The sequence below is a fragment of the Cutibacterium modestum genome (genome assembly GCF_008326345.1).
GTDB lineage: Bacteria > Actinomycetota > Actinomycetes > Propionibacteriales > Propionibacteriaceae > Cutibacterium > Cutibacterium modestum.
This window is the reverse complement of the sequence record NZ_BJEN01000003.1, coordinates 461372-519042: the sequence shown is the minus strand read 5'-3', so window position 1 is coordinate 519042 and position 57671 is coordinate 461372. Positions and strand designations below refer to the sequence as shown.

Here is a 57671-nt window from a genome sequence, read left to right as displayed (position 1 = left end):
ATTGCCACGGATATCTCGTCAACCATGTGCCTAAATGACGCACAACGGCATCAACCCAACCATCCCCGTTGGCCGGAGGGTCACGGCTCGATATGGTTTTTACCGGCATTATTCACCGGCAGAACCAAGGTGGACATATGAGCACTGAGACAGCGGCCCTGCTCCAGACCTTCAAGCGATGTAAGGAACGCGTGATGGAGGACCTCGACGCCGCCATGCGCGAGGATCCCGCCGCAACCTCGAAAATCATGGTCGCCATCGCTTACCAAGGTGTTCACGCCATTTGGGCGCATCGCCTAGCCCACACTATGTGGGTCAAGAGCCCAGCGCTGCGACCATTAGCGCGGTTGTTGTCGCAATTGTCTCGTCATATCACCGGTATTGAGATCCATCCGGGAGCGACGATTGGACGCCGGTTCTTCATCGACCACGGCATGGGCGTCGTTATTGGTGAGACGGCTGTCATCGGTGATGACGTCCTCATGTACCATCAGGTGACTCTCGGTGGTCGCGCCCGCGGGCAGTTCAAGCGTCACCCCACGATTGGCAACCGTGTTCTCATCGGCGCCGGAGCCAAGGTCATTGGTGACATCACGGTGGGCGACGACTGCAAGATCGGCGCCAACGCCTTAGTCGTTAAGAACGTCGCCCCCGGCACGGTCGTCGTTGGGATCCCGTCGAAGGTGCACCAGGGCGACGTCATCGCTTGATCTGAGGTTCAGTTGTCCGAGCTGGGGCCCGCCTGCATCCGCCGCTAATCGTCGCCGTCAGCAATAGCCTCGTGGTGACGCACCACCTCGGCCACAATGAACTTAATGACCTTCTGCGCGAATTCGGGATCGAGGTTCGACTCGACGGCTAATTGCCGCAACCGCGCGATCTGCTCGGCCTCACGGTCGGGATCGGCCGGCGGTAAACCGCGCTCAGCTTTGAGGCGGCCTACCTCGCGAGTAATCCGGAACCTTTCGGCGAGCAGATGGATGAGGGCGGCGTCCATGTTGTCAATCGCGCCGCGCAACACGATCAATTCTTCGGGCACTTCGCTCATGGCCGAAGGCTAGCGATCCACCCGCTCACCGGAGCAACGTTCTGCCTCGTGGAACGGTTAACGAATCGTCAGCTCGATGCGCTGGAACTCCTTAACCTCCGAGTATCCAGTGGTGGCCATGGCCTGACGCAGCCCACCAACCAGGTTCATGGTGCCGTCCGGGACGCGGGAAGGACCATTGAGCACCTCGGCAAGGGTCCCCACCGGCTCAAAGTGGACCCGAGCACCACGCGGCAGGTTGGGGTGCCACGCCTCAGCGCCCCAGTGCCAACCTTTGCCAGGGGCCTCGGTAGCCCGAGCCAGTGGCGAACCGACCATGACGGCGTCAGCACCGCAGGCGATGGCCTTGGCGATGTCGCCAGAACGACCCACTGAGCCATCGGCGATGACGTGGACGTAGCGTCCCCCCGACTCATCCATATAGTCACGACGCGCTTCGGCAACGTCGGCGATCGCGGATGCCATTGACACCTGGATACCCAGCACCTGGCGAGTGGTGTGGGCCGCTCCTCCACCGAAACCTACAAGGACACCGGCAGCACCGGTGCGCATAAGATGCAAGGCGGCCTGGTAGGTAGCGCAACCACCGACGATAACGGGTACGTCGAGCTCGTAAATGAACTTACGCAGGTCCAGGACGTCGTCACCGTTGGCCACGTGCTCCGCCGACACCGTCGTGCCACGGATAACGAAAAAGTCCGCCCCGGTATTGACCACCGTTTCGGAGAAACGCGAGGCATTCTTCGGTGACAGCGACCCCGCCACTGGCACCCCAGCGGCCCGGATTTCAGCCATCCGTTCGGTGATGAGCTCAGCCTTGATTGGCTCGGCGTAAATCTCTTGCATCCGACGGGTGGTGGCGACATCGTCGCTCATACCAGCCAGCTCCTCGAGGTACGGAGTGGGATCCTCGTAACGGGTCCACAAGCCTTCAAGGTTGAGCACGCCCAGGCCCCCCAAACGCCCAAATTCAATAGCCGTCGCCGGGCTCATGACCGAGTCCATGGGGGCGGCCATGATCGGGAAGTCGAAGGTGAGCGCGTCGATGCGCCACTCCAGGTTCACCCTCTCGGTGCCACGGGTGCGCCGCGAGGGAATGAGGGCGATGTCGTCCAGACTGTAAGCCCGGGTGGCACGCTTGCTGCGTCCGATGTCGTACATGATTCCTTTCCTGCCGGATGTCCGGCTCGCCCGTCAGTGGACAGAGTAATTGGGGGCCTCAACCGTCATCTGAATGTCATGCGGATGAGACTCGCGCAAACCCGCCGAGGTGATACGCACGAAGCGTCCTCGCTCGTGCAACTCGTCGATAGTTCGGGCCCCGGTGTAGAACATCGACTGACGCAGCCCACCGACCAGCTGGTAGGCCACCGCGCCAAGCGGGCCGCGGTAAGCGACCTGGCCTTCGATGCCCTCCGGAATGATCTTGTCGTTAGTCGTGACATCGCCCTGGAAGTAACGATCTTTGGAGTAGGACAACTTCTCGCCACGCGCCGACATGGCTCCCATCGATCCCATGCCACGGTAAGTCTTGAACTGCTTGCCGTTGATGAAGGCGAGCTCGCCGGGGGACTCCTCACAACCAGCCAGTAAAGAGCCGAGCATGACGGCATCGGCACCGGCGACAAGAGCCTTGGCAATGTCACCGGAGTACTGTAGGCCACCGTCACCGATAACCGGCACGCCATATTGACGAGCAGCCTTGGAAGCTTCAAAGATGGCAGTCACCTGCGGGACGCCGACCCCGGCAACGACGCGGGTAGTGCAGATCGAACCCGGCCCAATACCAACCTTGATGCCGTCAGTACCCGCCTCGCACAGCGCTTTGGCGGCCTCATAGGTGGCGATATTGCCGCCGACAACGTCAACACCCTGGGCGGCTGGCTCGGCTTTCAGCCGGGCGATCATGTCAAGGACACCCTGGGTGTGGCCGTGGGCGGTGTCGACGATGATGAGGTCAACTCCTTCTTCGACCAGAGCCATAGCGCGGTCCCACGAGTTGCCGAAGAATCCGATTGCGGCACCTACACGTAGGCGTCCTTGCGGATCCTTGGTGGCATTGGGGTATTTATCGGCCTTGACGAAGTCCTTGAGGGTGAACAGGCCACGCAACTTACCGTCAGCGTCGACGAGCGGCAGCTTCTCAATCTTATGGGCAGCCAGCAGCGAAAGAGCGTCAGAGGGACTGGTTCCCACTGGAGCGGTAACGAGCGGGGCCGGGGTCATAACCTCGCGGATAGGACGCTGTGGGTTGTCCTCAAAGCGCATGTCCCGGTTCGTGACGATGCCAACCAGGTTTTCCCTGTCATCAACAACAGGCACACCTGAAATTCGGTAGGTGTGGCAAAGCTCTTCGGCGTCAGCCAAGGTGGCATTGGGGGAGATTGTGATGGGCTCGTCAACCATGCCTGCCTCAGAGCGTTTCACCTGATCGACCATGGCTGCCTGATCCTCAATGGACAGGTTACGGTGCAGGATGCCAAGGCCACCTTCACGCGCCATAGCGACCGCCATCCGGGTCTCAGTGACGGTATCCATCGCCGCGCTGACAAGCGGAATCGCGATGGAAATGTTGCGGGAAACCCTCGTCGTCGTCTTGACTTGGGAGGGAATGACGTTGCTCTCAACTGGCTGAAGCAGGACGTCATCGAAGGTGAGGGCTAGCGGTGCCAGCTCCTCAATCGTGGTCGGGCGGGAGTCCGAGGTCATGAGCCACCTTTCACCGGGATACTCGTCATCCTATCGCCGCTCGCATCGACGGTCCTCACCCGTGGCCTGGCCTGCCGTCTTGAGCGAGGCGGTCCCGTCAGCTCGCCGCTGTCACGAATGCCCTTGCTTTCGGAATCCGCCAGACGATGAAATATCCCACGATGACCAGCGGCAGGCACACATACGGCGACCAATACCACTGCATCATGGTGAGTATGACAGTAGCGACAACGCCACCAATGACGGCGTCGCGGTGGGTCCGCCGCAACTGAACTGAGGCGAGCAATGCCAGCGGACCAATGAGATACCAAGGCTGTAAGGACGCCCCTAGGGCGGCAAAGACGATCATCACGCCTGCTTGCAGCCGAAGGGGGCTGCCAATTTGGCCTGTAACGACGTTGTTCACGTTACAGCTACGCGATGCGACTCGGCCCAGTCGAATGTTGCAAGGCGGAATGGGGCCCCATCGCATCCAACACCAGATCATGGCAGCGACGGTGAGGGCCAGACTGACGCCGGTCGCCGGCCCAACTAGCCTGTCCAACGGAATGCCTCTGCTGCCTCGCAAAATCTGGACGACGAGCGCAATCGGAGAGTCGCTGGTCACTGATACCGGGCTACCTGCCGTACTGTTGAGCCACCCCAGACCTAACCCATGGATAGCCGAAATCCCGCCAAATACGGCCACGGCAGGAATTGCGCCTGCTGCGATGCGAGCGAGTAGCGCCGACCAGCAATTGCGAGTCGACCATTGATGGCCACCGTGGCGCACCGCATTGACGTGGACTAGGGCGACGACGCCAACCCCAGCTAGCACGCCGGGCTGCTTGACGCTGCCAGCCAGCCCGACGAGCGCCCCGCCAAGAACGAGCCCGAGCCAACCCCGGCCCGTCAAGGCCAGATGTGCGGCCGCAACGAGTGCGATAAGAGACAAACCCACCTGAAGTCCGTCATTGTGCATGCCCCCAATCACGCTCAACGTCATCAATGGGCAACACACCACCAGCCAAAGGGCGTGGTCCGGGTCGGTTCCGGCGTAACGTGCTAAGCGAGGGACAGCCCAAACCATGAGCGCAACGCCGATGACGGCGGGTACTCGCATAAGCATCATGGACCACAAGGGATCCGCGTGGCCAAGCTTCACCATGGCTGCCTGAATCCACAGTGACCCGGGGGGATACACCGCCGTCGTTTCTTGCCACGGCGTGTCAACAGCCTTGCCGAGAACTTCGGCCAGACCTTGCGGGACGAGGTATGGGTCCATCCCCTGGGTGAGAATCCAACCTTGAGCCGCGTAGGCCCATCCATCTTGGCTCAGCAGCGGCGGGCCAAAAAGCAGCGGCAACGACCACACGACCAGAGTCAGCACGCGGCGTCCCACGAGTTTGCGGGAACGCAACCACGCGATGATTATGGCAGCCAGACCTGTGATGCCGCTGACAGCCACTGCCACACCCATCGGACGCACATGCGCGGGGACCCCGCCATTCGGAGATCCCCAACCCGACAACGTCATCATGAGCGAGCCGACGAACCCCACCGTCAACACCTCAACCAGACGTTGCCAATCCGGTTGGCTATGCGCCAGGACAGACTGAAATTCGTCAAGGGGGGCGGTCGCGGTCATCACCACTTAGCGTAGGGGAATAACACAATCAGACGCCGCGAAGAAGCGCCAGTGTCGGAGGTTTGGGCCATGTGACACACCCAACCGCTAAAGTATTCAGGGCGGTTTTGCTCCGCCACAGGCGCGGCCCTGCCCGCGGTCATGGCGATGTGGGTGGCCGTACCCGCCGAGCCACTGGCGCCGGTGCGCGTTGAGATCGGCTGTCACGGATGGCTGGTGCCGGGCTTGGTGTCCCATGTCGTCAACGGATAGGACCCTTCGTGCCACTTGGCATCGTATTATCAAGCCTCGAGATCCTTACCCCAGCTCCACTGAGCTTGGATCAAACCATCGACAACTTCGTCTCCCCCATTGCTACCGCCATTTCTGGCGCGGTGTTCTGGGCTATCCCCATGCCGGGGGGAAATGAATTCCCGCTCATCCTGGCTTGGTTGCTCGGGGCCGGCATTTTCTTCACCATCTACCTGGGCTTTCAGCAGCTGCGTCCAGCATCGATCCGTCACTCCAGCCACGTGATGCGGGGCCACTTCTCCCGTCACACCGACCCTGGTGACGTCACCAGCTTCCAGGCCCTCGCAACCGAGTTGTCAGGCACCGTCGGCCTGGGAAATATCGCCGGTGTCGCCACCGCGATCGCAACCGGAGGGCCGGGAGCCTCGTTCTGGATTGCGGTAGCCGGGTTGGTCGGCATGAGCGTCAAAATGTCTGAGGCCACACTCGGGGTGAAATTCCGCATCATCAACGATGACGGAACCACCTCTGGTGGTCCGATGTACTACCTGCGTGACGGTCTTGCGTCGATCGGAAAACCCAAACTGGGCCGCGTCCTTGCTGCCCTCTTCGCCATCTGCACCACCTTTGGTGTCATTGGCGCCGGCAATATGTTCCAGTCCAATCAGGCTGCCTACCAGCTCGCGATGTTCGCCGGCGGTCAGAGCTCCTGGATTGGCACCCACATGTGGGTCGTTGGCCTAGTCTTCACGGTCCTCGTCGGGATCGTCATCGTCGGAGGTGCCTCCAAGATCGGCGCTGCGACCTCCAAGATTGTGCCGTTCATGGGCATCCTCTACGTCATCATGTGTCTGGCCGTTATTGGCGCCAACATCTCCCAGGTCAGCAGTGCCTTCGAGGCCATCTGGTCCGGTGCCTTCACCGGGCACGGCGTCGCTGGTGGGATCCTCGGAGTACTGATCGTCGGCGTCCAACGTGCCGCCTTCTCGAATGCGGCCGGGGTCGGTACCGCTGGTATCGCTCACTCTGCGGTAAAGACGCGTCGCCCGGCTCAAGAAGGCTTCGTTGCCATGTGGGAGCCGTTCATCGACTCAGTCGTCATTTGCACTATGACGGCCATCACCATCATCATCACTGGGGTTTACCGGAACGGTGGTGCCAATGGCGTGCAGATGACCACCCAGGCGCTGAAAACCGTTGCCCCGTGGTTCAGCTCCCTGCTGACGCTGGCTGTGGTGCTGTTCGCATTCTCGACAATGCTGTCCTACTCGTTCTACGGTAAAAAGGCTGTGGGTTACCTATTCGGCAACTCAGCCACTGCCGAGCGCATCTACAACGTGCTCTTCCTCATCTTGTTGGTAGTCGGGGCCGCAACAAATATGACCTCAATTCTTGATCTGGCCGACGCCATGCTCTTTCTCATGGCAGTGCCGAATGTGCTGGGAATGTACTTCCTAGCGCGCGTTATCGCTCGTGAGATCAAGGGGCACCGTGAGCGCGTCGATGCCGGAGTCATCCCGCAGGTCCCTGAGGATGCGCAGGTCGGCATGATGGTGGCCAACGACGCCACTCCAGATCAGCTCAAGAATGCAGATGCCGAATACGCCTTGCGTGCCGCAGCCCAAGATGCTCTTAGTGCGGAGCTTGGACTGGAGCACACTGCCCCCGATAGCGAACGCGACTACCTGCAGCACCTGCCGGAAGGCCATGAGATTTTCAACACCATGGACCGTGAAGGTAAACCGCTCAAAGACACGAGCTGTGGAGAGTAACGCTCCTCGGTCTTAAGGTCATGCATGATCAGACACCTCCGACGGCACACCTGCAACGGCCACAGCACCCCATAGCGACGGGCCCCAGAACCACGTGGTTCTGGGGCCCGTCGCCGATTATGAGAATCAGTGAGTCAGCCTCACTTGTTGTCGTCCTCGTCCTCCGGCTTGTCCACCACGAGAGTCTCGGTGGTGAGCAGCAGAGCGGCAATAGAGGCGGCGTTGGCCAGGGCCGAACGAGTCACCTTGACGGGGTCAATGACGCCGTCAGCGATGAGATCCACGTACTGCCCGGTCTTGCCGTTGTAGCCATGTCCAGGCTCCATCTCGGCGACCTTGGAGACGATCACGTAACCGGGCTCGCCACCATTCTCAGCGATCCAGCGCAGCGGCTCGCGAACGGCCTTGGCGACAATCTGCACACCGGCCTTCTCGTCATCCTCGAGACCGAGATCCCCGTCGAGCACGTGGGCAGCGTGAATGAGGGCGGAGCCGCCACCGGCAACGATGCCCTCCTCAATGGCTGCACGGGTCGCGGAAACAGCATCCTCGATGCGGTGCTTCTTCTCGTTGAGCTCGACCTCAGTGGCCGCACCCACGCGAATGACACACACACCACCGGCGAGCTTGGCGATGCGCTCCTGGAGCTTCTCGCGATCCCACTCGGAATCGGAATTGTCGTACTCAGCACGCAGCTGGGCGACGCGACCTTCGACGTCGGCCTTGTCACCGGCACCGTCGACGATCGTGGCGTTGTCCTTGGTGACGACAACCTTCTTGGCGCGGCCCAAGACCTCGAGGCCCACCTGGTCGAGCTTGAGCCCAACCTCAGGTGCGACGACCTGGCCACCGGTGAGGGTGGCGATGTCCTGCAGCATTGCCTTGCGGCGGTCACCAAAGGCCGGAGCCTTGACGGCCACCGAGTTGAAGGTACCGCGGATCTTGTTGACGACGAGGGTGCTCAGAGCCTCCCCGTCGACGTCCTCGGCCACGATAAACAAGCTGCCGTGGGCAGCAATGACCTTCTCCAACAAGGGGAGCAAATCGTTCATCGACGAGATCTTGCCGGAGTGAATGAGGATGTAAGGATCCTCGATCACAGCCTCCATGCGATCCTGATCGGTGACCATGTAAGGAGACAGGTAACCTTTGTCGAACTGCATGCCCTCGGTGAAGCCAAGCTCCGTGCCAAAGGTCTGCGACTCATCAACGGTAATAACCCCGTCTTTACCAACCTTGTCGAAGGCCTCAGCGATAAGGGAGCCGATGGTCTCGTCACGACTGGAGATGGTGGCGACACTGGCCATATCCGAGGTGGTGTCGATGGCGCGCGAGATAGAGCGGAGCTCCTCCACGACGGCGTCGACGGCCTTCTCGATACCGCGCTTGAGCCCGACCGGGTTCGCCCCGGAAGCCACGGCGCGCAGACCCTCGTGAACGAGAGACTGGGCGAGCACGGTGGCGGTGGTGGTTCCATCACCGGCCACGTCGTTGGTCTTGGTGGCGACCTCTTTGGCGAGCTGGGCGCCGAGGTTCTCGTACGGGTCAGTGAGGTCGACCTCCTTGGCGACGGTCACGCCGTCGTTCGTAATGGTCGGGGCTCCCCACTTCTTGTCGAGAACGACGTAGCGGCCCTTGGGGCCGAGAGTCACCTTGACGGTGTCGGCGAGGGTGTCGACGCCGCGCTCGAGGGAGCGACGGGCCTCCTCGTCAAACTGAAGTTGCTTGGCTGCCATGTATCAGCGCCTCACTTCTCGACGACGGCGAGGATGTCACGGGCATTGAGGAGCAGGTACTCCTGGCCGTCGTACTTGACCTCGGTGCCGCCGTACTTGGAGAAGATGACGACGTCACCCTCCTTAACGTCCATGGGAACGCGGGTGCCCTTGTCATCAACGCGACCGGGGCCGGCGGAAATGACCTTGCCCTCCTGCGGCTTCTCCTTGGCGGTGTCCGGGATGACGAGTCCGGAAGCGGTGGTCTGCTCGGCCTCGAGAGGCTGGACGAGGACGCGGTCCTCGAGCGGCTTGATCGTGATTGCCACGTCAAGACCCCTTTCTACTGAAGACGGATTATGTCGTTGTCTCTCGCCAGGGGTTGCGAGCCCCGAGCGCGACGGACCGTCGGCGTCGCGGGTGCTTCAGGTCCGTTGGCACACTCACCATGAGAGTGCCAACCACGAAAGTACACCCGTCGTTGGCACTCAGGCAACGGGAGTGCCAGAAATGACCCTCCGAAGGTCAGCAACCATCAATGAGACCCGGGACTCTTCCAGAAATCGTCAGGGTCTGACGGAGACTGCCAACCCGGCTGCGAGCCCTGGCGACGGACCGGGTCCTGGCCGGGCTGGGGCGCGCTCGTCGCATCACCTGAGGCATATCCCCAGGGCTGATTACCCCAAGGCTGACCCGAATCCTGTTGACTCGACGCCTGTGGAGGCTGCGACTGTCCCTGTAGTCGCCCATCACCTAGGTACTGCATAGCCCACGGAGCATCATCATCCTCCGGCTGGGTCGCCTTCGGGCCCTTCTTCTTGCTCACGATGACCACAACAGCACCGGCAATGGCCAGGCCGACGACGGCAGCACCAATCCAGATCCAGGCCGGTATACCGTTCGAGCGCTTACTCGCCGCGGTCAGCCCCGAACTGGAGAACAAGTCTTTCGGATCGGTCCAGGTAACGGTGTTCCCGTCGACCGTGCTCGATCCAGAATGACTGACGACCTTTCCCGGGAAGGTCACGGAGACTTTAAAGTCACTAAACATGGTCGCGCCAATGGCTTCGCCGGAGCGGCCACTATCCCGGAATAAGTCCGAACTCACCTGGGCGGACACCTCATCTTCGTCAAAGGTGACCTTCATGCCAGGCTCTTTGTTGAGCTCGGCAGCGGTGGTGTCCTTGGTAAAGGTGCACCCGATGTACTCCTCGTCCTCAAGCTTCTCGGCCTTGTCACTCGAGCCGACACCGGCGGATTCCTTCGAATTGCTGCAGTCGGAGAACTCAGGCGGGAGGTTTCCACCCGACATGCCGACCATTGATTTGGAGATACCAACCGTGGCCTTGAGGTGGATGTGGTTCTCGTCCTTGAGCTCCATGGAAGTGTCAAATTTTACACACCCGGCAAGCAGTAATAGGGGCGCGAGAAGCAAAACGAGACAGCGTCTCATACGACGCGAAGCACTCAGCATGACCACATAAAATCACGAACGGAGCCGGTAGCGGTAGATCTGTAATAGAAGCGATCGTCTTTACCAGATAGATCTCTAAACGATCTGTGCAGCCCGTTTCCCCTACTCATACTCACGGCACACAAGAGGGCTCGAAACATCACGTGGCGGACACCCTCGCAACAGCCAATCCCTAGCTGACGTCTGGGCGCTGGTCCTCGCCGTCCGGACAGGTCTGCCACTTCTTATTAACGGCCACTGCGGTCACGGCGCCACCAATAGCCAGCACCAGCAATGCGCCAATACCCCACACCCAGTTGGGGAGGCCACCCTGGCTCTTACCTGACGCAGTCAAGCCATCTGGCGAGAGGAGATCATTGACGTCGGTCCATGTCGCGGTGTTTCCGTCGACCGTACTCGATCCAGAGTGGCTAAGTACTGTGCCGGGGAAAGTCACCGACACCTTGAAACCGCTGATATCAGACATATCACTGACATCAGAGAGGCCCATACCCGGCACGGAATCAGACAGATCTGACCCGTCAAAGTGGAACCGAATCGTCTCGTCATCAAAAGCAATGTCGATCGGACCCTCTCCCCCATGTCTTCTCCATGAACCTGTAGACGACGTCGCGCCGCTACTAGGCCGGATAGACTTAGAAGTGATGTCGGCTACCGCCACAGTGCCAGCGACCGTGCAGCCGACGTACCTACCGTCATCGAATGGCTTGACCTTCACCTTGCTAGTCAGGCTGACACTCGATCGAGTCAATTCGGAACAGTCACGAAAGCGCGACGCGAGCTTTTTGGACTGATCGCTTCCATCCTGATCAACGTCCGATTTGAGAACCCCGAAGGTGAAGGTGACCTCGATATGGTTCTCGTCCTTGATGACGAAACCAGCATTGAACTTCCCGCAGCCAGACAGCAAGACGAGCGGAGCCAACAGCAGAGCAAGGAAGTATCTCGCCGGGCACCGAAGAGTCAACATGGACTCATGACATCACATCCGGAATCCTCCGGAGATGCCATATGGCAGTCTCACGCGATCACACACCAGCGCCTTGGCGCTTCCGGTGGTCGGGGTACAGATGAACGTGACGCAATTTGGCCCCGCCGGCTTAAGCTTGCGTCGCCACGCGACGGGGTCGACGTTGACACCGCGTTTCTTGATCTCGACCGTTCCGACGTGATGGTTACGAACCCAGGACCGCAGCGATCTGACGTCTAGAGGCAGAACCTCCTTGACGGCAAACCATGTCAGCCACGGAGAGGCAACAGGTTCAACTGCGGTGAGATAGGCGATGCCCCCCGACACCGCGTGCAACGATCCATCGATTGCCGAGAGGCAACCAGCACGGATTGCCGCCGGATGAGGTTCAGCCACAAAGGGGCCGAGTTCACCAACTGCAGGGGCAGGACACCTACCGGGCAGTTGGTGCACTCCCGCAGGATCAATCAGCACTGCCCGATCCCCCGGCCACAGGTCGCCAAACCCGGACCACACCGTCGCCTCAACCAGGTCTCCACGATGTCCGACATAGGTGACGGGGAGGTCTGGCAACTGGGAACGATCGACACCAGGCCCCAGTTTGACAACTGCGGACACCGATTCGAGCACTTTCTCAACAAATGACCACGGCGGCTGCACATCTTCTAACCGCCAGGTTCGGCCCCGGCGCGTACGTCGAGCCGGATCGAGCATGACGACTGTGGTGCTGTCAACCTGCTCACAGAGGTCACCGTAGACCGCCGTAGCGTCAGCACACATCACCTGTGCTTCGGGCAAATTGTGGCGCGCTAACTCGGCCGTCACCGGATCGACCTCGACGGCTGTCACCTCGAAGCCAGCATCGAGGTACGCTCGCGCGTCCGCCCCGCAGGCGCATCCGAGATCAATAACGTGGGTGAATCCAGCCTCGTTGAGGCGAAGGGCACGCCATCGCGACACATCTCCACGGGTGGCTTGCTCCAGACCGTCACGAGTCCACAACATTGACGCAGCTACCGGTCCAAGTTTCGCAACAGCCTGACGCCTCAAGCTGATTTGATCGAGAACTGCTGCGGCGAGATCGGCATCTATCTGACGACGCAACCTGGTGGCAGCTGACAACGAGTCAGGATCGGCTTCGGTGCTGGCTAGCTCGAGGGCCTTGCGCCCCTCGCTACTAACCAAACGACGCGCCACGGTGTGATCCACCTGCTACCCTAGAGGTACTTTCTGACAGTGTGGGTAGAATTTTTGGTCGAGGCATCGTAATACACCGTTTTCCACACGAGGAGCAACCAGTACTGTCGTGGCTATCACCACTTACGAGAATCGATTGAGATTCACCCAACGCCTGCAGTCCCGGGGGTCGCAGAACACGACTTCCGGGGGCGATCTATCGCACCGTTCAGCAGGGTGGTACATCCATCATTTCACCGGTTCGGCATTCCAGCTTGGCGCTATGGCGACGACCTATTACGCGTCACGCACCAAGCCCCTCAACTGGGGCGCCCACACCAACGTCAGCTGGGCGCTGCTCTTCGTCGCGATCATCGTGATCCCCGGCCTGCTGACCTTCGTGGAATCCTTCGTTGAACCGGACGGTTCCGGACAGGACGTGGTCACAGCAGTCTCCATCATGCTGGCTCTGGGCGGCATTATGGCAATGGGAGTCCTCGCGGGTACCCCCATCGTGACAACATCGGTACCGTTCTCGATCCTGCTGCCGGTGAGTCTTGCGCTCCCAGCCATCGCCCCATACAGCCTGCCAGGGGGAAATCCGCGAGCAGACAGTATGTTCGTGGAGAATCACTATGGGGCATGGAGTTCTCGTTGGGTGGCGCCGGTGGTCTGCCTGGTTTTGTGGATCGTGGGGCTAGCCGGCTGATCAAGATCAACGCCCAAAGATCACGCGGTTACCACTGGACGAACGACGGGGATGCCGTGGTCGTCAAGCACCCGGGCACGGAACCCATAGACGCGCTCTAACACGTCGGGGGTGAGGACCTCTGACGGCTGTCCTTCGGCATGCACCCCACCTGCGTGCAACAGCACCAAGCGGTCACAGTAACAGGCGGCCAGGTTGAGGTCGTGGAGGGCTACGATGGCCATCTTGGACCCATCATCAACAGCCTTGCGTACCAGGCGCAACACCTCGATCTGGTTGTGCAGATCCAATGCGGAGGTGGGCTCGTCGAGCAACAAGACCTGGGGATCGCGAACGACCATCTGCGCCAATGCCACCAATTGCCGTTGGCCACCGGAGAGTTGAGAGATAAACCGGTGGGCGATGTGTGCGATACCGATGCGCTCCAAGAGATTAGCAGCACGTTCCACTGTCGTCTTGCTCCTGCTGCGAGCCGAAGTCAAGACCGACTCGAGGACGGTCAAGGACGCGGTAGCGAGCACGTCCTGGGGAAGATAGCCCACAACGTTTCGCAGTTGCGTTCCGCTGATGTGTCGACCGTCATCACTGATGATCACCTCCCCTAAGGTGGGGGTCTTCAGCCCGGCAATGGTTTTGATGAGTGTGGATTTTCCCGCTCCGTTGGGTCCAAGTAGCCCGGTGACCGTCCCCCGCTCCAGTGGGCCAAGACTCACTCCGTCGAGCACGTGACGCCGCCCATAGGACAAGTGCAGGTTAGTCAGGCGGACGTTCACGATGCCCCTCCGAAGACACGATGCCGCGTAAGGATGAGGGAAACAAACACTGGCACCCCCACCAGTGCGGTGATGATCCCGATGGGTATCGCCACCCCAGGGATGATGGTGATCGACAAGGCATGGGCGGTGGCCAAGAGGAAAGCCCCAGTAGCCGCAGAGGCAGGGGCGAAGTAGCGCTGTTCCTCGCCGACCAGGATGCGGGCGACGTGGGGACCGACTAGACCGACGAATCCGATGACCCCGGCGAAGGCGACGGTAACCGCTGCCAGCAGTGACGCCAAGATAAGGATCCGCGACCGCAGCCGGGGCACGTTCACCCCCATAGCGGCAGCACGCTCATCGCCGAGTCTCAGCGCAGTCAGCTGCCCTGAATGGGCCATCGTGATAGGAATAGCGATAGCCAGGACGGCGGCGATGATGGCATTCGAGGTCCACGTGGCCCGCTGTAAAGAACCCATCGTCCAGAAGACGATCTGCTGGAGGGCCTCCGGGGTGGCGCGGTACTGCAAGAGGGCCAGAAGCGCATGAAATCCGAAGACCAGGGCAATGCCAAGCAGGATCATGGATTCCCGGCCATCGTCCCGACGGCGCGAAACACCGGCAACGATGGCAACCGCGACCAGGGATGCCACCGCCGCACAGACCGCCACGTTGAACTGGGCGTTGGGAATGATCGTCCAGCCCAAGACGATAGAGGCAGCCGCTCCAAAAGCCGCAGCCGCAGAGATCCCCAATGTGAAGGGCTCAGCCAGCGGGTTGTCCAGGATGGTCTGCATGTGCGCACCTGCAAGCGAAAGGCAAACCCCAATGAGTACCGCCATCACCGAGGACGGAATGCGTAGTTGCCACAACACCATTCTGGTCTGATCGTCCACCGTGGCGGGAGTGGCCACTGCTTTCACCAGCTGGGTAAGGGTGATATCCACAGGGCCAACTACGATGGTAACCAGGAACGCAGTGACCGCAATGACCGACAGCAAGACAATGGCCCAGCACTTCCAACGGGCTCGCCGGTAATATCCCCGCACCACAGTCGCCATCCCGACGGCAGGATCCTCCCGAACAAGGGAAACATCAATGTTGCTCATGTCAGTTTCGCTTTTTTAGCGTAACGAAGAACACGCCGTGATAGTCGAAGGGAAGATAGTCCTTGTGGAATTTGGCGAAGTCCTTCGTTGGATCGACTCCCTCGAATTGTTTGGGATGTTGCCACGCCGCAAACTGCTCGAGTGCAAAGACGTTGAAGGGAGAGTCGTAGAACTGATGATAGACCGCGTGCATCCTTCCCTCCTTCGGCGCCTTAAGCAAGGAGAATCCCGGAGTCTTAAGCAGGCCAGCCAAGGTCTTTTGCGCAACGTCCTCGGTAACGTTATAGCCAAGTTGGACGTGGGGAACAGACTCCGCCTTTTTTGGATCTTTGGCCCACGAACCGCCGGTAGCAATGATGTGTTCTGGTTGGGTTGCTACGACCTTCTCTGGGGTGACATCACCCGCGGGGGTCCGGAGCAGGTCCTCCCCAAGATTGTGCCCACCAGCAGCGGTGACGACGTCACCTAGATTGAGATCCGCAAAGGTGGAGCAGCAATCCTTAAGCCCCGCGGCACGCCACAGAAATGTGCGAGGTTTATCGCCTGCCCGAGAGACCCGTCGTAACACGTCGTCAACCTTCGATTGATAGAAGGTATTAAATTCTTTAGCACGATCAACAGCTTTCCCGCCAAAGATACGTCCGAGTGTCGTCATCGACTTCGTAGTGTTTTCTAGAGGTTTCTTCCGAAAATCAATGAAAACGTAGGGGAGCTTGACCTGATCCATTTTCTGAAGGAATCCAGTCTTTTCAGCGGACTCCTTCTGATCCAGGGTCATGACCACCGCATCAGGTTTAAACGACAGCATATTCTCCACAGTGACGTCTCCCTTGGCAATACTGCCAATCACTGGAAGCGTGCTCACCTGTGGGCGGGCCCGATACAGTGCGGACTCGAAGCTGGGGGCAGCCTGGTGCAAGTCCCCACCGACGGCTACCACGTTCTTAGCTGGATCCTTCTTGTTCAGAACGCTGGTGGCCATCAGCGCACGCCCCTCAGCTAAAAGAATGCGTTGAGGTTGAGCATCGAAGGAAACCGTACGCCCTGCGACGTCGGTAACCTTCAGAGCTGAAGCATGACCACTCGGCTCTTTCTCTGGGGAGCCACCAGCGCAGGCACCAAGACCTAACGCAAGGGCAACCGTGGCGATGGCGCCGAGAGCTCTTGTGACATTCATAATGGTGGCGGGCCTTCCTTTAAGACGCACAGCAACGATACAAAGTGGGCATAAGGCTAGCTTTACCTAAGATTCAGTGCAAGCGCGGCGTCACGCCCCACGATGCCCACCACCATCAGGGGTTTACACGGAGTACGACCACCCGGTCGGTCGACCATCGTGATAAGGCAGACAGCCGTGGAACTGCGGGGTATCGGGATCGAAGACCAGCGGCAGGAAGTAACGGTCCCCTTCCCACATCGGTAACTCGTCGAGCGAGTCGACACGCTCCCAGGCCAGTGGCCCTTCTTCGTTGGCGTCAGGGATGGCGTCGCCAAGGGGATGCCAGGAATCGACGACGAAGACAAATCCGAAATGGTCCTCTCCGTGACGGCCAAACCCTGGCCATGAGACAGTGCCACGCAGCCTCATGGCATCAACTTCGATGCTGGCTTCTTCGCGTAGCTCGCGCCTCATGCCGGCGACGACGTCCTCTCCCGGCTCGACTTTGCCACCCAGCCCGTTGTATTTACCGAGCTGATCGTCACCAGGACGGGCGATGCGGTGCACCATGAGGACGTGTTCACCATCGGGGTGCATGACGAAACCAAGAGTGGTGAGGATCGGGGTCATCATGGGGCCAATCCTCCCACCCGGCAACAACGCAGGACCAGATCATGTCCCACTCGGGCACCACGATGGTGTGAACGTACTTGTCAAACCACGAGCCGTTCATCGTGAAGAGCCCCTTCCGACCTCCTCACCCCACGAATTTTCGACCCTCCAACGCGCCGGGGTATTGTCAACGAAGTCTACACCAACGAAGGTCATCGCGTGGGTGCCACCGGACTCACGCAACCGCAACCTCTCGGCCTTCGACATCTCGAGGTTAACCCCGTACAGGGCCCCGTAGTCGTGCAAGTTAACGTCCCAGACGCCGAGACCCTTGTCGAACTGCTTGACGTTGCAGGTGAACCAGACCGTTTCCCCGGCGACGATGGAGTCGATAACGGTTTTCTCGCTGGCGTCGAGCTCCACCGAAAGGTACCAGTAGGGAGTGCCACCTCCATAAATGGAGTGTGTTCTTGGACGTAGGTGCGGCCGACCGGATGCTCCTCGCATGGGTCATGGCCCAGGCTGGCCCACGGTTCGAAGACCTGCGGCACGATCTCGTGGGCGAACTCCAGCGGGGTGTAGGTGCCCTTGCGGTGGAAGTTCTCGTCCTTGTCGCGGTGCTGCCACGTGAAGCTGATAGGTGGCGTCCCCAGGTAGATCACCAGAATCCGCCACACCGCGTCGAGGACAGCACTGCGGGCCGCCTCCATCTGCAAAGCCCCTTCTGACATATCGGAGTTCGTGGCGGCCTCCCGGATGTGCTCAATGGCCCGGCGCAGCACGGTGGCCAGAGCCCGGTTCATCTGACCAGTGTTGCCAGCCGATTCAGTGTCGGGCATCGCCCAAGTAAGGCGTCAGACCGTACTTGGCAACAATGTCGGTAAACTCCATCCGCCGTCCTCGGCGGGTGGTCCATGATGGAGCACACTTTTTCATCAGCGTCACGAGATGCGGTGACGATAACACGGGCGAGGGTGCGGTCCAGGCTAATAGTGTCAGCGCCGGTACCGGTCACAGCGTTCTGCACCAGCCGTCCAGTGGCTTCATTGGCGAAGGACTCGGCGCGAAATGTGCTGAAACTGGTGTCGAAGACGAAAAGTTCACTCATTCCTCATCCATTCCTGCCAATTAATGATGTTCCACACAATGACGCAGTAGAGCGCGCTGCGAGCGCAGGTTAGCGCGCTCGCGTCCCGGAACATCCCTGCCTTAGACGAGCACCGTCTCGATAGGCAGTCCAGAATTAGCCGAAATGTCCATGGCTGACGCAGGCAGTCCCGCTTTGACGACCTGCATGCCCAAAGCCGCGATCATGGCCCCATTGTCGGTGCATAATCCCGGACGCGGACGTCGCAACTTCACCTCTGCGGTCTCCATCCGCTCAGCGAGCAGAGTGCGCAGGCGCGAGTTCGCCGCCACTCCCCCGCCGATGAGGAAGTGCTCGAGGCCGTACTCCTGACACATGTCGACGGCCTTAGCGGTCAGAACGTCGGCGACGGCCTCCTGGAAACTGGCAGCGACATCGGCAATGTGGAACTCGACTCCGTCACGCTGCTGGGTCTCAACCCACCTGCTCACCGCCGTCTTGAGGCCAGAAAAAGAATAGTCGAAGCGATGCTTAACCATGTCGTGACGGGCGGTCAGGCCGCGCGGGAAACGAATCGCTGTCGGATCACCGTCAGCGGCCGCCTTGTCGATGACCGGTCCACCCGGGTACGGCAGACCGAGCACACGGGCCACTTTGTCGTAGGCCTCACCAGCGGCGTCGTCGATCGTCGAGCCGACCTCAACAATGTCAGTGGCGATGCCATTCACCCGCAGCAAGCTGGTATGACCGCCTGAAACGAGCAGAGCTCCACATGGCATCGGTAGGTCGCCGTGCTCCAGCAGGTCGACGGCGACATGCCCGGCCAAGTGGTTGACGCCATAGAGAGGCTTGTTAAGCCAGCTTGCCAAGGCCTTGGCAGCCGACAGACCGACGACGAGCGCCCCAGCCAGACCTGGCCCGGCCGTCACAGCGATGCCATCGAGCTCGGATAGGTCTATCCCCGCGGTTGTGACGGCCGTCCCTAGTACCGGGACAATAGCTTCCAGGTGAGCGCGCGAGGCAACCTCGGGGACGACCCCACCGAAGCGCACGTGCTGTTCCATCGACGAGGCGACCTCGTTAGCGAGCAGGTCGTTGCCTCGGACGATGCCAACTCCGGTCTCGTCGCAGGACGACTCGATGCCCAAAATGAGCGGTTCAGACATGGTTCTCCTCGGGAGGGGTTGTGGTCTCGGTGCGGGGCAAGTCAACAGACATGATGAGGGCGTCAACCCCACCGCCGTAGTAGTTGGGACGCTGCGAAATCGTCTCGAAGCCGAAGCGTCGGTAGAGGCAAATAGCCGGATCATTATCGCGGCGGACCTCGAGCATCATGGTGCGACACCCCCGCGATGTCGCCCAATCCAGGCCGCGGGAGAGCAGCTCACCGGCCAAGCCACGTCCTCGTGCCGTGGGGGTCACCATGATTCGATCGAGGTCGGCAACGTCGAAACCGTGGAAGGTCGCGACGGCAGCGACCTCATCATCCCCGGCGACCAGAGTGAGACGGTGGTCAGCTGGAACGATCTCCTCGGCCCATGAGGAACGCGACCACACCGAGTCGAAGCTGGCCTGTTCAATGGCCATGACGGCGTCGAGGTCGGTCATGCGGGCGGGTCTCGTCATCACCTGAGACCGGGCAGGGTGAGTCGGGTCGGGGTCAAGGTGGCCTTGCGGGTCGTCGGAACGGTGGCGTCGGGGTCGCGCAAGTAGAGCGGCTCTAACCCGACGTCCGGCATGGTCTGCCACGACGCGGCAAGTACCCCGGCGTCTAGAAGTTCCGGAGATCCCGAGGTCGGCGTTAGACCACGGACGAGGCACCCTGGACCACCGACTGGCAGGCCCTTCGGCAGTTCCTCGGGACAGGTGACATTGGGGCCATCAAGTCGGTTTCCCGATGTGTCGTAGCGAGCCCAATACAGTTCATGACGGCGGGCATCGGTGCACACCACGAACTCCCCGTCGACTCCAGCCCACTGACGGGCCAGGACGTCGAGGGAACACACCGGATGCGGGGTGAGACCGGCCAGGTGGGCCAGTACCCTTCCGGTAGCCACGCCGACGCGCAGGCCGGTATAGGGGCCTGGACCGACTCCGATCGCCACTTCACCGATGTCAGTCAGGGCGATCCCGACCTCTTCGCAGCCGCGATGGATGAGGGGCATGAGCTGCTCGGCATGGGCGCGAGGATCATCGTGGTGCAGACTAACAAGCACCTTAGATCCGCGCGCCAGCCCGACGCTGACAGCCGTCGACGTGTCGATTCCCAGAACGATAGTGTCCATCAGTTGTTGTCTCCGGTCTGGTCGGGAGAAATGGTGTTGAGGGGAAGTTCGGACAGCGGCGACAGGTCGACGTCCTGCCAACGCGGGCCAAAACCTTCCAGATAGACCACGCGGGTCTTGCCGTCGGGGTCTCCACTACGCCGGATGTCGACGTCGAGATGAGAACCACCGAGGTCCTCGGCGATGCCGGCTCCCCACTCGATGAGAGTGACTGCCTGGTCCATTGTCTCGTCAAGATCGAGATCAATAAGCTCGGCGGCCGAGCCGAGGCGGTAAGCATCGACGTGGACGAGCCCGGGCCGTCCCTTGGCTCCGGCGTGGCGTCGAGCTAGTACGAAGGTCGGGGAGATCACCGGCCCTTCGATGCCAAGCCCCATACCAATCCCTTGGGCCAAGGTGGTTTTGCCAGCGCCGAGATCCCCGGAGGCCAGCACAATGTCTCCGGCATCCAGTTCAGCGGCTAGAACGGCTCCGAAGGCGCGCATATCGTCAGCAGTGGGGACGACAATTCGGGTGGGCAGTACGCGGACCCAGTCGCCATCACGGTGGTAAGCCGGGCCGGGGGAAGTCGGCAAACAGGAGATGCCGAGGGTGCGCGACTCCAACTCCGTGGCGATCTGCTCAGACCCACTGATGAGGGCTGTGATGACGTCGACATCGTCCGGGGTGAGGAAGACCAAATCGGCAACCTCGGCGTGACCACCGTCATCAACGAGGTGGGCGAGGCCGACGATCCGCGAGCCGTAGCGGGCAACGATGCCAAGGCCCTGGGTCAGCCAGGCTGAGACAGTCGCTACCTCAAGGTCAAGGGCACGCGCAAGGTTCGAGGCATCCTGCGGAACTGCGAGGGCGAGTTCCGGGATCGGCTCTTGCGGGCTGGTCTGATCATCCACAAGGGATCAGGATAGTCGCCGAACCTTTCATCGGGCCTGCCGTCCCAACCCCTTGGCATCCAGTGGAACAGGTGTTCCGTTTCAAGCCTTCTATCTGGTCAAACCTGTGGTGTAGCGTCCATGACCATCTCGCCAGAAATATCACGCTGACCAACAAGGTTGTAGGAGGTGACGATATGGCGTTGAAGCCGCGACGCAGATGGGCATGGTTGTGGATCTTCGTCGTCGCACCACTGGTGCTCGTCGGAGTGTACCGCAGCGCTGTTCCACGGGAAGGATCGACGGCCTACGGCCAGGCCGCAGAGGCCCTCGGCGACCTCCCTGTGAAAGGACGGGCACCGATGACCGGCTATTCGCGAGACCAGTTCGGGCCGGCTTGGAGCGACAACTCTGATCCTGCCCTCACTCGCCCCTGGGGCCATAATGGCTGCGGCACCCGCGACGACGCCTTAGCCCGCGACCTCGTCGAGGCCAAGCTGAAATCCGGCAGCCGGTGCCGAATAATCTCCGGCGAACTGCACGACCCCTATACGGGACGGACGATTACGTGGAGACGCGGCCGCGATACATCGGCAGTGGTACAGATAGACCACGTCGTCGCGCTCGGGAATGCCTGGGTCACTGGGGCTCAGCAGATGCCGATAGACCGGCGTCAAGCATTAGCGAACGACCCCCTCAATCTGCTAGCCGTCGAGGGACGGGCCAACCAGAACAAGGGAGCCGGAGACGCGGCAACATGGCTACCACCGAATAAGCCATACCGCTGTGACTACGTGTCTCGCCAGATTGCTGTCAAGCGGAAATACCATCTCTGGGTCACCTCGGCGGAGCGCAACGCGATGGTTCGGGTGCTCTCGACATGCCCGAACTATGCGCTGCCCGCCCGGTAACTCAGCGGTCACTCACCAGGTGTCGTTTCCGGAACGGCCGTACTTGGCCTCAATGTCGCGACGATCCCGACCACGCGAGTCGTGGCCACGGTGACGCCCCTCACCGAAGCCACGTCCACCGCGGTTGCGCCCGCCTTTACCGCGACGAGGCTTGCCGTCACGAGACTTCTTACCCCGCTGCTGTTTGGGGGCGACGAGCGCCTCGTAATCCTTCTCGTCAATGGGAGCGCCCAGGGCCGGGCTGCAACCCGCCACCTCGGCGACATGGTCGTCGCCAAGCATGACCTGGGCCTCCACCGGTTTCACCCCGGCCTGACGGTATAGACGAGCCATAGTGCGACGCTGATGCGGCAGGATAAGAGAGACGACGGCCCCGTCGTGTCCAGCGCGCGCCGTACGACCGGACCGGTGCAGGTAATCCTTGGAGTTCATCGGCGGATCGACTTGCAGCACCAGGGTGACGTCATCGACGTCAATTCCTCGAGCCGCGACGTCAGTGGCGACCAGAACTGGAAGGGAACCGTCCTTGAACGCCGCCAACACGCGAGCACGGGCGCCCTGGGTGAGGCCGCCGTGCAGAGCGCCAGCCATGACACCGGCACCACGCAGCTGTTCGGCCATCCGGGAAGCACCTCGCTGGGTCCGGGCGAAGACGATGGTGTGACCGCTACGGTTGGCGATCTCGCACATCAGCCCCACCTTCTCGTGCGGCTTGATCTGGAAAGCGTGATGGGTCATCGTCGAGACCGAGCCCTTATCAGAGTCGACCTCGTGGGTAACCGGATCGTGCATGTACCGTTTGACAAGCTTGTTGACGGCGCCGTCGAGGGTGGCCGAGAACAGCAGGCGCTGCCCGTCTTCCGGAACGGCATCGAGGATCGAACCGACGGCCTCCATGAACCCGAGTTCGGCCATGTGATCGGCCTCGTCGAGGACGGTCACGGCGATACCGGAAAGGTCGGCATCACCGGTCTCCAGCAGGTCGACCAGACGTCCAGGAGTGGCGACGACAAGATCGACCCCCTTCTTAAAAGCCTTGGTCTGCGGGCCATAGCTCATACCACCAGCGATGAGAATGGTCGACAGGCCCATCGAGGAAGCCAGCGGGGACAGCACGTCGGCAATCTGCATGGCCAGCTCACGAGTGGGCGAGAGGATGAGGGCTCGAGGCCGCTTGTCCTCGCGTGGGGCGGCGGACAGGCGCGAGAGCAGTGGGACGCCGAAGGCCAGGGTTTTACCCGAACCCGTCGCAGCGCGGCCCAGTACGTCACGCCCAGCGATAGCGTCGGGAATGGCGGCAATCTGGATACGGAACGGAGCTGCTATGCCCATCTTTGCCAGAGCTGCGACGATTTCGTCGGGCACGCCAAGGGCCGAAAAACCGCCTTCGTGGTCAATAGCTGTGACGTCGAGATCGGTTAGCTCAGTAGCCTTCCAATCCATGTTGTCGGCGTCGTCGCGATCGTCACGGGACCAGTCGTCGCGGCGGTGATCCGAGCGGTCTGACCAGCGCTCATCCCGACGATCATCACGCCAATTGTTACGATCCTCGCGCCAATCCCGAGAACCCCGACGGTCGAAGCCACGGCCGCCGTCACGACGATCCCAGCGGTCGTCACGGTCGCGGTGCTGTCCACGACGGTCTCCGCGCCACTCGTCACGATCCCACGAGGATCCGCGACGTTCGTCACGCTTCCAATCACGATTGGCGCGATTTCCCGGTCGACGCGACTTGTGTGGACGGAACTCGCCGTCGTCGGACCACTGGCGGTCATCGCGACGGCCCCAGTCACGGCGGTCGTAACGACGGTCATGACGGCCATCAGACCACTCATGGTTGCGTCGGTCCTGAGAAAAACGGCGGTCTCTGCTACCACCGGCGTCGTCGCGACGCACGTCTTCCCAGGGGGCCCATGCCTCGAAGTTGCGGCCAAGGGAATCGGTGCGCCCGTTGCGGACTCCGCCCCTAGTGCGTGGCTTGTGTCCGCGGGCAGCTCGCTCGGCTGCGGTCCAGCGCCGCTTTGGGGTGCCGTCGGCCTTGAAAGATTTGGGATTGCGTTTTTTGTTGCTCAATGGGGTGTTCCCTCGTGGTCAGCGGACTCCTTGGCCAGGGGCGACCGACGTCACCGCGCACAAAAACGCGGCACCACTACGCGGGGTCGCGGAACCTGACCGCGGCACATCGGACCCAAGACGGGCCTCGGTGATGGAATCCTGGATGGCTATCTGTCTCGATGGCTGGGCGAATAGCTGCTGTGCAGGTGAATGCAATAGTCCGGAAGCAGTAGCTCCGTCATGCTCTGAGGGCACATCGAGCAACTGAAACGCATCATGGGCTCGAACGAGTCGGGCCGTTGCCAACGGCAGTACTGTACCCAAACAAATCCAATTGGCGAAATCGACCACATTCCTCAAGAAACGTCAATCACTGATGGTCGTGTTCCATGAGTAGGGACGGTGGATGGTCGCACCGATGACCGAACCAACTATGACTGCCCCTGTCAGGGCCCCCAAAACCCACCATCCGCTGTGGGCCAGATCCATGGTGCCAGACATGACTCGACTGGTGGCCAGCAGGGCCAGCAGCGACCCCATGATGCCGGCGACCACCGCGACGACGCACGACATGGCAACCTGAAAGAAGATCACGCCGTCAACCCAGCGCGGCGCCAGTCCGAGGCGTCGAAGGTGCGCAGTAAGCCGTCTTTGAGCCAGGCGTTCGTCCCGGGCCAGTGCCCCAGCCATAATGATCGTGATGATGGTGAACAGCCCGGTCGCCACGAGGGTCGCGGCGGGTAGGGGAACCTTGGGCGCCATTCTTGGGGCCATAACATAGGAATAGTCGATGTGGTGTGTGGGGGCCCAGTGGTAGGCGACGTCCTCCTGGCTCGGATTCAGGCCGGCATACAGGAATCCCTTGCTCACGGAAGAATCACCCGACTTGGCTGGTTTAGCACCTTCGTGCCCGACGACCTTGATCTGATCAAGCCAGCCAAGATCCCTCGGTACGGTGATATCGGTGTCGGAAGTCTGTTCATCGGTGGTGACCCGCAGGCTTCCGGTCGCTTGCAGTTGACGCCGCTGCCCATCACCCAAGGGAAAAACAGTAGCGACGTCATCCACGTTATGAAAGGCCCACCACGCCACAGATCTGCCAGTAGGATTACTGTCAGAACCGTATGTCATCGGCACCGTATGTCATCGGCACTTTGTGTGCGCCGCGCATATCACCATCGAATGGAACTCGTAGCGTTCATCTGCGCAAACAATGAGGCCACAATAAGCAGACCTGTGGCAGCAGCAGCAATGAGACCTGCCATGAGTCCCGAGAACAGCCCATGCCATGAACCACGAGAGCGAAGGGCACGAGACGCAGCCGGCCAGCGACCCGGTGGGACCTCATGTCGCGACACCAAGGTTAGCAACCACGGTGCCACCAGGCCTGCCGACAATGACGACGCCACGGAAATGACAGCTACCGAAATCAGCGAAGCCTTCGCCGCTACCGAAGCCCATACCAGGACGGCGCAGGCCACGATGGCGCCACTCCATGCCAGTAGGCGGACCATCTTCACATTGATGCGCTTGCCATGGATCTTGCGTTCCCGATGACGGCTTGGGGTACCCATAACGGCGGTGGTCAAAATGGCCGTAACCAGGCAGGTAATGGTGCTAATCGTAGGCAATGAGAGAGGTGACAGTGGGCTAACAGTGGGCTATCAGACTTATCGGCCAGCAACGGTCGAATGGCCATAACCAGCAGCTCTCCCACAACCAGGCTTGCTGTCGCAGTGGACACGCTAATGAGCAACGTAATAACTCGCAGAGACAGGGCCAGTTTGCGACGTGGCACACCCATGGCAGTAAGGGGCGTGACAATTCGGCGTGCTGACGTCGTGGCGGCCGCAGCAGCCAAACCTGCCCCCAAACCGGCGACGAGGAACCACGCCAGATACTGCTCGACGATCTTCTTTCCAGACAGAGGTCCCGATTCCTTTTCCTTGGAAAGTAGTTGCTCTCTCGTAGCACATGCACCAGTGTCGACAGCATCAGGGCCCAGATCGTCATTGACTTTGCTGCACGTAGCGGCTGGATCGGATGAGGTAAAGAAGATGAGGAAATTTCCGCTTAACCCAGACGTTCTAGCCTGTTTCCGGGTCAGGGGCCACGCCTGTCATGTTCCAAGGTGAGCTAGGATTTCGCACGATGATTTATCGAATGTTGCACTAACCGTTCCAACGACGGAGAGATTGTAATTCTCGGGCTCTAGGACGAGTTTCTTCCCCCCACCAATCTCCCGCCTCAAGGATGAGGTAATAACCACTTCTGAAGGTTTCGTAGGCCATTTTCCCGAGACTAAAGTATATTTTCCCTCGAAATTAGAGCTGGGCATACGGGATTCTCGATAGGGAACCTCCTCAGGTAATCCCTTCGCGGAAACTTGAGCCTCGAGATATGAATTAGCCTGGCGTACTTTCCATCGACCCGTAGGCATGACTGGAGATGATGATCCAGCAAGAACCGAAAATCCCGGATCCACCGATCCATCGGCGGCTCCGAGCGTCGATGTTACCGATTGTTCCGAGTTCAAAGTGATCGAGCGATTTACTCCGAGGCTGATGGTCATGATAAGCAAAGCAGCCGCCAAAGGAATCATGCGCAGCCAACTTTTCCGAGAGCGCAATACCAAGACAGCTAGATTCCACATCCGCATCAGCGGGAGCCCTCCAGGTGACCATCGACCAATTCACAGGATCTGTGCGCATAATCTTTGGCGGTGGGGTCATGAGAGGAGAGCACAACGGTACGACCTCCCCCATCCTCAGCAAGGTTGCGCAGCAGCTCGAAGACCATCTGGGAATTGCGTCGATCGAGCTGGCCGGTGGGCTCGTCGGCCAGCAAGATCGGACGATCACCTGCAATAGCCCGGGCTATCCCGACCCGTTGAGCTTCACCACCGGATAGCTGTCGAGGGTAGCGACCTTGCAGGTGGCCTATCGCGACTTTTTCGAGAGCCTCGACTGCCATGGCGTGAGAACGAGAGCCGAATCCACGAACCCGAAGGATCAGTTCGACGTTCTCCCGCGCCGTGAAATCGGCGATAAGGGAATGTTCTTGGAAGATCATTCCGATACGATTGAGGCGAATATCGTCACGCTCCGGCGTCGACAGAGAATAAATATCGATCCCCTCGACGAGCACTGTTCCCGAGGTCGGCTTCAACAGGCCCGACATGACATTGAGTAGTGTCGTTTTCCCTGATCCACTCACACCATGCAGCAGGGTCATCTCCCCCGGCTTCATGAAGACAGTGACATCATCCAAGACAAGATTGTGATTGTGTCGGGTCGCGAAATCATGGCATACTTCCGAAACTGTGATCGCTTCGCCGCCAACAGCTGCCATCTTTCCGTTGGCGGCGAGGTGACTCGAGAGAGCCTGTCGACTCAGCATCCGCGCCCCAAGGCGAAAGATGATGCCTGATTGTCGTCATACCACCAGAAGTAGAGATCTTCTGTTTTAGGGCTATAATCCCAGCAATGACCTTTTAGATTTGCATCATACCAGAATGCTGACGACCATTTTGTATGATTCTTGACTGAGCTCAATGTGTCGTTGTTGCGTGCGGTAATATTCCAACTTCCAGTCGTTGTTCGATATCCGATGCGTGCTTTGTAATGAGGCTCAGCGAACAACTCAAGGCTATCAGAATGAGCCGCGGGGGCGGCAACGACAAGGCTCCCTCTTAACCTGGCAGCGAGAACTCCTACGCTCACTAATTTGGGCAATCTAATCATAGTGACTCCGTTGAGTAGATTTTAGTCTATCTGCCATCTGACGGATACCCCGTAGAAGACTAGCCTCCCCATAGCTGACGCGTCCAGGGAGCGACGACACTCACACAAAGTCCCAAACGATCCTGTTGCTCCATGTTCACCACCACGACACCGCGACCCCACCAAGGCGTCGCTTGTCCCGGTTATCATGGAATCGTGCGTGTTGCGATCATCACTGAGTCATTCCTCCCCCAAGTCAATGGGGTGACGAACTCGGTGCTGCGGGTGCTGGAACATCTTCGCGATAACAGCCATGAGGCTCTCGTGCTCGCCCCTGGTGACGCCCAGACCCCGCGCGAGTACGCCGGATTCCCCGTCATTCCGCTAGCCTCCCTGCACTGGCCGGGCTATCAAGACGTCCGTGTCTCCACCAGCCCGCAGTGGACGATGGAGCGCTACCTGTCGGAGTTCGAGCCCGACGTCGTACATCTAGCAGGGCCATTCATGATTGGGTACAAGGGCGCCATGGCGGCAGCCTCCCTCGGTATACCCATAGTGGCGATCTACCAAACCGACATCCCCTCCTATGCCGGTCGCTACGGGCTCGGCAAGCTCGAGTTCTACGGCTGGTACCGGGTGCGTCAGATCCACTCCCTCGCCGTGGCAACCTACGCGCCCTCCACCTTCTCCCGAGACCAACTTGTCAACCATGGCGTGCCCCGGGTAGGCATCTGGGGACGTGGCGTCGACAAGGTGCGATTCCACCCGTCGAAGCGTTCCCAGCAGCTGCACGACAAATGGGCTCCCCGTGGCGAGGTAGTCGTCGGATACATGGGGCGTCTAGCTGCCGAGAAGCGGGTCGCCGATATGGCCAACCTGGCCGGCCTCCCCAACACCAAGCTCGTCATCGTCGGAAACGGCCCGGCTCGCGCCGAGTTGGAAAAACAGCTTCCTCACGCCATCTTCACCGGCGGTCTCGGCGGGGAGGACCTCCCCCGCGCCGTCGCCAGCATGGATGTGTTCTGCTCGACGGGCGAACTCGAGACCTTCTGCCAGGCCATCCAGGAGGCCAAGGCCTGCGGCGTCCCAGTCATCAGCCCGCGCAAGGGCGGCCCGATCGACCTCATTGATCCGTCTCGCACCGGATGGCTATACGAGCCCGGCGATATGGCCGACTTTCGCTCTCGCGTCGTCGATCTCGTCGGGGACGACTACAAGCGGCGTGCCATGGGTGTAGCGGCGCGAGCCTCGATCGAGAATCGCACCTGGCAGAACCTGTGCAGCGAGCTCGTTGAACACTACAAAGAGGCAATCCGGCTAGCCGGTCGCTCGACGAAGATTCGTGCAGCCCTCTGACACCCCCTCTTGAGCAGCCAGCCTGGTATTCAGGGCTGATCAGCGCGATAGAACCGTTGTGACGGTTCCAGGTAGTAATTCGGCAATTTGATCGGGAGCATAGGGCCCAGGCATTGAAATAGCTGTGGCGGCTTGCATTCCGGCGGCGCATAACGCCGCATCGTCAGCAGGTAGTCCTGCGGCCATGAGAGTGCCGCACATTCCCGCCAAAACGTCACCGGACCCAGCTTGAGCGGTCCATGCGGGCCCAGGAAGAGCGGCACGAACCGCCCCGTCAGGTCGGGCAACCCACTGGATGGAGCCTTTCAGCAAGACGGTCGCGCCAAAACGCTGGGCCGCACACACGACCGATCCACGCGGATCAGCTTCCACCTGACTGCGCTCTACCCGCAGCATTCGTGCCAGTTCCCCAGCATGAGGTGTGAGTAGAGACCCCTCTGGCAACTCCGCTGGAAGGAGGGCCAGCGCATCGGCATCGACAACCATTGGGAGGCCATCAGCCGCCCGATGAATGAATCGGTCGGCGTTGTCATCGTGAGCGCCCCAACCAGATCCAACAACCCAGGACTGAACGCGTCCTTCACCAATGACCACAGACGGAGCACGGCTCAGGATAAACGCCATGATGGCGCCAGGTCCGGAAAACCGCACCATTCCTGGGCCAGCACGCAATGCTCCAAGAACGCCAAGCACCGCCGCCCCCGGGAACTTCTCGGATCCGGTATCGATGCCGACAACCCCGCGAGAGTACTTGTCGTCGAACGCACCAGGAACCGGCCACAACGACGCGATCTCGGCAAGATCGCAATACTCGTCGATGCCGTCGCAATACTCGTCATCATCGCTGAAAAGGTCGAGACCGATGTCATGAACCTCCAACTCCCCGCAATAGCGGGCAGCCGGGTAAGCGATATGACACCACTTGAGACTGGAAAAGGTAATGGTGCATGCGGCGTGAACACAGGACTCCACCTCACCAGAATCCGCATCCAGACCCGATGGTAGATCGACTGCAAGCACCGGTATCTGACGAGCGCGTAACCAGGTGTCTATTCGTTCAAGGGACTGCGGAATACCCGGACGCCCACCAATACCGAGGACAGCATCAATCGCGAGGTCGTACGAATGACTGGTGACCTCTCCGAGCGAGATGCGGATGCAACCAGCATCGAGGGCAGCTGCCATGCCAGCTTCGTGCGGTTGGCCCATCACCTGAGCTAATTCGACCCTCCACCCACGGCGCGCCAAGGCCGCAGCCGCAAACAGACCGTCACCGCCGTTGTTCCCACCGCCAACCAGAACGAGAACACACTGGGATGCTGCCCAATCAGGCATGACGTCATCGCCGACGCCGCCGAGCAGCAGCTCCTGGGCTTTTCGCGCGACAGCATAAGCAGCAATGTCCATGAGGTCTTGCCCCGGGTGGGCATCGAACCACCTCTGTTCGGCTGCTCGAGTGGCCTCGGCGGTACAGACAATTGCCATAACGATCCCTTCAGCCCCGGTCAGGGCCCTCGCTGCAGATTGGTACTCATTCAACCACGGTGTTGGGCAGGCGCGGCTCAACCCTCGCAGACCACCATCGCCACCGCGACGCCAGCGTCGTGGGTCAAGGAGAGATGGAGCCTACGCACCCCCAACCCCTCGGCTCGTCGAGCTAACGACCCGCGAAGTTCGAACCTCACACCGCTACCATCGGTGACCACCTCGCAATCTTGCCAAGAGAGACCCTCTCCCCCGCTCAATGCCTTGCATAGAGCTTCTTTGGCGGCAAAGCGGGCCGCCTGGGAGCGCGCCGGCATCGCAGCCTCAGCACTGGTAAGCACCTTGCGGACCATCCCCGGGTGGCGTCGTGCAGCAGCCTCCCACCTGGAGATGTCGCAGACGTCCACTCCGATTCCGATGATCATGGGGTCAAGACTAAAGGTCCGATCAGCGCCGAATACCCGGCACCTACCGTCCGAAACTGACAAGAAATCATCATGGCAACGCTCACAGCACGAATTTGGGGCAGTTTTTGGCAGCTTTGAACGACTTTGCGAAGTGCGGGCGGCGTATCAGCACCGAAGGGGGACAATCGCGAGGGCACCCAGCCCCAGCGAACTCACTCCACTGTGACCGACTTGGCCAGATTCCTTGGCTGATCAACGTCATGACCTTTAGCGGTAGCCAGCTCACAGGCGAAAGCCTGTAACGGCACGGTGGCTACTAGCGGCTGTAGCAGGGTCGAGCAGGCCGGCAGCCCGACAAAGGTGTCAGCGTACGGTTTAACGTCATCATCCCCCCGCTCAGCAAGCACGATCGTCCTGGCACCACGGGCACGGATCTCCTGGATGTTGGAGACCACCTTGTCGTGCAGCTGATCACGCCCCTTCGGCGGTACGACAACGAAGACCGGGGTGCCCTCCTCGATGACGGCGATGGGGCCGTGCTTGAGCTCGCCAGCAGCAAACCCTTCGGCATGCATGTAGGCGATCTCCTTGAGCTTGAGAGCACCCTCAAGGGCCACCGGATAACCGACGTGGCGTCCCAGGAAAAAGACCGCTTCCTCTTCCTTCGCCATCACGCGAGCCAACTCATAAACCGGTCCGATCTCGTCGAGGACCTCTTGGACTTTACCGGGCATGTGGTCAAGCTCAGACATCACGCCGCGGATTTCATCGCCGTACTTCATGCCGCGCACTTGGGCCAAGTAGAGGCCCAGCAGGTAGCAGGCGACTACCTGGGTGAGGAACCCCTTAGTGGAGGCCACAGCAATCTCGGGGCCAGCGTGAGTGTAGATGACGGCGTCGGACTCGCGGGGAATCGTCGCACCATTGGTATTGCAGATCGCGATGACCTTGGCATGCTGCTCGCGAGCATGGCGGATGGCCATGAGGGTATCGGCGGTCTCACCAGATTGGGAGATCGTCACGACGAGCGTCGTCGGGTCGATGATCGGATCGCGGTAGCGGAACTCACTGGCCAGATCAACCTCGCAGGCGACCCTCGTCCAGTGTTCGATGGCGTACTTGGCAACCATGCCGGCGTAATACGCCGACCCACATGCGACGACCACGATCTTGTTAATACGGCGCAGCTCTTCCGGCGAGATATGCACCTCGTCAAGGACCAAGTCGCCACGGTCGGACCAGCGACCCAGCAAGGTGTCGGCCACAGCGCGCGGCTGCTCGAAAATCTCCTTGCGCATGAACCAGTCATGGCCTTGCTTTTCGGCCGCTGACAGGTCCCAGTCGACGTGGTAGGGGCGGGCTTGGCTGGGGTTGCCTTCAAAGTCGGTGACAGTAACCTCATCGGGTGTAAGCACGACGACCTGGTCCTGACCCAACTCGAGGGCTTCGCGGGTGTGCTCGATGAATGCCGCAACATCGGAGGCCAGGAAGTTTTCCCCTTGCCCCAGCCCGACGACGAGCGGAGAGTTGCGACGAGCGGCCACCACCGTGTCTGGGGCGTCCGGACTGGCGGCCACCAGCGTGAAGGCTCCTTCGAGCCGTGACGCCACCGCACCCATCGCCTCTGCCAGCGAGGACCCCTGCTGCATCTGAAGGGCGAGCATGTGAGCGGCAGTTTCAGTGTCAGTCTCCGACGAAAAAATGATGCCCTGGTTCTCAAGCTCGGCGCGCAGCGCGGCGAAGTTCTCGATAATCCCGTTGTGGACGACGGCGACTCGACCGTTGAAGGAAAGGTGGGGGTGAGCATTCTCGTCAGTTGGGGCGCCATGGGTAGCCCACCGGGTGTGACCGATACCCTGACTGGAGTCCGGGAGCGGATGGGCTGCCAGCTCCTCTTCAAGGTGAGTCAGCTTGCCCGACTTCTTGGCTCGGTACAGATTCCCGTCCGCCACGACCGCCAAACCGGCCGAGTCATATCCTCGGTACTCGAGACGTCGGAGCCCGTCGACGATTACGCGTTCGGCCTGTCGATGGCCGCAATAACCAACAATTCCGCACATGGCAAGAAACGTACATGAATCATGAGCGATTCCGCGAGCTGAAACGCCTGAACGTTTGAACAACACCTCACACGCCCGCCTGCACGTATGCCCCGTTTTACCACCTAACGCCTCCTATGGTCCCGTCGATTCATAACCTCAAGCTCACATCCTGCATCGACGCAAGATATGGAGAAAAGCATGAAGAGATCAAAGAAGATCGCAGCCATCCTGACCTCGCTGACGACCGTTGTGGCCACCGCATTCGCGACCATCTCAGCCACTCCTGCGCACGCCTCTGACAGCGACACCTCGGTTCCCCCCGAGATCACCATGCCCGGCAGCCCGAACGGTATCCCGTCTGCCGGCAATGGCCCGACGAGACTGTTCGCCTACCCTGCTTCTATCTACGCCTTGACCCACCCCGGCACGAACCCGCAGGGAGCCAATGACTTCGGTTGCAAGCCGCGTAAGGGCAAGAACCCCGTCATTCTGCTGCCCGGCAGCAACTCCGACGCCTACGCCTCGTGGTCGATGTACTCCCCGAAACTCACCAAACTCGGCTATTGCGTCTTCTCCCCCCAACTTTAACGGGATCAAGCTGCTGCCAAACCTCGCCTATACCGGTGACATCCGTGTCTCTGCGAAGGCCGTCTCCGGATTCATCGACCGTGTTCTCAAGGCCACCGGTTCCAAGAAGGTCGACCTCATCGGATGGTCCCAGGGGGGCGGACCGCTGCCGAATTACTACATCACCAAGCTCGGAGGAGCAAGTAAAGTTGGCAAGCTCATCGGCCTTGCCCCGTCGAACCACGGCGTCGGCCCCCGGGCCATCTCGAAGTTCGTGAACGAGACCCTCTCGGAGGCCAGGCACAAGCAGATCGAGGCCGCCTTCGCCAAGGCCAATATCGCCGGCTATGAGCAACAACTCGGCTTCTCTAACTTCAACAAGGAGCTCTACGGCAACGGCCCGGTGACCCGCCCCGGCATTAAATACACGATCATCGAAGGACGCTACGACGACACCGTCGTGCCGTTCACGAACGCCTTTCTGCACGAACCCGGCGTCAAAAACATTCTCGTCCAGAACATCTGCCGCAACGACTACGCCAGCCACATCAACTTCACCTATGACGTAAACGTCTATCAGATGGCCGTCAATGCGCTGGACCCTGATCACGCAAAACCGGTGACATGCGTGTTCCAGCCGTTCATCGGCTAGTCACCTGATACCACCCCATCCCGACCGTGGGGCCTTCGTAGTGAAGGCCCCACATTTCGTCGTGAGGCCAGGAACGAGCCCTGCAACGACCACCAATAACGGGTTTGTCCAAAGGAGATCCATGAAGAAAAACTGGTTACTCGCGACCCTCCTCGCCACTGTCGCTATCGCCCTGGGCACCGCAACGACTGCCCTCGCCAGCCCACCCCCACACATCACACCCGACCATCCGGGTGGAGTTGCCGCGCCTCACAGCCCCGACGGCATCCCCTCTAACATCGAGGGTCCGAGCATGCCCAGTTGGACCTCCGCAATCAGGTTCGCAAAAAAGCATCCCGGCGCAAAAGTTCCCGGCACCAACGACTTCGGATGCAGACCACGGAAAGGCACCCATCCCGTCGTCCTCATTCCGGGCACGTCCGAGGATGCCTTCATCACATGGTCGTACTATGGACCCCGCCTCAAAGCCGCCGGATTCTGCGCCTATACGTTCAATTACAATCCCGAGACGCATCCGCTCGTGGAAGCTGCTGAGACCAGCGGCAACATCTACTCCACCGCAGCGTTCATGGCCCACTTCATCGACAAGGTGCTCAAGGCAACCCGGGCCCAGAAAGTCGACCTCGTCGGCCATTCACAAGGTGGCGGCCCATTACCGCGCGCCTACATAAAATATTACGGAGGCGCGAAGAAAGTCCACCACCTTGTCGGTTTGGTTCCTTCAAACAAGGGAACAAGCATCCTTGGCTTGGAAAATTTCCTTAATGCGGCTGGAACCCCACTCAGCGCCATCTTCAATACTGCAGCAGAATTTCGGAATCTAGAATCATTACCTCAACAGCTACAGGATTCTGTGTTCCTTAGGGAACTCAACGCTGATGGAATGACCGTCCCTGGCATTAAGTACACCGTCATCGCCACCCGGTTCGACAACCGAGTATTTCCGTGGACTAACACGTTCATCAATGAGCCCCGGGCTAAGAACATTGTCATCCAAGGCGTCTGCCCTTTGGACCTCAGCGCCCACACGAATATCCCCTATGACCCGATGACCCTCCAGATCGTCGTCAACGCTTTGGATCCCCAACGGGCGGCCCCGGTCACCTGCACCATCCGTCCATTCATGCCCAGGTAGATACCGACACGACACCCGGTGGGCACGGTCCCGCGACTCAGAACTGCGCCATCCTGTCGCATTAACCATGTTCTCAACGTCGCTGTGAAGTACAGTCGCTACGACCAACCATTCGGAGGCGCCCGATGAACTTGACCCCCACCACCCCCGTCGACGACGACAACACCGAGCCGGGGCCGTTCATCGAATTATCTCGAGAATCATGGGCCGCACTTTCAGATTCGACCGAAATCGATATCGACGAGGCCACCCTGAATCGCATCCGTGGTCTCGGCGATCCCACCAGCCACCGTGACGTCGTCGAGGTATACCGCCCGCTAACCCAACTCATCCATCTGTACTGCATGCACACTGGCGCCCTCTTCGACGCCTCCAATAACTTCCTACAACTCACCCGCCACGGCATGAGGCGCACCCCCTTTGTCATCGGAATCGCCGGGTCGGTGGCAGTCGGCAAGTCGACCGTGGCGCGCCTGCTTCGGGAACTTTTGGGACGTTCCCCGCGCCGTCCCATCGTGGACCTCGTGACGACCGACGGATTTCTCTACCCCAACCAGATCCTCGAGGAACGCGGTCTGCTTTCACGCAAGGGATTCCCCGAATCTTACGACCGCAAAGCCCTGTTGAAATTCGTCGTCGACGTCAAGTCTGGAATGCCCGAGGTCACCGCACCCGTTTACTCTCACGTCACCTACGACATCGTCCCCAACCAGCAGCTCGTCGTCCGGCAGCCCGACATCCTCATTATTGAGGGGCTTAACGTTCTGCAGCCGCCACGACGCCGCAGCAGCGGGACGATGGGGCTAGCCCTGAGCGATTTCTTCGACTTCTCGGTCTATGTTGATGCCGAAGAGGCTGACATCATCCGGTGGTACATCAACCGATTCCTCACCCTGCGCCAGACCGCGTTCACCGATCCCCACTCGTTCTTCGGCGAGTACGCACGGATGCCCGACGACGAGGCCAGCACCATCGCTAAAGAGATCTGGGACACCATCAACGGCCCGAACCTGGTACAAAACGTGCTTCCCACCCGTGGCCGAGCAACCGCGATCCTGCACAAGGGCCCCGGCCACGAAGTCCGCAATATGTGGATCAGGAAGGTCTGAGTCGACGTCATCTCGCCGCGCCCAGCCCTCAAACGTCCAGTTCGGTTAGACGATATACCAAGGGAACGGATCCGCGATTCGAGACGCCGACAAGACTTCGTTCATCTGCCTCTCCCGGCCCTGCGCCGCGACCACAACACGATCCGGGGCCTCGATCCCAACAACCACGCTCTCACCCAGCTCGTCGGCGATAGGCCCTCCTGCCCCCTTCGCCAACGGCCATGACGACACCAGCCACGACGAGCCAGTCACGACAAGGATGTCACCGTCACGAGTGAAAGAAAGCCCGTCGGCGAGGACCGACGCTAATCTTTCGGTACCAAGACGGTACGCCGCGTCAAGGTCTACAACCTCGGCCAATGTCGCGTCGTTGAGGAGCCCAACCTCACCGTCGAACCATGCCAAGGCGACGACCAGCCCGGGGACAGGCTCCCTAGTAACGTTCGAGATAAAGGACTGCGCGTAGTCGAAACTGCGTCCGGCACGCTCCCGATCGCCCAACACCTTGACGACAACGTGCTCGGCGAGGGTGGCGTCGGTCAGAGGAGTGGCACCGTCAAGGACAGACCGTACCATCCGCGTAACAAGTTCGTCGACGACCAGCTGCCAGTTGTCGCGATGGTGGCCACCGAGCTCCTCAGCGATCGGGGCAAGCGGGATATCACCGATAGAAGTCGCGGCTCGATCGCCCGAAACATTTGCGTCGATACCCATTGCCGCTAGCGACTCCTCGACCATCGCGCGCAGACGCTTCGCCACCCCGGCGTCCAGACCGGACAGGTCAGCATCGGGGCGACGAAAAAATCCCATGACGCTCACAAAGCCAAGCTGGCCTTGACGGTCTCGGCGAGCTCAGAGCAGATCCGATCAGCCTCCTCTTGGGTACCGGCTTCGACCATGACCCGCACGACCGGCTCAGTACCCGACGGACGCAGCACCACTCGACCGGTGTCACCGAGCTTCTGGTTGGCATCAGCAACCGCCTTGTTGACGTCTGGATCGATGCCAGCTCGCAGCTTGTCGACGCCATGCACATTGATGAGAGCCTGCGGCAGCCGGGTCATCACCGAGGCTAATTCCTTGAGGGCCTTGCCGGTACGCGCGACGCGCGCAGCCAGGTGCAGACCGGTGAGAACACCGTCACCAGTGGTGGCGAACTCACTCATAATAACGTGTCCGGACTGTTCACCACCTAGCGAGAACCCATTGGCGTTCATTGACTCGAGGACGTAGCGGTCACCGACCTTGGTCTGGTCGACGTGGATATCGTGCTCGCGCATCGCGATGATAAGGCCAAGGTTGCTCATGATCGTCGCGACGACGGTGTTCGAAGCCAAGCGGTGGTCCTCCTGCAAAGCTAATGCGAGGATCGCGATGATCTGGTCTCCATCGACGATGTTGCCCTCATGGTCGACAGCCAAGCAACGGTCAGCGTCGCCGTCAAAGGCCAATCCCATGTCAGCGCCGGCCTCAACGACCTTGGCCTGCAGCTTCTCGGGATGGGTGGAACCGCACCGCTCATTGATGTTGAGACCGTCAGGCTGGTCATGGATCGCGACGACCTCGGCACCCTGGGTAGTAAAGGCAGCCGTCGCCGTGTGGAAAGAGGCACCATTGGCGGTATCCAGAACGATCTTCAACCCCTTGAGGGTATCCTGCTGACGCAGCGAGCGCACCAGGTGGTCGACGTAGGTGTCGACGGCCTGCGGGGTGTAGCGGATACGACCGACTTTGTCGCCAATAGGGCGGGCCCACGGCTCGCCCATGCGCTGCTCGATGGCATCCTCAAGGTCGTCAGGTAGTTTCACGCCACCGCGGGAGAAGAACTTGATGCCATTGTCAGGCATAGGGTTGTGCGAGGCCGAGAGCATGACGCCCAGATCAGTGCGGTACTCGTTGACGAGGTAGGCTGCAGCGGGGGTTGGGATCACGCCGACGCGCAGCACATCCACACCGGCACTGGCCAACCCAGCACAAACAGCGGCCTCGAGAAACTCGCCGGATGCGCGTGGATCACGTGCTACTAACGCGGTGGGTTGACGGTGCCCGAAAGCACCCGCTTCGCCCAGGACATGAGCAGCCGCGACCGACAGGTCGAGGGCCAACTCGGCGGTGAGATCCTGGTTAGCTACACCGCGCACTCCGTCAGTTCCAAAAAGTCGTGCCACGAAGATCCACTGTACCCATCACGTGTGGCGCCTGAGCGGAACACCCGCTGAAGAGGTATCGATCGCCCCCATAAAACGCCTTGGGGCGACCCTCCAGGAGAGTCGCCCCAAGTTACGGGAAGCAGATCAACGCTTCGAGTACTGCGGAGCCTTACGGGCCTTCTTGAGCCCAGCCTTCTTGCGCTCCTTGGCGCGAGCGTCACGGGTCAGCATGCCAGCCTTCTTGAGGGCGGGACGCGAGGCCTCGGCATCAACATTGTTCAGGGCGCGGGCAATGCCCAGACGCAGCGCACCAGCCTGACCGGTGACACCGCCACCACCGATACGGGCAATGACGTCGTAAGCCCCCTCGACACCAGCAGCGGCGAAGGGATCGGTCACGATCTGCTGGTGAACCTTGTTCGGGAAGTACTCGTCCAAGGTACGACCGTTGATCTTCCACTGGCCGGAGCCGGGAATGATGCGGACGCGGGCGATGGCTTCCTTGCGGCGGCCGGTGGCAGCGCCAGCAGCGATCATGGCAGGGCGCTTGGACTCCCCGGCGGCCACGGTCGGGGTGGAGTCGGTGCGGTAGGCGATCTCACGGTCGCCCTCGGTGAATGGGACGACCTCGGTGTTCTCGAGGTTCTCGGTTGCGGTGTCAGTCACTGTCACAATCCTTCGTGGGCGATCACTGGGCGATCTGGGTGATCTCGTAAGGCTGCGGGTTTTGCGCAGCGTGCGGATGCTCAGGGCCGCCGTACACCTTCAGCTTCTTGAGCTGCTGACGCGACAGCTTGTTTTTAGGCATCATGCCCCACACCGCGCGCTCCACGGCGCGACGCGGGTTCTTCTCAAGCATCTCGCCGATGCTGGTGACGCGCAGGCCACCCGGGCGCCCGGAATGGTCGTAACGCAACGAGTCAGTGGCCTTCTTGCCAGTCAGCGCAATCTTGGAGGCGTTGACGACGATGACGAAGTCACCGGTGTCGATGTGGGTGGCGTACTGCGGCTTATGCTTGCCGCGCAGGAGGTTGGCAGCGGTGGTGGCCAGACGACCCAGGATAATGTCCTCGGCGTCAATGACGTACCAATTGCGCCGCACCTCGCCGACCTTGGGGCTGTAGGTGGTCACGGATACCTTCTCGAACTCGGTCCCATACGTGAGGTTACGTACAGGGATCTTGCAACGTGGTGCTGCCCTGCGGGCGATTCCTTCACTCGACGGCGTGACACGCCGGAGACCGGAACCGCATCACGACATCGCTGTGTCGGACAGGCGGAGTGACCGCGGTGGTCAACTCCCGTTTGCTCGAGTGCAACGGTGAAAGGCTACAGGGTAGAGAGTAGGAGGGCAAAATCCCGGCGGACGGCGGCTGCCAGTTTCGCGATACGGGCCCTGCCGGATATGGTGGCGCCCACCTCATCGCCCGGCGACCTGAAAGCGCGAGTCGAGGCGCTGCATATGCGACGCCAAGATGCCGTCATCGTCAGCAAGGTCGCCCTGGTCACACCGGATCTCCGCTGGGTATGTATCCGGATCCTTCTATGCCTTCGATGAGGTAGAGCATTCTGTTGATGGAAGCGCAGCAACCACACCTGAGCCGGGAATCTTACCGTCCCTGCCCCCGCACCTGGTGCGAACACGTCAGATAGTCGACCGGGCTCCCGGTGATTTTTCTGGGGAAGTACAGTCAACGATCTGCCACGACGCACAGCAGCACGGTTCATGAGCGAACGGCCCAGCCCCAAGGCAGCGAAGGATGCCTGGAAATGGTCGTCCATGAGGCCGCGAGAAGACCACCGCGACGCGCCCAACAGACTCACCGTATGACGCACCCCGCAGGCGCTCGGATCACCTGCGACCATGGCTTGGACTAGCCGTCTTGCATCCAGTGGCCCAATCCCAAAAAGTGACGCTCTGCATTCACCTCGAACAATATCGTGTTAGATTAGGCTCGCCTAAGATGAAGGGATGTGACAATGACTACCCCACGACCTGGTGACACCTCCGGCAGCCACGGTGCCGACGGGACGAAAGACACCGCCCGGATGGCATCAGTCCTGTCGCAGCGCTGTTCTTCCCTGGCCCGCCGTATCGCCAGTGGTGCCGGCATGGCCACAATGGTGGCTCACGCCATGATTTCAGCCGATGGCAATCTGGATGACTGGACATGCGATCTCCAAGCTCATGGCGTTACCACCTCCGGCCGGTTCGTGGTGGGCTTGCGATCCCACCCAGATCAAGCCCTCTGTCAGATACCAGCCGGACTTGCCACCGACGTCCGCCTCGAGATCTCCAAGGACGCCCCGGAACCGGGGATCCGCCTGCTGGCGGCCACTCTTCACGTCCTCGGAACAGTCACATGGTTGAGCGCCGACCAGATCGACCATCTTTTAGCCACGGATGTCCTACCGAACGAGGTATCAACCATCGCCGATTTCAGCGATGCCCTCATCGGGGTTATCACCCCGACTCGCAGCATCCTTCACGACGCCATGGGAAGCACCGAGATTGATCTTCCCGCTCTCATCGATGACATCCCGAACGACAAGGTTTTCCCCTCCGTCGAGGATGAGTTCTCCGCGTTGGATATCGTCGCGCGCTTAGGTGATAGGCAACTCTCGCATCTGTGCGATGAGGTGCTCGCGGAAACTCTTTCGGGCTGCCGCTGCTGGTCACGAGCAACCCACCACGCCTGCCCGCATACCGTGGGTCGGGTATTCTGTGCCGACATCGACCGCACGGGGCTGACTCTCATGTACGTCAATCCCAACCAGACGGGTGCGGTGTTCATTCCGCTGGACCAAGATGTGGCATCCCTTAGCGAGCTGGAGGACGCCGTGGCCCAGCTCCCTCTGAACTCGGGTCCGGTACACCCTTCGCGTGTCTGACAGCCGGATCCGGGACAGTGTGGACCCTCTCTCCCCCGAGAGGGCCCACACCTAACCTGCGCTGGGGCAGTCAGTTGCGCCAGGATCCGACGCCTTACAGCGTCGACGGGTGCAGGGAAAACGCCTCCTGTGTAACTCAGCGAGCTTGGTAGGCGTTGCACGCTGCGGCATCACTAATGGTGACCTCCTCGGCGGTGCACATGAGCTTGTCGTTATGGATGCACTCGATGCGGTGGCAAGCACCGACACGCCCATCAGCCGAAGACAGGCCAGCACGGGCATCGAGATGGGCGATGGTTGTACAGGTGGGTTTACCGGTCGCCCCACCGACGGTCACCGCGAAGGCAGTGCAACCGGAATCATTGAAAGCGCAGTCGGTGCAGTTACAGGAAATAACAGGGGTAGCAGTAACCATGTCAGTGACCTTTCATAAATGACCACCGCGTGTCTGACTGCATCCAAGTTACACATGAATAATACCGCCCACAAGCAAGGCAAGCCTCATCTAATCGCATTTTGCGACAAAAATAATGCGCCCCAAATTAGCGAAAACTAGATTTTTATTACTTTATCGAATTCCGAGCTAGTACTGATTTTCGCAAGGCTCACCACTTGAAAAATGCGCGTTCCGCAACTCGTCCACACGGGGTGTCGGTGCCGTCACCTAGGATGTAGGCTCATGATTGACGACCTCGGCTCCACCTCTGGTAGCGACTCCCTCACCCCGGGGCCCAATGCGGAGTATTCCGACGACCACTCGGCAGGCGCCCACCGCTCGGGTGACCGGGTTCGGCGCGGGGTCGTCTCTTTTGTCCGTCGATCTCCTCGGATGAATGTGTCCCAGCAGCGGTCCATGGACACCTTAGCTAGCACATATATGATCGAGGTCCCCCGCGACGCAACCAGCACCTCGGTGGCCCCCGGGGCTCACCTCGACCTGCCGAAAATCTTTGGACGCACCGCCCCGCTCACTGTGGAGATCGGTACCGGATCCGGTGACGTTCTAGCCGCCCTAGCCTCAGCTCATCCAGAACGCGACTTTATTGGCTTCGAGGTCTACCTACCGTCGGCCGCTAGCACCCTCACCAAACTCCACGCCGCCCGTGCGACGAACGCCCGCATCATCCTTGCTGACGCCGCAGCCGGGCTCGATCATCTCGTTGAGCCCGGTGAGGTCGACGAGATCTGGACTTTTTTCGCCGACCCATGGCATAAGAAACGTCATCACAAGCGCCGCATCGTCAACCCCGACATAGCTCGCCTGGTGGCCTCCCGGCTACGTCCCGGCGGCCTGTGGCGCCTGGCCACCGACTGGGACGACTACGCCACGTGGATGCTCGGGGTGCTATCGGCTGAGCCGCTCCTTAAGCCGGTCAACACAGGCCCAGACGGGTTCAGCCCACGCTGGGATGAGCGCCCAGTTACTCGCTACGAAAAGAAAGGGCTGGCGGCCGGACGCGTCGTCCATGACCTCACCTGGCGTCGCGCGGAGAAATCATGACCCGCTGGCGCCTGGATATTGCCTATGACGGGGCGAATTTCTCGGGGTGGGCCGTGCAACCAGACCGTCGCACCGTCCAAGGCGACCTAGAAAGGTGGATTCCTCGGGTGCTACGCCTCGGCGTGCCCACTCCACTGACAGTCGCCGGACGTACTGACGCTGGTGTCCACGCCCGCGGCCAGGTAGCGCACGTTGACCTCCCCGACGGTGTGGACACCTCATCAATGCTGCGACGACTGTCCCGGGTCCTCGACCCTGACGTCGTCGTCAAGTCCATCCGCAGCGTTCCCGATGAATTCGACGCCCGGTTCTCAGCCCTGTGGCGCCGCTACGTCTACCGGCTGTGGGACGAGTCGTCCCGCCCCGATCCAGTGACACGCTTCCACGTGGCATCCGTACCAAGACACCTCGACCTCGACCGCCTCAACGCCGCAGGCGCCTCCCTTCTCGGGCTGCGCGACTTCGCCGCCTTTTGTAAATACCGCGAGGGCGCCACGACGATCCGCACTCTCCTCGACTGCCACGCAGAGCGGCTCGACGACCCGTGCGGCACTGTCGAGGTGACCGTCCGCGCCGACGCGTTCTGTCACTCCATGGTGAGATCCCTCGTCGGAGCTCTCACCGCAGTCGCCTCGGGACAGCGCAACCAAGGTTGGCTCGACGAGGTTGCCGCCAGCGCCTCACGAGCATCATCTGTGCTCGTCATGCCAGCCTGCGGACTCACCCTCGAGGAGGTCGGCTACCCCGCTGACGCGGATCTCGCCGAACGCGCTGCCCAGGCCCGTTCCCGTCGAACCCACGACGACATTTGCGACACCTGTTGGGAGGACCGATGAGCCAATCGCGCCGCGACGACCATGCACCCTGCCACTACTTCAACACCCCGAAGGGATCGGTCCAGACCCGCACAATCACCGTCAACGTCTGGGACGATTCCATGACGATGACCACAGCCGGTGGGGTATTTTCCGGGGCGCGCCTCGACCCAGGCACCGCCGTCCTCATGCGCGAGGTCACTCCCCCGCCATCTGACGGCACCTTCCTCGACCTTGGCTGCGGCTATGGGCCCATCGCTTGCGCCCTGGGGCGAGCCTGCCCTGGTTCCCGGGTCGTCTCCGTCGATGTCAACGACCTCGCCATCGACTTGACGACCCGCAATGCCAAGGCCCTCGGAGTCGGCGATCGCGTCCATGCCTGTCGTCCTGATGAGGTAGACCCTGACCTTCGTTTCGACGAGATCTGGTCAAACCCGCCAATCCGGGTAGGCAAGGCGGTCCTACACGAGATGTTGACGATGTGGCTGGCGCGTCTGAGCGACGAAGGGGTTGCGCACCTCGTCGTCGGGAAAAACCTCGGCGCAGACTCTCTCACCCGCTGGCTGTGCGAGCAAGGTTTCGACGCAGCCCGGGTTGCTTCCGCGAAGGGGTTCCGGGTCATCGACGTCAATGCCTGACCGGGTCGTAAACTGAGATAGTGCCCATAGAAAGCAAACCCATGCCTCACAACAACTGGAACCGGCGCTGAACCGTGTCAAGATTGGTGACGAGGACGGCTGACCCGGTCGTTGAGATCCCTGTCACGACCGCCGCAAGCAGTACCAGGACTGTCCATCCGTGGTCGTGGTGGGCCTGGGCAGCAGGCTGCGGAATCGCCATCAGCCTCACCAATAATCCGCTTCTCGTCGTCCTCGTCGCGGGAGCCGTCGCCATCGTCGTCGCCTTGCGCCGCACTGACGAGCCGTGGGCCCGGTCAGCAGGGGTCTATGCCGGCATGGCCTTCACGATCATCGTTATTCGCGTGTTCTTTCAAATTCTTATGGGTGGTGACGGAACGGGAACGGTGCTTTTCCGTCTTCCCGAGGCGTCCCTCCCCGACTGGGCTGCCGGGATCCGCCTCGGCGGCCCGGTTACCGCCGAGGGGCTCGCCGCCACCGGTTATGACGCCCTCCGATTAGCCGGAATGCTGGTCTGCTTCGGTGCCGCGAACTCCCTGGCCAACCCGCGACGCGTCCTCAAATCAGTCCCGGCCGCTTTGCATGATGTTTCGGGGGCAGTTGTCATCGCTCTGTCGGTCTTTCTCCAACTCATCGCCTCGGTGCAACGAGTTCGACACGCTCGACGGCTGCGCGGCGATACCCGAACCGGAATCCGCGCCCTGGTAACCGTGCTCGTTCCAGTCCTTGAGGATTCCGTCGAGACATCGATGTCTCTGGCTCGCGGGATGGAGTCGCGCGGGTACGGACGCACCGATCGTCGAGTCCGTCCGGGGACGCGAGTTCTGCTCATCGTCTCGGTGATGCTGCTGACCCTAGGCTGTTACGGCGTCCTTGCTAATCCAACTGGGTCGTTCAGCGCCGACCCCTCAGCCTGCGCCCCGGGAAGCCTCTGTTCGTGGTTCCTGACCGACCGGATGGGCCAGCATATCGGCACCGTGCTCATCATCGCCGGGATCATCGGATCGATTATCGGGCTGCGGATCTCGGGGCGTCTACTCGGGGTGAGCCGGTACCGTCCCGACCCGTGGGCGTGGCAGGCGACAGCGTCGTGCCTATGCGGAGCGGTCGCGGTAGCCACCATGATTTGGCTATCCCGCGCTAACCCCAAGGCCATCACTGTGTCTACCTCGCCGGTGGTCTGGCCGCCATTAGAACCGACGATGCTCCTCCTCGTCGTGGCGGCCATCTTGCCTGGAATATTCACCCCCGCGCCCCAAAGATCCACCCAAGTTGACCCGGAGCAGGCCACGTCATGGGCATCCCGGAAGGACGAGGTACTCGAGTCATGAGCGATGTCATCACCCTGTCGAACGTGTCGATAACCCTCCCTGGGGCCTCGACTCCGACCCTCAGAAATATCAATCTCGCCGTCGAAGAGGGGGACCTAACCCTGGTCGTCGGGCGCACCGGCACCGGCAAATCGACGCTGCTGGGGGCTCTCAACGGGATCGTCCCTCACTTCAGCGGCGGGCGCCTCGACGGCACCGTGATCGTCGCCGGGCGCGACACCGGCACCCACCGCCCCCGCGAACTGGCCGACGTTGTTGGGGTAGTCGGGCAGAACCCGGTCGCCGGGTTCGTCACCGACACCGTCGAGGACGAGATCGCCTACGGCATGGAGCAGTTGGGCATTTCGCCGTCAGTAATGCGCAAGAGAGTCGAGGAAACCTTGGACCTCATAGGGATCGCCGATCTGCGCCGCAGGGCCTTGCTGAGCCTTTCTGGAGGCCAGCAACAGCGGGTAGCTATCGCCGCCGTTTTGGCCGCCCAACCTCGCATTCTTGTCCTCGACGAACCGACCAGTGCCCTCGATCCGACGGCAGCCCAAGACGTTCTTGCCTCTATTACCACGCTGGTCCATGACGTCGGGCTGACCGTCGTCCTCGCCGAGCATCGTCTGGAACGCGTCATGCACGCCGCAGACGCCGTCTGGTGGCTACCCGGTGATGGTTCGGTAGTGCAGGGGCGCCCCGAGGACGTGTTAGCCCGCGCTGACGTCGTCCCGCCATTAGCTGCCCTGAGCCGCACCATGGGGTGGCAAACCGTCCCGTTGTCGGTGCGCGAAGCACGCCGTCGGGTCGGCCCGCATCTAGACCTCCCACATGCCCCGCAACCCTCCGAAGCGATGACCTGGCAGAGCGACGGCGACGAGGTGCTGCGTTTGGAGAAGCTTGGGGTCAAGTACGGCACGGTGCACGCCGTCGATTCCATAACGGCCACGCTGGAATGCGGCACCATCACCTGCCTCATGGGGCGAAATGGATCAGGCAAGTCGTCTCTCATGTGGGCGATCCAGGGGGCGACGAAGTCGTCAGGGAAAGTGCTAGTCAACCACGACGGCTCCTGGGCCGACCCCCGCAAGGCCGACGCCGCAACCGCTCGCCGGATGGTGAGCCTGGTACCGCAGTCGGCCTCCGACCTGCTCTACTTACCGACTGTCGCCGAGGAGTGCGCCCAAGCTGACAAGGAGTCTGAAGTACCTGACGGTACCACGCGGGACATCTTGTCCCGTCTCGGTGTGGAATTGCCAGAAGATCGCAATCCTCGGGATATGTCGGAAGGCCAGCGTCTGGCCCTCGTGCTAGCGATCCAGCTGTCTAGTCGCCCCGACATCCTCCTCCTCGATGAGCCCACCCGCGGCCTCGACTACGCCATGAAGATCGAGCTGACCAGGATCATCAGGGATATTGCCACCGGCGCTACGGGTGAGTCGGCTGCGGTGCTACTGGCCACCCACGACGTCGAGTTTGCCGCAACAACAACGGATCGCACTATCGTCATGGCCACCGGCCACGTTGTTGCCGATGGGTCCACGCGCTCAGTGTGTACCTCCTCGCCCGGGTTCAGTCCACAGATTGCCAAGGTTTTTCATCCGGCCGACGTGATGACGATTGCCGACGTCGAGAGACTCGTACGCATCCCGGCGGGAGGCCGCCGATGAGCAGCAGGCAGAACGTCGCCGTCCGCACCTCGACGACGTCTCGGGTGCTGCTCATCGTCACCGCCGTCATGGGGCTGCTGGCCTTCTGTTGGCCGCTCTTCCTGAACCCAGGAAGCGCTGCTGACTATGAGACGCGCACCCCGTTTCTCTTCGCGGCGATCCTGCCAGTGGTGTTGGCGGTGGTGGTCTCTCAACTCAGTTCAGATGGGATTGACGTCAAGGCCCTCGCCATGATCGGCGTGCTCACCGCATGTGGGGCGGCACTACGCACTCTCAGCCCGTCGATAGCTGGGATCTCCTTCGTCTTCATCCTCATGATTGCCGGGGCAAGGGTATTCGGCGCGGCTTTTGGCTTCGTCCTCGGCACCACAACGATGTTCGCATCGGCCCTGCTCACCGCTGGTTTCGGGCCGTGGCTGCCTTACCAGATGATCGCCTCGGGGTTCGTCGGGCTGGGAGCGGGGTTGCTCCCCAGAGCACGGGGAAGGGCCGAGATCGCCTGGCTGTGTGGTTGGGGATTCATCTCAGCCTTCGTTTACGGATGGTTGATGGACTTCGCCTTCTGGCCTTTTAACCTGGGCACCAGCACCCAGCTATCCTTTGTCCCGCACGCCTCCCCACTCACAAATCTGTGGCACTTCGTACTGTTCAACATGGCGACGTCCATGGGATGGAATCTGGGACGCGCACTCACCAATGCGGTATGTCTGGCACTGTTAGGACGTCCGATCCTGCGGGTACTACGGCGGGCTTCCCGACGTGCCCAATTCGTGCCAGATGCCGCCGAGGCGGGCGGCGACTACATTTCTGCCAGCGCGTCCGGTCCCTCGGGCAGGATCTGCCCACCGTCGACGACAATCGACTGACCGGTCACATAGCGTGCACCATCGGAGGCGAGATACGCTACCGCTTCTCCGACATCCGTCGCCTCGCCGAGCATCCCCAGTGGAACTGCCTTCGCCATCTCGGCGATGTAAGCGTCGCCGAGTGCCTTCAAACCTGGGGTCACGATGTTGCCCGGCATCACGGCGTTAACGGTGATCTTGTCGCGTGCTAGTTCCATTGCGGCCGAGCGGATGAATCCCATCTGTGCCGCCTTGGTAGCACCGTAATGGGACCATCCCGGGTGTCCGGTGATATTGCCAGTGATGGACGAGGTCACCACGATGCGGCCGCGACCAGATTCACGCAGGGCTGGCGTTGCCGCCTGGACGACGTGCATCATGCCCTTGACATTGACGTCGAAGATGAAGTCAATTTGGTCGTCGTCAAGATCGGCGAGACGGGCCTGGGGGTACACACCAGCGTTAGCAACGAGCACGGACAGGCCACCAAACTCGGCAGCGACATCATTTACCACGCGAATGCAGGCTTTCTTGTCCCGCACGTCGAGTTGGTAAACATCGAGTCCATCTTCGCGTGCCTGAACACACCTTCCCTCGGTCACACCGGTCACGGCGACACGGGCGCCGTGGGATGTGAGTACCTCCGCGATTCCGCGACCTATTCCAGCGGTTCCACCGGTCACCAGCGCAGTACGACCAGCAAGTAGTTCAGTCATCGCCACTCTTCCAACGTCGTTGATCGCAAGAGACATCTTCATGGTAACGCTGGATGATCACATGCTGGCGTGGGAGCACTCAGAAGTGAGAGCACTGAAATGGGACCCTGGCTGGGTAGGTCAGGCCGCCGGGGTGATCTTCGTCAGCACCTCATTCCAGCTGCGATCGAGTCGTCGTCCGCCCATCGTGATCCCGATGTGTAGCACCAGGAAGGACCATCCCAGACCTGCAACACAGGCCAGCAGAATGCTCCACCCCGCATTTCCCGACATCCCCACAAGCGCCACAAGGACGATCATGGGGATGGCAACAAGAAAACCTGACACCATACCGATCAAAGCACCGAGACAGCCGGCACCGGCAGATGATCCTGACCCTGAGCTGAACCCGCTGCCCTTGCGATTCTCCGCAATACGCATCGGATTGACGACACCCATCCACGAGCCGATCCCGGTCGAGAGTAGGAGAGCCCCTAAAGCCTCTGTTATTACTACCGGCAATAACTCCCAGTGACCACACCATCCCGTGATAGCGACGGACAACACCAAGCTGACCGGCATGGTGACAAAAAGATAAGCAATCGCGCGGCCGCGTCGGTCTTCAACACCCGTGACCGACGCCTCGATGTGGTGCCACAGCGCTGTCCCGTCGTAGCTGATGAGTGACCCGCAGTACAACGGCGTCGCCACGAGCATCGTGGCGAAGGGAATCGCAGTCATGATGACGGCAGTCTGCGGATCGTGCGCCTCCTCTCCCGCGTTGACGAGCATCGGAAGACCAACCAGAACCGGGACGAGGAAAGTGTTGAGTATCACCGAAATCATTCGAGGGTCTCGCTTCAGGTACCTCAGAGTGCGCCCAGTAATAGCCCCGGTCGGGGTGGCCGGCAAAATTCGGTCGATCCGGCTCGCCGCCTTCACTTTCTCGACGCTTCCGCCGTCCCCAACTGGTGCAACGAGGCGACGCGCGACGAGGACCTGCCAGGCCCACACCATGACACCGACTACGGCGACGCCGGCGACGAGCTTGACGACGAAAGCTAACCAGCGACCATCGGCAGCCTCCCACGGCAGTGACCAGGCCCAACCCAACGGGGTCCATCCAACGATTTGCCCAACGTTGACCGGAATCGTGTGGGTGGTTGCGTCAGTCCTCGTCACAACCTGCATCCCGACGCCAAGGCCACAACACAGCAGCACAACGAAAACCATCATGGCCTCGCGGAATCGACGCTTCGCCAACACAGCCGACATCGCTGCCAGCAGGAGACCCGACGCGATTATGGCCGCAGTCCATCCCAACAGGACACCGAGCACAGCCGCCGCCATCGCGACGGCTCCGGCCCCCGACCATGTCAGGACGTGTGAGGCCGATGCTATGAGGGTGACGATCCCTCCCCAGCTCAACAGCGCGACGATAACGAAGGCGGGCATGAGTTCTTTCGCTCGCCTGGGAAAGACTGCGTATCGCCACGGGTCGGTGTAGGTGGGCTGGGCACCAAAAAGCACCGGCAGAATGATCCAGAAGACGATGAGCGAGGCCCCTGCCACAGTGGTGGTGGAACCGCGCGGATCAGTGCCAAGTTGCCCGGCTAACCACACGTAAGCGAAGTAGTTCCCGCCCAAGAACAAGGACATCAGAATGAGGAAGATCAGTCCGATGGTCTCGGCCGCCCTGGCACCTTTACGGAAGGGGGCCAGGGTGGTGCCCCACTGGTATTTCAGGACTTGCGCAACCACGTGAGTCCCTCCCCCGTATTAGCGTTCCCACCGACCAGTTCGACAAACCTATCCTGGAGTGACTTGCCCTGACGGACATCGTCAAGGGCTCCGATTGCTTGCAAGCGCCCCCGGGCGATGACGGCCACCGAGTCACACAGGGACTCAACAAGTTCCATGACGTGGCTGGAGATGACGACCGTCCCGCCGCCCTCGACGAAGCGACGCAGGATCACGCGGATCGTCTGACCAGAGACGGGGTCGACGGACTCGAAAGGCTCGTCAAGGATGAGGAGTGCAGGGTCAGAGATAAGAGCGCAGGCCAGGCCGATCTTTTTGGTCATGCCGGCGGAGTAGTCGCAGACCAGAGTGCTCGCGGATTCCGTGAGGCCAAGAGCATCGAGAAGCCCGTCGGTGCGTTCATTGACTGTGACCTCGTCAAGACGGTGCAGCATGCTGCAGAAGTGAAGAAGTTCTCGCCCGGAGAGCCGGTCGAAGGTTTTCATTCCGTCGGGCAAGACGCCCATCTGAGCCTTAGCCGCAACCGGATCGGCCCAGACGTCATGGCCCAACACCTGAACATGGCCACTGTCAGGCCGAAGCAGCCCGGTAACCATCGACAGGGTCGTCGTCTTGCCGGCACCATTAGGGCCGACGAAGCCGAACATCGAGCCGCGCGGAACCCACATCGTTAAGTTGTCGACGGCGACCTTGGGTCCGAACCGCTTGGTCAGCCCCTCTATCATGACCGCCGGTTGGTCCGATGGCTGGATGTCCGCGGGTGCGGGAGCGGCTGTCTTCGGGATGGTCCGGGATCCGGTAGGGTCATCACTCATACTACTCATCACATCATCTCAAAGGGGCAGTCTTACAAGTCACACGTCAAAAGGTGCCGGTCGCCGCCCCTGTACAGCGCCGTAAGGCCGCTCAGAACGCTCTAGCTCACACACCCCCAGGATGGGGACAATCACGGGCTTTAACTGAATACCCTTGTCAGAGGGATGGTGGCGGAAGACACCAGTGTGAGCAAACCGTCCATCACGAATCAAGGTGATGTCTGAGTAGTAGCCTGAAAGTTAGTATCGCCTTACTCAGGGGATCTTCCCTAGTTCGGACTGCAACAGCCGCGAGGCGTGGCGCTGCCGTTATCGCCTCCATCAGCCTCAGTTGTTGGCAACCGTACGGACACACCTATGAATCCCCGTACCTCGTCGGCTACGGCCGAACAGGACCAATTCGTCCACAGTGCGTGAAAAATGTCGCAGTTGTGGGAATGATGGAGGACGTATCGGTGTTGTACCGAACACGCGGCTCCGCCAGGGGCCACGTCATGGCGGACGTCATGACGCATCTCGTTCCATCAGGAGGAAGAATGGCTGTTTACACCCTTCCCGATCTCGACTACGACTACGGCGCACTGGAGCCCCACATCTCGGGCAAGATCATGGAACTGCACCATGACAAGCACCACAACACCTACGTGCAGGGCGCCAACACTGCCCTGGACAAGCTGGCCGAGGCCCGCGAGAAGGGCGACTTCAGCTCCATCAACAAACTCGAGAAGGACTTGGCGTTCAACCTCGGTGGGCACATCAACCACTCCGTCTTCTGGAAGAACATGTCCCCCACCGGCGGTGACCGTCCCGAGGGCACTGATCTCGCCGCCGCCATCGACGAATTCTTCGGCTCCTTCGACGGGTACAAGAAGCAGTTTGAAGAGACCGCCAAAGGCGTTCAGGGCTCCGGCTGGGGCATGCTCGTATGGGATGTGATGGGTCAGCGCCTCAACACCATGCAGCTGTTCGACCATCAGGGCAACCTGCCGTCAACCCAGATCCCGGTCGTCCAGCTCGACATGTGGGAGCACGCTTACTACCTGCAGTACCAGAACGTTAAGGCCGATTACGTCACCGCTTGGTGGAACGTCGTCAACTGGGCTGACGCCGAGCAGCGGTTCACCAAGGCTCGTTCCATCACAGGTCTGTTCTGATCCCCAAGTCCGGAGAATCCCGGCACATCCTTCATCGCCATGGCCGCGTCCACACAGGGACGCGGCCAGTGATCTACCCTGAACCAACGTGTCCGGCAAATCATACCGGACTGCATGAACGTGCACCCGTGCTGAGCGCTTGAACTCAAGCTCCCGCACACCGCTGATAGCTTCGACTGCGCGTGAGGCACTGACGCCCCGCGCCCACCGAGAGGTGGTTCGTCCACATGACGGAGCCGTCCATGCGCAAAGCTGAGCATCGCCATTCCGTATCCACAGCGGTGGCTGCACTGACCGCGGTCGCCTGTGCCTCGACCTCCTTTGCCGCCACACCTGACACAGCTGCGGCAATGTCACCGTCACAGGCGCCGAAGATGACGCAAGCCGTGCCTTACACCTTCCCAGGCAACGACGGAAGGGCCCACAAGGTCGCTTGGGACAAGCACTCGTTCACCGTGGACGGCAAACGGTTGTCGATATGGTCGGGAGAACTGCACTACTGGCGCCTCCCCTCCCAACAGGCGTGGCGCGACGTCATGCGCAAGGCCCGCGCAAATGGCTTCAACGCCGTCTCGCTGTACTTCTTCTGGGGCCTGCACCAAGAATCCATGAACGGCAGCTTCGACTTCTCCGGCATCAAGGACATCGACAAACTACTCACCATCGCCGAGGAGGAAGGCCTATACGTCATCGCCCGCCCCGGCCCCTACATCAACGCCGAAATCTCCATGGGTGGTCTCCCCGCCACCATGAGCAACCAGCCTGGACCTCTGCGTAGCACCGCGAACTTGGCGCGTTCGAAGCAGTGGCTGCACGCTTTCGACGCCATCGCCCGCAAGCACCAGGTGACGACCGGTGGCGGCTCCCTGCTCATGTACCAGGTGGAGAACGAGCTGCTCGACGAAAACTCCGATCGATCCGCATTCCTTAAGGCACTGACGAGCTACGTCAAGGCCGACGGCATCACCGTCCCGCTATTCACCAACGACTACTCGATGGGCGGGCGCTTCTCCGACACCTCGAAGTACGGCACCGACTTCTACGCTTACGACTCCTACCCATTGGGCTTCACATGCAACGGCAAGCGCAACACCTTGAGTGACCACGAAGCCGAGTTCCGGGCCATGGCTCCCACCACTCCACAGTTCATCACTGAAGCCCAGGGCGGAGCCTTCACTCCGTGGGGCGCTCCCTTCACCCCCAGCACCTGCGCCAAGTTCGCCGATCCCGCGTTCACCCGGCAATGGGGCGCCTCCACCATTGGCAATGGCGTAACGGCATTCAACTACTACATGCTCGAGGGCGGGACGAACTGGGGATGGACCGGGGCCCCTGCTTCCGGCTTCACCTCCTACGACTACGGCGCGGCTCTCAACGAAGAACGCACCCTCACCGACAAATTCGCCGTGCAGAAAGAGATCGGTTACTTCCAGCGCGCCCTACCATGGCTGGCAGCCACCAATCCGGTGAGTGCCTCCGAGCCCAAAGACGTCAAGGGCTCCCCCGTCCACGCGTACCAGCGCACCATCGGCAAAACCGGGCCACGCTTCATCGGCTTCCGGCTGAGCGACTCCAACGCAACAACCGACACTACTTTCACTACCCCCCTCGATCTTGATTCCAGCAGTTCCACCAACCGCCAGCACGTCGTCGATGACCGCGACCCCGCCATCTCGTACCAGGGCCCGTGGGTGCAGCGTAGTGATCCCGGCGCCTCGGGCCGAACCGTGACGGTCTCATCCCGCAAGGGGGACACCGCGATCTTCACCTTCAGCGGTACCGGGATCTCCGTCGTCTCTGGTACCGGCACCGATCACGGCATGGTTTCCCTCCGCGTCGATGATGCCGCCCCGGTCGAAGCGACTGGTCACGTCAACTCCGACCAGAACCGCCCCACCCAAAAGGTACTTCACGAATTCACCGGCCTGTCCAGCGGCACCACACCCTCACGGTCACCAATCTCGGCAAGGCAGCACAAGGCGGCGAGGGCACCATCGTCAGCCTCGACGCCCTGCGCGTCATCGACGACCCAGCGGCGGACGCCCACGATGAGAAGCCCTCGAACCCGGCCCGGCAATGGGCCCGTATTCCGCAGGACACGTCCACGACCCTTCACCTGCACGGCCGTGACGCTCTCATGATGGCCGCCGATTTCTCCATCGGCAACCACAAGGTGCTTTACACCACTTCCCAGCCGTTCGGTGCCCCGGTCGTCACCTCTGGACGCGGCACCGTTGAGTACCTCGTCGGCCACCGCGGTGACCCGGGCGAGACCGTCCTACAGTTCAAGGCAGGATCTTCCGAGCCCACAGTCAGGGGACCCGGTGTGCGGACCGTCTGGAACGCAACCACCGGTCAGCTCCGCCTCGACTACACCCACACCAGTACCCCATCCGACATCCGCATCGGTGAGGACAACGGCGCCTTGACCTTGCGCGTCATCGACCGTCAGAGCGCCCGCACCACCTGGCAACTCGAGAGCACCCTGAACGGCCGCACGGTGCACACCGACGTTGAGGGTGCCTACCTCGCCGGCCAGGCCGTTACGAACGGCAGCACCGTCGCCTTGACCGGCCAGATGGCCAAGCCCAGTACCGTCTCCGTCATCCCGGACGCCGCCATCACCTCGGCAAGCTGGAACGGCCAACCCTTGCCACGTCTCACCGATGCCCCAGTGCCCGGCCCGGACGCCGTTTCCGTCCCCACCCTGCACTGGGTCTCCAGGACGGGCGCTCCGGAGGCCGCCAAGGGTTACGACGACTCGGCGTGGAAAATTGCCAACTCCACGACAGGACGCACGCCATGGCAGAAGCCGACGCTCGGCGGTGCCGCCCTAGATTCGAATCTTCTCGGCTTCTATGAAGGTTCAGTCTGGTACCGTGCCCATTTCACCGCAGGCACAACGCGTACACTCAAACTCAATGCCAACGGCGGTCAAGGCGCAGCCGCGCCCAATGGCGTCGACCCAGCCTTCATGCAGGTTTGGATCAACGGCGCTTACGCCGGTGCTCATCGCGCGATCGGAAATACGACGAGCATCGAACTCCCCTCCTCAGTCAAGGCCGGTGATCCAGTCGTCCTCTCGGTCGTCGTCCACAACCTCGGCCAGAACCTCGACTGGTCCGACAACGGGTTGTCACGTCAGTCCCGCGGTCTCAACTCCGCCAGCCTGCCTGCCAAAGGGCCGGTCACCTGGCGGGTCCGTGGTGCGCTGAGCACTGGACAGACCGGCGACACCGCCCGAACGATGTACAACAACGGTGGCCTGTACGGCGAACGCGCCGGATGGTACCTGCCGGGCATGCCCGACAAAGACTGGTCAGCGGCCACGACGATGACCGCCGACCACTCGGGCATCCGTTGGTACCGCTCCACCTTCAACCTGTCGGTACCTGCGAACCAGGACACCACCTTCCAAGTGGTCGTGAAGCCTTCCGGTAACGGCAAGGGTCCGGGAAGGGTAGGTGCCGATCACTCCCAGGCAACGATCTTCGTCAACGGCTGGAACACCGGCGTCTACGTCGGTGACGTCGGACCGCAGACCCGCTTTGTCATCCCCGCCGGGTTCATCAACCCTCACGGTTCGAACACCATCGCCGTCGCTGTGGCCGCCAAGGAAGCAGGTTCCGGGCCAGTGTCGATCACCGTCGAGCCAACCCACTCGGTCACCGGTTCCCTCGTCGGGAACCTCAACAAAGCCCCGGCCTACAGTCCACGAACACCCGACCCCACCACAGGCACTGTGCCGTCCTTGGTTCCACTGCCTGCCTTCCTCAAGACCGACAGCGGGGCGCCCTTCGTCCTCAATGAATCCACCGTCATCGTCGCCAAAGGCCAGGCCACTAATAGCGCCAAGTTCCTAGCATCAATCCTGCGTCGCTCCACCGGCTTTTCCCTGCCAATTGTCTCGAGCAGCACCGGTCACGGCTCAGTCATCAGCCTGGCCGTCGACCCGAACACGAGAATCGGCGCGTATTCCCGACAAGAGGAGGCGTACTCGCTCATTTCACGAGCCGGATCCATCACCGCCCAGGCCGTGACGGACCATGGTCTCTTCGATGCCGTCCAGACGATCCGACAACTTTTTCCGCCACTCATCGAGTTCACCCAGCCCCGGCCGTGACCATCACCGACGCCCCACGGTTTAGCTACCGCAGCGTCCAGCTTGATCCGGCACGTTCCTTCCTGACCGTCAACGACGGTCAGGTCAATCCTAGACGTCATGGCAGCCCACAAGATGTCAGTACTGCACATGCATCTGGCCGACGACCAAGGCTGGCGAATCCAGATCACCAACAAAGGCCGTAAACCCGGTGACACCCTCGACTACACGAGACTCACTTCAGTGTCCGGGCACACCGCAATGGACACCCAGGAGCATGGCTACCGCGATGAGCTGGGTCGTACCGGGTTCTACACTCAACAGCAGTACCGCAGCATCGTCGCCTATGCCGCTGCTCGCCACATCATGGTGGTCCCCGAGATCGACTCGCCAGCCCACTCCAACGCGATGCTGCACGCCTTTCCTGAACTCAACAGTGCCAACTCCCATCCGGAGACCACGGTCTACGGAACGGTACCGCAGAACGGCACCAGCGCCGTCGGGGAAAGGGGCGCCAAGCTCATTATCTCGAAGAGCGACGCCGCCTATCTGGACCAGAAATACACCCC

At 61.0% G+C, this 57671-nt stretch carries 53 protein-coding genes and 4 pseudogenes (1 of these 57 cut by a window edge); 19 read left to right on the top strand and 38 right to left on the bottom strand.

Features of this window, described 5'->3' with window-relative positions; translation table 11 throughout:
• The first annotated feature begins 137 nt into the window (after nucleotides 1–137).
• A complete protein-coding gene (gene cysE / locus F1563_RS10860; RefSeq protein WP_036958435.1) occupies nucleotides 138–710 on the top strand; it encodes a serine O-acetyltransferase in 573 nt (190 codons plus the stop codon).
• 44 nt (nucleotides 711–754) lie between these two features.
• On the opposite strand, the gene F1563_RS10855 is transcribed toward cysE, so the two are convergent.
• From F1563_RS10855 to F1563_RS14790, 5 genes and pseudogenes are all read right to left on the bottom strand, one after another.
• On the bottom strand, nucleotides 755–1048 hold the full coding sequence (locus F1563_RS10855; protein WP_002528663.1) for a chorismate mutase: 294 nt from the start codon (nucleotides 1046–1048) through the stop codon (nucleotides 755–757).
• A gap of 57 nt (nucleotides 1049–1105) precedes the next feature.
• Nucleotides 1106–2209 (bottom strand): GuaB3 family IMP dehydrogenase-related protein, encoded by a 1104-nt coding sequence (locus tag F1563_RS10850; protein WP_002528664.1) that lies wholly within the window; start codon nucleotides 2207–2209, stop codon nucleotides 1106–1108.
• 33 nt (nucleotides 2210–2242) lie between these two features.
• A complete protein-coding gene (guaB, locus tag F1563_RS10845) occupies nucleotides 2243–3757 on the bottom strand; it encodes an IMP dehydrogenase (RefSeq protein ID WP_002528665.1) in 1515 nt (504 codons plus the stop codon).
• Nucleotides 3758–3854: 97 nt separating this feature from the next.
• Entirely contained in the window at nucleotides 3855–5384 is a 1530-nt protein-coding gene (gene mptB / locus F1563_RS10840; protein ID WP_002528666.1) for a polyprenol phosphomannose-dependent alpha 1,6 mannosyltransferase MptB, read from the bottom strand.
• Nucleotides 5384–5710 (bottom strand): annotated as a pseudogene (locus tag F1563_RS14790) (hypothetical protein). Before F1563_RS14790 ends, mptB begins: the two are co-directional and overlap by 1 nt.
• On the opposite strand from F1563_RS14790, the gene F1563_RS10835 reads away from it, so the two are divergent.
• On the top strand, nucleotides 5702–7387 hold the full coding sequence (locus F1563_RS10835) for an alanine/glycine:cation symporter family protein (RefSeq protein WP_172623702.1): 1686 nt from the start codon (nucleotides 5702–5704) through the stop codon (nucleotides 7385–7387). The pseudogene F1563_RS14790 and the gene F1563_RS10835 sit on opposite strands and share 9 nt — an antisense overlap.
• A gap of 140 nt (nucleotides 7388–7527) precedes the next feature.
• Here F1563_RS10835 and groL read toward each other — a convergent pair whose 3' ends face one another.
• The 5 genes from groL to F1563_RS10810 all read right to left on the bottom strand — a co-directional run bounded on the left by groL (nucleotide 7528) and on the right by F1563_RS10810 (nucleotide 12755).
• Nucleotides 7528–9123: a chaperonin GroEL gene (gene groL / locus F1563_RS10830; RefSeq protein WP_002528668.1), complete on the bottom strand. Its 1596-nt coding sequence runs from the start codon at nucleotides 9121–9123 to the stop codon at nucleotides 7528–7530.
• An 11-nt stretch (nucleotides 9124–9134) separates the two neighbouring features.
• On the bottom strand, nucleotides 9135–9431 hold the full coding sequence (gene groES, locus F1563_RS10825) for a co-chaperone GroES (protein WP_002528669.1): 297 nt from the start codon (nucleotides 9429–9431) through the stop codon (nucleotides 9135–9137).
• A gap of 206 nt (nucleotides 9432–9637) precedes the next feature.
• Nucleotides 9638–10555, bottom strand: a complete 918-nt coding sequence (locus tag F1563_RS10820) for an LppM family (lipo)protein (RefSeq protein WP_002533872.1) — start codon at nucleotides 10553–10555, stop codon at nucleotides 9638–9640.
• A 193-nt stretch (nucleotides 10556–10748) separates the two neighbouring features.
• Complete coding sequence (locus tag F1563_RS10815) at nucleotides 10749–11546, bottom strand: LppM family (lipo)protein (RefSeq protein WP_002528671.1); 798 nt, start codon at nucleotides 11544–11546, stop codon at nucleotides 10749–10751.
• A gap of 12 nt (nucleotides 11547–11558) precedes the next feature.
• Nucleotides 11559–12755 (bottom strand): THUMP-like domain-containing protein, encoded by a 1197-nt coding sequence (locus tag F1563_RS10810; protein ID WP_002546493.1) that lies wholly within the window; start codon nucleotides 12753–12755, stop codon nucleotides 11559–11561.
• A 250-nt stretch (nucleotides 12756–13005) separates the two neighbouring features.
• Between F1563_RS10810 and F1563_RS10805 the strand changes: the two genes are divergently transcribed.
• Entirely contained in the window at nucleotides 13006–13431 is a 426-nt protein-coding gene (locus F1563_RS10805) for a hypothetical protein (RefSeq protein ID WP_002528673.1), read from the top strand.
• 20 nt (nucleotides 13432–13451) lie between these two features.
• On the opposite strand, the gene F1563_RS10800 is transcribed toward F1563_RS10805, so the two are convergent.
• From F1563_RS10800 to tsaE, 11 genes and pseudogenes are all read right to left on the bottom strand, one after another.
• Nucleotides 13452–14204 carry an ABC transporter ATP-binding protein gene (locus tag F1563_RS10800; protein ID WP_002528674.1) on the bottom strand — a complete coding sequence of 251 codons (753 nt, stop codon included), beginning with the start codon at nucleotides 14202–14204 and terminating at the stop codon, nucleotides 13452–13454.
• Nucleotides 14201–15295, bottom strand: coding sequence for a FecCD family ABC transporter permease (locus F1563_RS10795; RefSeq protein WP_002528675.1), 1095 nt, complete (start codon nucleotides 15293–15295; stop codon nucleotides 14201–14203). The genes F1563_RS10800 and F1563_RS10795 overlap by 4 nt, the downstream gene beginning before the upstream one ends.
• 1 nt (nucleotide 15296) lies before the next feature.
• The gene (locus tag F1563_RS10790) at nucleotides 15297–16472 is read right to left on the bottom strand and encodes an ABC transporter substrate-binding protein (protein ID WP_002546492.1); all 1176 of its coding nucleotides are present in this window, start codon (nucleotides 16470–16472) and stop codon (nucleotides 15297–15299) included.
• Nucleotides 16473–16595: 123 nt separating this feature from the next.
• Nucleotides 16596–17087: an NUDIX hydrolase gene (locus F1563_RS10785; RefSeq protein WP_002528677.1), complete on the bottom strand. Its 492-nt coding sequence runs from the start codon at nucleotides 17085–17087 to the stop codon at nucleotides 16596–16598.
• Nucleotides 17088–17183: 96 nt separating this feature from the next.
• On the bottom strand, nucleotides 17184–17489 hold the full coding sequence (locus F1563_RS14695; RefSeq protein WP_002528678.1) for a C1 family peptidase: 306 nt from the start codon (nucleotides 17487–17489) through the stop codon (nucleotides 17184–17186).
• A gap of 107 nt (nucleotides 17490–17596) precedes the next feature.
• A pseudogene (locus F1563_RS14690) lies at nucleotides 17597–17869 on the bottom strand (C1 family peptidase); the annotation flags it as partial.
• Nucleotides 17866–18174 (bottom strand): hypothetical protein, encoded by a 309-nt coding sequence (locus tag F1563_RS10770; RefSeq protein ID WP_002528680.1) that lies wholly within the window; start codon nucleotides 18172–18174, stop codon nucleotides 17866–17868. The gene F1563_RS10770 and the pseudogene F1563_RS14690, both read right to left, overlap by 4 nt.
• 101 nt (nucleotides 18175–18275) lie before the next feature.
• Complete coding sequence (tsaD, locus tag F1563_RS10765; protein ID WP_002528681.1) at nucleotides 18276–19319, bottom strand: tRNA (adenosine(37)-N6)-threonylcarbamoyltransferase complex transferase subunit TsaD; 1044 nt, start codon at nucleotides 19317–19319, stop codon at nucleotides 18276–18278.
• Nucleotides 19312–19779, bottom strand: coding sequence for a ribosomal protein S18-alanine N-acetyltransferase (gene rimI / locus F1563_RS10760; protein WP_002528682.1), 468 nt, complete (start codon nucleotides 19777–19779; stop codon nucleotides 19312–19314). The genes tsaD and rimI overlap by 8 nt, the downstream gene beginning before the upstream one ends.
• Nucleotides 19779–20438: a tRNA (adenosine(37)-N6)-threonylcarbamoyltransferase complex dimerization subunit type 1 TsaB gene (gene tsaB / locus F1563_RS10755; RefSeq protein WP_002528683.1), complete on the bottom strand. Its 660-nt coding sequence runs from the start codon at nucleotides 20436–20438 to the stop codon at nucleotides 19779–19781. Before tsaB ends, rimI begins: the two co-directional genes overlap by 1 nt.
• On the bottom strand, nucleotides 20438–21331 hold the full coding sequence (tsaE, locus tag F1563_RS10750; RefSeq protein WP_002528684.1) for a tRNA (adenosine(37)-N6)-threonylcarbamoyltransferase complex ATPase subunit type 1 TsaE: 894 nt from the start codon (nucleotides 21329–21331) through the stop codon (nucleotides 20438–20440). Before tsaE ends, tsaB begins: the two co-directional genes overlap by 1 nt.
• A gap of 209 nt (nucleotides 21332–21540) precedes the next feature.
• Between tsaE and F1563_RS10745 the strand changes: the two genes are divergently transcribed.
• Nucleotides 21541–22221, top strand: coding sequence for an HNH endonuclease family protein (locus tag F1563_RS10745; protein WP_172623701.1), 681 nt, complete (start codon nucleotides 21541–21543; stop codon nucleotides 22219–22221).
• A gap of 12 nt (nucleotides 22222–22233) precedes the next feature.
• On the opposite strand, the gene F1563_RS10740 is transcribed toward F1563_RS10745, so the two are convergent.
• The 5 genes from F1563_RS10740 to F1563_RS10700 form a co-directional block, all read right to left on the bottom strand.
• Nucleotides 22234–23664: a DEAD/DEAH box helicase gene (locus F1563_RS10740; protein ID WP_002528686.1), complete on the bottom strand. Its 1431-nt coding sequence runs from the start codon at nucleotides 23662–23664 to the stop codon at nucleotides 22234–22236.
• Nucleotides 23640–24056 carry a hypothetical protein gene (locus tag F1563_RS10735; RefSeq protein ID WP_172623666.1) on the bottom strand — a complete coding sequence of 139 codons (417 nt, stop codon included), beginning with the start codon at nucleotides 24054–24056 and terminating at the stop codon, nucleotides 23640–23642. The genes F1563_RS10740 and F1563_RS10735 overlap by 25 nt, the downstream gene beginning before the upstream one ends.
• 586 nt (nucleotides 24057–24642) lie before the next feature.
• Nucleotides 24643–25293, bottom strand: a complete 651-nt coding sequence (locus tag F1563_RS10725; RefSeq protein ID WP_149302697.1) for a hypothetical protein — start codon at nucleotides 25291–25293, stop codon at nucleotides 24643–24645.
• 155 nt (nucleotides 25294–25448) lie between these two features.
• On the bottom strand, nucleotides 25449–25907 hold the full coding sequence (locus F1563_RS10720) for a hypothetical protein (protein WP_227431936.1): 459 nt from the start codon (nucleotides 25905–25907) through the stop codon (nucleotides 25449–25451).
• 1027 nt (nucleotides 25908–26934) lie between these two features.
• Nucleotides 26935–27627, bottom strand: coding sequence for an ABC transporter ATP-binding protein (locus F1563_RS10700; RefSeq protein ID WP_007434040.1), 693 nt, complete (start codon nucleotides 27625–27627; stop codon nucleotides 26935–26937).
• A 587-nt stretch (nucleotides 27628–28214) separates the two neighbouring features.
• Between F1563_RS10700 and F1563_RS10690 the strand changes: the two genes are divergently transcribed.
• On the top strand, nucleotides 28215–29354 hold the full coding sequence (locus tag F1563_RS10690) for a glycosyltransferase family 4 protein (RefSeq protein ID WP_002528695.1): 1140 nt from the start codon (nucleotides 28215–28217) through the stop codon (nucleotides 29352–29354).
• A 39-nt stretch (nucleotides 29355–29393) separates the two neighbouring features.
• On the opposite strand, the gene F1563_RS10685 is transcribed toward F1563_RS10690, so the two are convergent.
• From F1563_RS10685 to glmS, 3 genes are all read right to left on the bottom strand, one after another.
• Nucleotides 29394–30839 carry an NAD(P)H-hydrate epimerase gene (locus tag F1563_RS10685; RefSeq protein WP_002533868.1) on the bottom strand — a complete coding sequence of 482 codons (1446 nt, stop codon included), beginning with the start codon at nucleotides 30837–30839 and terminating at the stop codon, nucleotides 29394–29396.
• A 77-nt stretch (nucleotides 30840–30916) separates the two neighbouring features.
• Nucleotides 30917–31264 carry a holo-ACP synthase gene (locus F1563_RS10680; protein WP_002528697.1) on the bottom strand — a complete coding sequence of 116 codons (348 nt, stop codon included), beginning with the start codon at nucleotides 31262–31264 and terminating at the stop codon, nucleotides 30917–30919.
• 194 nt (nucleotides 31265–31458) lie between these two features.
• Nucleotides 31459–33306, bottom strand: coding sequence for a glutamine--fructose-6-phosphate transaminase (isomerizing) (gene glmS / locus F1563_RS10675; RefSeq protein ID WP_002528698.1), 1848 nt, complete (start codon nucleotides 33304–33306; stop codon nucleotides 31459–31461).
• A gap of 180 nt (nucleotides 33307–33486) precedes the next feature.
• Between glmS and F1563_RS14365 the strand changes: the two are divergent.
• The 3 genes and pseudogenes from F1563_RS14365 (at nucleotide 33487) to coaA (ending at nucleotide 36751) form a co-directional block, all read left to right on the top strand.
• A pseudogene (locus tag F1563_RS14365) lies at nucleotides 33487–34507 on the top strand (esterase/lipase family protein).
• A gap of 121 nt (nucleotides 34508–34628) precedes the next feature.
• Nucleotides 34629–35642, top strand: a complete 1014-nt coding sequence (locus F1563_RS10660; protein ID WP_002528702.1) for an esterase/lipase family protein — start codon at nucleotides 34629–34631, stop codon at nucleotides 35640–35642.
• A gap of 125 nt (nucleotides 35643–35767) precedes the next feature.
• Nucleotides 35768–36751 (top strand): type I pantothenate kinase, encoded by a 984-nt coding sequence (coaA, locus tag F1563_RS10655; RefSeq protein WP_002546485.1) that lies wholly within the window; start codon nucleotides 35768–35770, stop codon nucleotides 36749–36751.
• 45 nt (nucleotides 36752–36796) lie between these two features.
• Here the strand turns inward: coaA and F1563_RS10650 are convergent, their stop codons facing one another.
• From F1563_RS10650 to rplM, 4 genes are all read right to left on the bottom strand, one after another.
• A complete protein-coding gene (locus F1563_RS10650; protein ID WP_172623700.1) occupies nucleotides 36797–37465 on the bottom strand; it encodes a hypothetical protein in 669 nt (222 codons plus the stop codon).
• A 101-nt stretch (nucleotides 37466–37566) separates the two neighbouring features.
• The gene (gene glmM / locus F1563_RS10645) at nucleotides 37567–38919 is read right to left on the bottom strand and encodes a phosphoglucosamine mutase (RefSeq protein WP_007434046.1); all 1353 of its coding nucleotides are present in this window, start codon (nucleotides 38917–38919) and stop codon (nucleotides 37567–37569) included.
• A 126-nt stretch (nucleotides 38920–39045) separates the two neighbouring features.
• Nucleotides 39046–39567, bottom strand: coding sequence for a 30S ribosomal protein S9 (gene rpsI / locus F1563_RS10640; protein ID WP_002528706.1), 522 nt, complete (start codon nucleotides 39565–39567; stop codon nucleotides 39046–39048).
• Nucleotides 39568–39589: 22 nt separating this feature from the next.
• Nucleotides 39590–40033, bottom strand: coding sequence for a 50S ribosomal protein L13 (gene rplM, locus F1563_RS10635; RefSeq protein WP_002528707.1), 444 nt, complete (start codon nucleotides 40031–40033; stop codon nucleotides 39590–39592).
• An 848-nt stretch (nucleotides 40034–40881) separates the two neighbouring features.
• Here rplM and F1563_RS10625 point away from each other — a divergent pair.
• A complete protein-coding gene (locus F1563_RS10625; RefSeq protein ID WP_007434048.1) occupies nucleotides 40882–41793 on the top strand; it encodes a hypothetical protein in 912 nt (303 codons plus the stop codon).
• 136 nt (nucleotides 41794–41929) lie between these two features.
• Here the strand turns inward: F1563_RS10625 and F1563_RS10620 are convergent, their stop codons facing one another.
• Complete coding sequence (locus F1563_RS10620; protein WP_002528710.1) at nucleotides 41930–42208, bottom strand: DUF1540 domain-containing protein; 279 nt, start codon at nucleotides 42206–42208, stop codon at nucleotides 41930–41932.
• A gap of 264 nt (nucleotides 42209–42472) precedes the next feature.
• Here F1563_RS10620 and trmB point away from each other — a divergent pair, with 264 nt between their 5' ends.
• From trmB to F1563_RS10590, 6 genes are all read left to right on the top strand, one after another.
• A complete protein-coding gene (gene trmB, locus F1563_RS10615; protein ID WP_002528711.1) occupies nucleotides 42473–43294 on the top strand; it encodes a tRNA (guanosine(46)-N7)-methyltransferase TrmB in 822 nt (273 codons plus the stop codon).
• Nucleotides 43291–44130 carry a tRNA pseudouridine(38-40) synthase TruA gene (gene truA / locus F1563_RS10610; protein WP_002528712.1) on the top strand — a complete coding sequence of 280 codons (840 nt, stop codon included), beginning with the start codon at nucleotides 43291–43293 and terminating at the stop codon, nucleotides 44128–44130. The genes trmB and truA overlap by 4 nt, the downstream gene beginning before the upstream one ends.
• On the top strand, nucleotides 44127–44747 hold the full coding sequence (locus F1563_RS10605; protein WP_002528713.1) for a class I SAM-dependent methyltransferase: 621 nt from the start codon (nucleotides 44127–44129) through the stop codon (nucleotides 44745–44747). Before truA ends, F1563_RS10605 begins: the two co-directional genes overlap by 4 nt.
• 74 nt (nucleotides 44748–44821) lie before the next feature.
• Nucleotides 44822–46078 (top strand): CbiQ family ECF transporter T component, encoded by a 1257-nt coding sequence (locus F1563_RS10600; RefSeq protein ID WP_172623665.1) that lies wholly within the window; start codon nucleotides 44822–44824, stop codon nucleotides 46076–46078.
• The gene (locus tag F1563_RS10595; RefSeq protein ID WP_002528715.1) at nucleotides 46075–47730 is read left to right on the top strand and encodes an ABC transporter ATP-binding protein; all 1656 of its coding nucleotides are present in this window, start codon (nucleotides 46075–46077) and stop codon (nucleotides 47728–47730) included. Before F1563_RS10600 ends, F1563_RS10595 begins: the two co-directional genes overlap by 4 nt.
• Entirely contained in the window at nucleotides 47727–48596 is an 870-nt protein-coding gene (locus F1563_RS10590) for an ECF transporter S component (RefSeq protein WP_002528716.1), read from the top strand. The genes F1563_RS10595 and F1563_RS10590 overlap by 4 nt, the downstream gene beginning before the upstream one ends.
• Here the strand turns inward: F1563_RS10590 and fabG are convergent.
• From fabG to F1563_RS10575, 3 genes are all read right to left on the bottom strand, one after another.
• Nucleotides 48530–49291 carry a 3-oxoacyl-ACP reductase FabG gene (gene fabG / locus F1563_RS10585; protein ID WP_002528717.1) on the bottom strand — a complete coding sequence of 254 codons (762 nt, stop codon included), beginning with the start codon at nucleotides 49289–49291 and terminating at the stop codon, nucleotides 48530–48532. The two genes, F1563_RS10590 and fabG, sit on opposite strands and share 67 nt — an antisense overlap.
• 120 nt (nucleotides 49292–49411) lie before the next feature.
• Complete coding sequence (locus F1563_RS10580; RefSeq protein ID WP_002528718.1) at nucleotides 49412–51031, bottom strand: hypothetical protein; 1620 nt, start codon at nucleotides 51029–51031, stop codon at nucleotides 49412–49414.
• The gene (locus F1563_RS10575; protein WP_036973917.1) at nucleotides 51013–51756 is read right to left on the bottom strand and encodes an ABC transporter ATP-binding protein; all 744 of its coding nucleotides are present in this window, start codon (nucleotides 51754–51756) and stop codon (nucleotides 51013–51015) included. Before F1563_RS10575 ends, F1563_RS10580 begins: the two co-directional genes overlap by 19 nt.
• A 626-nt stretch (nucleotides 51757–52382) precedes the next feature.
• Here F1563_RS10575 and F1563_RS10570 point away from each other — a divergent pair.
• Nucleotides 52383–53000: a superoxide dismutase gene (locus F1563_RS10570; protein WP_036958440.1), complete on the top strand. Its 618-nt coding sequence runs from the start codon at nucleotides 52383–52385 to the stop codon at nucleotides 52998–53000.
• A 145-nt stretch (nucleotides 53001–53145) separates the two neighbouring features.
• Here F1563_RS10570 and F1563_RS14360 read toward each other — a convergent pair whose 3' ends face one another.
• Nucleotides 53146–53331 (bottom strand): hypothetical protein, encoded by a 186-nt coding sequence (locus F1563_RS14360; RefSeq protein WP_208542576.1) that lies wholly within the window; start codon nucleotides 53329–53331, stop codon nucleotides 53146–53148.
• A 43-nt stretch (nucleotides 53332–53374) separates the two neighbouring features.
• Here F1563_RS14360 and F1563_RS10565 point away from each other — a divergent pair, with 43 nt between their 5' ends.
• The 3 genes and pseudogenes from F1563_RS10565 to F1563_RS14355 all read left to right on the top strand — a co-directional run.
• Nucleotides 53375–55141 (top strand): beta-galactosidase, encoded by a 1767-nt coding sequence (locus F1563_RS10565; protein ID WP_227431937.1) that lies wholly within the window; start codon nucleotides 53375–53377, stop codon nucleotides 55139–55141.
• The gene (locus tag F1563_RS10560; RefSeq protein WP_230845068.1) at nucleotides 55141–57123 is read left to right on the top strand and encodes a beta galactosidase jelly roll domain-containing protein; all 1983 of its coding nucleotides are present in this window, start codon (nucleotides 55141–55143) and stop codon (nucleotides 57121–57123) included. The genes F1563_RS10565 and F1563_RS10560 overlap by 1 nt, the downstream gene beginning before the upstream one ends.
• A gap of 99 nt (nucleotides 57124–57222) precedes the next feature.
• Nucleotides 57223–57671: pseudogene (locus F1563_RS14355) on the top strand (family 20 glycosylhydrolase) (its annotated part continues 157 nt past the right edge of the window); the annotation flags it as partial.

Excerpts from the sequence above, each read along its gene's own strand:
- cysE (WP_036958435.1), top strand. The coding sequence starts at position 138 with ATGAGCACTGAGACAGCGGCCCTGCTCCAGACCTTCAAGCGATGTAAG.
- F1563_RS10855 (WP_002528663.1), bottom strand. The coding sequence starts at position 1,048 with ATGAGCGAAGTGCCCGAAGAATTGATCGTGTTGCGCGGCGCGATTGAC.
- F1563_RS10850 (WP_002528664.1), bottom strand. The coding sequence starts at position 2,209 with ATGTACGACATCGGACGCAGCAAGCGTGCCACCCGGGCTTACAGTCTG.
- guaB (WP_002528665.1), bottom strand. The coding sequence starts at position 3,757 with ATGACCTCGGACTCCCGCCCGACCACGATTGAGGAGCTGGCACCGCTA.
- mptB (WP_002528666.1), bottom strand. The coding sequence starts at position 5,384 with ATGACCGCGACCGCCCCCCTTGACGAATTTCAGTCTGTCCTGGCGCAT.
- groL (WP_002528668.1), bottom strand. The coding sequence starts at position 9,123 with ATGGCAGCCAAGCAACTTCAGTTTGACGAGGAGGCCCGTCGCTCCCTC.
- F1563_RS10820 (WP_002533872.1), bottom strand. The coding sequence starts at position 10,555 with ATGAGACGCTGTCTCGTTTTGCTTCTCGCGCCCCTATTACTGCTTGCC.
- F1563_RS10815 (WP_002528671.1), bottom strand. The coding sequence starts at position 11,546 with ATGTTGACTCTTCGGTGCCCGGCGAGATACTTCCTTGCTCTGCTGTTG.
- F1563_RS10805 (WP_002528673.1), top strand. The coding sequence starts at position 13,006 with ATGGCGACGACCTATTACGCGTCACGCACCAAGCCCCTCAACTGGGGC.
- F1563_RS10795 (WP_002528675.1), bottom strand. The coding sequence starts at position 15,295 with ATGAGCAACATTGATGTTTCCCTTGTTCGGGAGGATCCTGCCGTCGGG.
- F1563_RS10790 (WP_002546492.1), bottom strand. The coding sequence starts at position 16,472 with ATGAATGTCACAAGAGCTCTCGGCGCCATCGCCACGGTTGCCCTTGCG.
- F1563_RS10785 (WP_002528677.1), bottom strand. The coding sequence starts at position 17,087 with ATGATGACCCCGATCCTCACCACTCTTGGTTTCGTCATGCACCCCGAT.
- F1563_RS10770 (WP_002528680.1), bottom strand. The coding sequence starts at position 18,174 with ATGAGTGAACTTTTCGTCTTCGACACCAGTTTCAGCACATTTCGCGCC.
- tsaD (WP_002528681.1), bottom strand. The coding sequence starts at position 19,319 with ATGTCTGAACCGCTCATTTTGGGCATCGAGTCGTCCTGCGACGAGACC.
- rimI (WP_002528682.1), bottom strand. The coding sequence starts at position 19,779 with ATGACGAGACCCGCCCGCATGACCGACCTCGACGCCGTCATGGCCATT.
- tsaB (WP_002528683.1), bottom strand. The coding sequence starts at position 20,438 with ATGGACACTATCGTTCTGGGAATCGACACGTCGACGGCTGTCAGCGTC.
- F1563_RS10740 (WP_002528686.1), bottom strand. The coding sequence starts at position 23,664 with ATGGATTGGAAGGCTACTGAGCTAACCGATCTCGACGTCACAGCTATT.
- F1563_RS10735 (WP_172623666.1), bottom strand. The coding sequence starts at position 24,056 with ATGAGTGGTCTGATGGCCGTCATGACCGTCGTTACGACCGCCGTGACT.
- F1563_RS10700 (WP_007434040.1), bottom strand. The coding sequence starts at position 27,627 with ATGGCAGCTGTTGGCGGCGAAGCGATCACAGTTTCGGAAGTATGCCAT.
- F1563_RS10685 (WP_002533868.1), bottom strand. The coding sequence starts at position 30,839 with ATGGCAATTGTCTGTACCGCCGAGGCCACTCGAGCAGCCGAACAGAGG.
- F1563_RS10680 (WP_002528697.1), bottom strand. The coding sequence starts at position 31,264 with ATGATCATCGGAATCGGAGTGGACGTCTGCGACATCTCCAGGTGGGAG.
- glmS (WP_002528698.1), bottom strand. The coding sequence starts at position 33,306 with ATGTGCGGAATTGTTGGTTATTGCGGCCATCGACAGGCCGAACGCGTA.
- F1563_RS10660 (WP_002528702.1), top strand. The coding sequence starts at position 34,629 with ATGAAGAAAAACTGGTTACTCGCGACCCTCCTCGCCACTGTCGCTATC.
- coaA (WP_002546485.1), top strand. The coding sequence starts at position 35,768 with ATGAACTTGACCCCCACCACCCCCGTCGACGACGACAACACCGAGCCG.
- F1563_RS10650 (WP_172623700.1), bottom strand. The coding sequence starts at position 37,465 with ATGGGTATCGACGCAAATGTTTCGGGCGATCGAGCCGCGACTTCTATC.
- F1563_RS10625 (WP_007434048.1), top strand. The coding sequence starts at position 40,882 with ATGACTACCCCACGACCTGGTGACACCTCCGGCAGCCACGGTGCCGAC.
- F1563_RS10620 (WP_002528710.1), bottom strand. The coding sequence starts at position 42,208 with ATGGTTACTGCTACCCCTGTTATTTCCTGTAACTGCACCGACTGCGCT.
- trmB (WP_002528711.1), top strand. The coding sequence starts at position 42,473 with ATGATTGACGACCTCGGCTCCACCTCTGGTAGCGACTCCCTCACCCCG.
- truA (WP_002528712.1), top strand. The coding sequence starts at position 43,291 with ATGACCCGCTGGCGCCTGGATATTGCCTATGACGGGGCGAATTTCTCG.
- F1563_RS10605 (WP_002528713.1), top strand. The coding sequence starts at position 44,127 with ATGAGCCAATCGCGCCGCGACGACCATGCACCCTGCCACTACTTCAAC.
- F1563_RS10595 (WP_002528715.1), top strand. The coding sequence starts at position 46,075 with ATGAGCGATGTCATCACCCTGTCGAACGTGTCGATAACCCTCCCTGGG.
- F1563_RS10590 (WP_002528716.1), top strand. The coding sequence starts at position 47,727 with ATGAGCAGCAGGCAGAACGTCGCCGTCCGCACCTCGACGACGTCTCGG.
- fabG (WP_002528717.1), bottom strand. The coding sequence starts at position 49,291 with ATGACTGAACTACTTGCTGGTCGTACTGCGCTGGTGACCGGTGGAACC.
- F1563_RS10575 (WP_036973917.1), bottom strand. The coding sequence starts at position 51,756 with ATGATAGAGGGGCTGACCAAGCGGTTCGGACCCAAGGTCGCCGTCGAC.
- F1563_RS10570 (WP_036958440.1), top strand. The coding sequence starts at position 52,383 with ATGGCTGTTTACACCCTTCCCGATCTCGACTACGACTACGGCGCACTG.
- F1563_RS10565 (WP_227431937.1), top strand. The coding sequence starts at position 53,375 with ATGACGCAAGCCGTGCCTTACACCTTCCCAGGCAACGACGGAAGGGCC.
- F1563_RS10560 (WP_230845068.1), top strand. The coding sequence starts at position 55,141 with ATGGCCGCCGATTTCTCCATCGGCAACCACAAGGTGCTTTACACCACT.